This is a genomic window from Mesobacillus sp. QJM3NY_10 (assembly GCF_056173465.1).
On the sequence record NZ_CM149675.1, the window covers coordinates 2630026 to 2687696 of the forward strand.

Consider the following 57671-nt stretch of genomic DNA (forward strand, 5'->3'; position numbering starts at 1 on the left):
ACTGATTAAACCGCGAGCGAATGCGTTTGGCTGGTAGCCTAGCTCTTGTATCGCAAGAAGAACTTTTTCTTCTGTTGCTTTTGAATATCCGCCCTGACCATTGAGGACCCTTGATACAGTAGCAATCGAGACATTTGCATGTTTTGCTACGTCTTTTATTGTATAACTCATTAACTACCAAACCCTTTACGTAAACGTTTACGTTTCCAACTTAATAATATTACGCTTTTAACTTAATATCAACCTTGTTTCGAATATAAGTTGATTGAAGGGTTCTATTTAAAGAAAAACTTAAAGGCCGAAACCTTTAAGTTTACTTTAATTATTACTCTGATTTTCTTTCACTTTTGCTGGCATTGGTCTTTCATCTGTGGTAATCCCGGATAATACATCACGGTCAAATTTACTGCGATCTTCCTCCATACCGGCCAAAGTATTAGCAAGTTCCTCTTTTCGCTTGAACTAACACAGATAATTCATGAAGGTATTCGGGAGACATCTGGTGAATTATTAACAATACTATATTAATAAGGGTGATTAAAATGAAAATTGGTTTATTACGCCATTTTAAAGTGACATTAGGTTATCCAAGGAAGCTCGTCACCTCCCAGGAGCTTCTTATTTGGCAACAGGAGTATAATGAATCCAAAATTGAGGAAGTTGATATTGATCATCAGGGACAAAAGTGGAGCAAATGCTACTCAAGTGATTTAGAGAGAGCGAAAATTACTGCATCCAGGGCTTTTGAAGGAAATATTATTTTTTTGGAGGACCTGCGGGAGATGTCGCTTTACCCAGTCATCCATACTGAACTGCGCCTTCCTCTCTGGCTTCATGTCACTTTAATAAGGCTTGCCTGGTTTTTGGGACATAAATCACAAAAGGAAAGTAAAAAAGAAGTCGTCTCGCGTATTAACAGAGTTTTGGATGAAGCAATAAATCATGGTGAAGATTTATTGATTGTCGGACACGGAGGAATCATGATGTTCATGAGGAAGGAGTTACTAAAAAGAGGATTTTCAGGCCCGAAATTTAACAGACCTGAAAATGCAAAAGTATATATTTTTGAAAAAACATGACTAAAGGCGCTAAAATTGAAGCGTCTTATTTTATAATTGAATACATTTTTACGTCATAATGGGCACCTTTGATGAAGATGAATTTTCTTAAGATGCCCTCAAATTTCATTCCGGCTTTTTCCATAACACGCTCTGAACCTTTGTTTGCAACGAGGGCTTTTGCCTGAATCCGTACTAAATCCATTTCATTCATTCCGAATCTTATCAGCTCTTTGGCTGCTTCGGTAGCAATTCCTCTTCCCCAATAGTCCATTGAGAGCGCGTAACCGATTTCTGCAGTTTTATGCTGTGGCTGCCAGGAAACAAAATCAACGGTGCCAATAAGTTTGTTGTCCTTTTTATATTGGATGCCCCACGGAGCAATTTTCCCTTCTTCATACAGAGCAAGAATCATTTTCACATATTCCTCAGTCACCGCTCTTGTTTCATGCGCTCCCCAGAAGACATATTTTGATACCTCAGGGTTGGAAGCATAAATATGTATATCGTCAATATCCTCCGAACTGATTTCCCTTAAAATCAGGCGCTCCGTTTCAAGCTGCGGCAGATTCCCATAAATATCTTCAATTCGCATTTTAGTCACTCCAGACATCGTTATTTATAAGGCTGTTTTCGTAAAGGTTGTTGTTAAAATCCTAAAGCCGATTTTAACGTGATAAAAAGCCATTTTGTAGTTCGGTATTAAGTTTGCATGCTCTTTTCTCATAGTAAGCTTTAATTTTATGGTGAAAGATTGGTCATCAATCCTATTTTGTAGTCAATAGCAACAAAGGTTGAGAAAAGAGCCATTTATAATCATTATTTTACTCTAATGATGTATAAATTACATGAATGAATTGAATCGGTTATGGAAAAAGTAACGACGAGTCATTTATAACAGGAGGTACTATAATGGAGAATACCCACGAATTTGTTCAAAAGCTTCATGATAAACAGAGGAAAGACGAACAAAATAGAAAGCGGCAGGGAAAAGAAAATCCAAGCGACAAGCTCCCAAATAAACAACATTAACATAAAAGCGCAAGCGCCTTGGTCAGCCCCGACAAGCGCTGCCCGCCTAATAACGCCACGTCCTGTGGCTGGCGGGTCTAGCACATCAAGTGCCACAGAGGGCCGACCAGTGAAGTCGCTCTTTGACTTCATTGGGCGGACCGAAGCGACTCGAGGGGATAGGCGCTGGAGCTAGACACTAATCTTGGTTAAAAAAATCATACGACTATTAAAGTATAAAAGCGCAAGCGCCTTGGTAGCCCCGACAAGCGCTGCTTGGACACTAAAATAGACCGCATATCTGCGGTCTATTTTAGTGTATGCTACCTGCCCCTGCGGTTTCTTAAACCGCTACTTTTTGTTATTCGGCTTCCAGATGAGCTAGAGTTCCGTCTCTCTCTGCCCAGTCCCTCCTGGTTAGGCTTTTCTCCGGTATTTCTTCTTGTTCTGTCTTCACCAGGACGGGTTGAAGACTTTTCCATTTTTCTTCCACCCGCACGAGGGGAACTTAATTGCTGTCCTTCAGGATAGCTTCTTCGTCCACGCCTTGAAGATGGTTGTTCCCGATCTTTGCGTCCTTGACCTTCGTACCGAACTTCACCTCTATCATCAGCCCGCCTATGTGAAACCGGTTCTTTTCCTATTTTTTCACCCCGGTGGTCTCTTTCGGGTTTCCTATCGTCTCGTCTTCTTGATCTGGTATTCTTTCCTTTGTAATCACCTGATCTATGCTTGCTTTTATTACCGGCATTATATTCATCTGTTTGGGATTCACCTTTTTTGGCGTTCCCCATGTTTTTCTTTTCAATTCTGATATTGAGCTCTGTTTCAATCTGATCCAACAAAGGTCTATCTTTTGGCGAATAAAACGTTACCGCGAGCCCCTCACTTCCTGCCCTGCCCGTTCGGCCGATTCGATGAATGTAGCTTTCTGTATCCAGAGGGATGTCATAATTAAAAACATGTGTGACCCCTTCAACATCAAGCCCCCTGGCCGCCACATCCGTAGCAATCAGATATTGAATTTTTGCTTCACGAAACTTTTTCATGACCTGTTCCCTTTTTGCCTGGGAGAGGTCTCCATGCAGCTCATCACAATTAATATGATTCGCTTTCAAAGCGTCATTCAGCTTGCTAACCCTTCTTTTCGTCCTGCAAAAAATCACACCTAAAAACGGCTGATACAGTCTAAGTGATTCAATTAAATCATTTTGTTTTGCCCTGTCGGTTGTGCTAATGGCAATTTGTTTGATGTTTTCCAGCGGAGCCTGGGTTTTCTCAACCTGGATGTATTCAGGCTTGTACATATGTTGTTTAGCCATCCTTTTGATTTCGTCCGGCATTGTCGCAGAAAAGAGTAAGGTTTGCCTTGTTTTTGGTGTCTGCTTGACTATTTCTTCAACCTCGTTCAAGAAACCGATATGAAGCATTTGATCTGCTTCATCGAGTACAAGGAAAGCTGCTTTGGAAAAATCGACTGTTTCCCTGCGGATATGGTCAAGCAATCTTCCGGGAGTTCCGATGACAATATGGATGTTTTTCTTAAGCTTTTTAAGCTGTGATTCGACATCCTGTCCTCCATATACAGCAAGAACATTTATTCCATCTTTTCCGTCAATTAGTTTTTTAACTTCATGGGTAATCTGCAACGCAAGCTCTCTTGTAGGTGTAACGATCAATGCCTGTATATGTGATTTCTCGATATCGATTTGCTCCAGGATCGGCAGCACGAAAGCAAAGGTTTTTCCTGTACCCGTCTGTGACTGCGCAATAACATCCTTGCTATTGAGCAATAACGGTATTGCTTTCGTCTGAATTGGTGTAGGCTCGGTAATTCCCTGATGGTTTAGTGTTTCTGCAAGCTGTTCTGAAATACCTAAAGTTCTAAAATGATTCAAATTCAATCCCTGCTTTCTTTAATAGGCTGGATTATACCAACCATCCTTCTAATTATTGCTTTTTAAGCAAGAAAATATCAAGTTTTGCTTTTCATATTTTCAGGATTGCTTGTTATTCCTTGGCCAGGAATTTGCACAATATAAGACATTTGTAACAAACCGCCATAATTATCGGCGTATTCCAATATTAGGCAAGAAGAACTGTAACTTTTTTGGAAAACACGTCTTTCGTCATACGAAATATTTAAACCAAACACTCCTTTGTATTCAATTTTCAGAACCATTTAACTTTTCTATTAACTTTTATTGTTTTCTCTATTACACTATCTCTTACCCTCCCACATACATAAAAATGCTAATAGTACTAGTTTAGTTATGGCAGGGAATATCAGTGAAACAGGAGTGTGTAAGATGGAAAAGAAAAAATTAGTAATCCCTATGTTATTATCAACAGCGCTAATGGTAAGCCCATTGGTCGGATCACCGGTTAAGGCAGTCCAACCACATCATGTTTCAAGCACCATTTTACAGAAAGGTCTATCTGTAAAACAGCAAAATCCATCCATTTACATGAAAGCAGACAAAGGTGCAAAATTAGAGCCTATAGAGTTTGTGGAAGAAAATAAAGCTCAGCTGAAACTGATAAATCCAGGTCAAAGCCTCAAGGTTAAAAATGAAGAAGTGGACAATCTGGGTATGAAACACGTGAGGCTGCAGCAAACAATCAACGGGGTGCCTGTTGAAGGTGCAGAGATGGTTGTACACTATAATCAGGGTGGTTCTGTTAAATCGGTTAATGGTCAATATAACAATGCTGTTGCAGGTAAAGACATCAACATTCAGCCTGATATTTCGGCTGAGAAAGCTCTTGATCTGGCAAAAGATTCAGTGTCGGCACCTGGCCAGCTCGAAACTGAACCTGAAACCGAATTAGTCGTATACCCTTTTAATAATGAAGATTACTTAGCTTATAAAGTGAATGTGAATTTCTTAGGTGAGCAACCAGGAAACTGGTATGTTTATATAGATGCTAAAACCGGCAACATCGTGGATAAGTATAACGCTTTGATGCATGCAGGAGAATACTCGGCTTCGAAAGGTTCTGGCCTGGGAGTGAAAGGTGACCATCGCGTTCTGAATATTTCACATCAAAACGAAGCAGGTTCAAAACAAGGTTCCACCTTCTACCTTTATGACAGTTCCCTTGAGAATGCGGAAGGTATTTTCACCTATGATTTCAAAAACCAATGGCGTTCAAGCTCTACAAGGCTTCCGGGTGACCTTTTCGCTTCTAAGGATGCAGCCTGGACAAGTGACTACGAACGTGCTGGTGTAGATGCACATTATAATTCAGAAAAGGTATACAACTACTTCCTGAATGAGCATGGACGTAATTCAATCGATGGGAATGGAATGGCTATCATTTCGACAGTCCATTACGGGGACAAGTACAATAACGCATTCTGGAACGGCTCTCAGATGACGTATGGTGACGGGGATGGCGAGTTCATGATTTCCCTTTCCGCTGGCCTGGATGTCGCTGCCCACGAAATGACACACGGGGTGACGAATACTTCTTCCAACCTCAAATACCGTTTCCAGTCTGGCGCACTGAATGAAGCATTTTCGGATATTTTTGGTGCCCTGATTGATGCGGATGATTGGGAGCTTGGTGAAGATATCATGGGAGAAACAGCTGTTGAAAGCGGCCGTGATGCTTTAAGAAGTTTAAGTGACCCTAGCCGGTTCCCTGTGGGAAGCGCTTATGTAGCCTATGGAAATGGCGAAGGAATGTATCCAAAGCATATGGATGAGTATTATGACCTTCCAATGAATCTCGACAATGGCGGAGTTCACATTAACTCTTCCATCATTAATCACGCAGCCTATTTGACAGGCGAGCAAATTGGCAAGCACAAACTTGGACAAATTTATTACCGGGCTCTTACTGTGTATTTGACTCCGGATTCTAACTTCAGCGATGCTCGAAATGCCCTTCTTCAGTCAGCTGATGACCTGTATGGAGCTGACAGCGCCGAATATATTGCAACTCAGGCTGGACTTGATGGCGTAGGAATAACTGAATAAACAATAGGAAATTAATTGAGTCTGCCCCTCTTCGGTATTTCATGCCGATTTATGGGTCAGGCTCTTTCTGTTTGGGTAAAATAATATATGTGGATTTTCATATTTGGCTGTGGTACGATTTACTAATTGAAGAATAGGAAGTGATTATTAGTGATTAAGATTGAGCTACCAGCACCAGATGTAGTCATTACACGAAGTAAACAATTAGGTGAAAAAGTTGAAGCGGTCATCAGCAGTGAATATGGTTTTACGGATTACCACCGGATCCCAAGGGATAAAGGCGGAATCATCTTGTTTTTTGACGCCGATGATGAATTGATGTTTGTTGGGAAAGCGCGTAAACTCAGACCTCGCGTTAAAAAACATTTCGAGGATAATGTATCCCCCATTAAAAACCATCGACATGAAGTCAACAAGATTGCTGTCATTACTGTGGTAGATCCGATAGACAGAGAAATCTATGAAACCTATGCAATCAATGTACTCAAAGCCAAGTACAATATTGATAAGGTATTTTACAAATAAGAAGAGCCTGAAATCAGGCTCTTCTTATTACTTAAACCACCCTTTTTCCTTTGATTGAGTGATTGCTTCTATTCTATTGGTCACTTGTAGCTTATCCAAGATCGTTGAAATATAATTTCGGACGGTTCCCGTCGTAATACTTAGCTGTCCTGCGATTTCCTTCGTATTTTTCCCATCGGCGACAAGCTCAAGTACTTCCATTTCTCGATCAGTCAGCGGATTTTCTTCACTATATACATCGTCCATTAGTTCGGGTGCGTAAACGCGCCTTCCCCCCATCACGCTGCGAATCGAACTTGCAAGCTCCTCAGATGGACTATCCTTTAGCAAATATCCGCTCACACCAGCTTTCAGTGCTCGCTGAAAATATCCAGAACGTGCAAACGTCGTTAATATAATCACTTTGCACCCTAGCCCTTTCAACTCTTCCGCCGCTTCTAGTCCAGTTTTACCCGGCATTTCGATGTCCATAACGCAGATATCCGGCTTTAGCTCTTTCGCAAGCGCGACAGCTTCCTCTCCATTGCTCGCCTTGCCCACGACTTCCATATCATCCTCAAGACTCAACAGGGAGCCTAATGCCCCCAACAGCATGCGCTGGTCCTCCGCAATGACAATCCGAATCATATAAGGTCCTCCCTGCCAGATTGTTTTAATACCTTTGGTATCTTGATTAATAGTGTCGTGCCGTCTTCTGAAAATATATCAATGGTGCCATTCACGAACTCGAGACGTTCTCTCATACCATGAAGTCCACTGCCTTTATATAGGTCCTCATCTGTAATATTCCCTACCCCATTATCACTTACTTCTGCAACCAGCTCCTTCTCTGTTTGCTTTATGGAGATGCTGCAGGTTGATGCTTTACTATGCTTTACTACATTCGTGACTGCTTCCTTTAAACACATGCTTAGGATATTCTCTGACAGCAATGACACATTGTTGAGATTGAATTCCTCTTCATCCCCGATAAACTTGATCTCAGCAGCTTTTAACATTTGGCTGACATGTACCAATTCGTCGCGAACCCGGATCCCCCTCATTTCGGCAACCATTTTTCTCACTTCATTAAGTGCGGTTCTCGCCGTTTGCTGGACATCCTTCAATTCTTCTTTGGCCAGTTCTGGATCTTTATTGATTAATTTCCGTGCTAAGTCACTTTTGAGTCCTATCAGGGAAAGTTTTTGACCGAGGGTATCATGTAAATCACGGGCAATCCTCTGTCGCTCCTCTATTTTAACCAGATCTGAAATCCGTTTGTTCGCATCCTCAAGTTTCTCTTCCAGTTCTCCTCTTTCATTTCTGTTATGAATACTAAACGGAAGTAGTATGACACCGATCCAAACAATCACAATGATTGGCAGCTGTTTGATGAAAAACTCTTCCTTAAGTACAATTTCAAAGTTAATGACGATCGATGTCCCTATAAGATGGATGAAATATAGTACAAGGAATGGAAGCCGGTCTTTGATATTCCCAATAAAATATGCGATGAAAAAAGCGAAATATACATAACTGAACAAACTTGCTGAAGCTATGGAAATACCTATTAAAATGCAAGTCCATAAGTATACTGTCCAGCCTTTTGAGACAAAGGCCACCCAGTATACGAGAAAGAACAATAGGGTCAGGACGATGCCGACCACTTTGCCGATTGTTGTTGGCAGCTGCCATATGAAGTAAAAAGGCAAAATACCAAGGATCGTCCAAATATATGGTGAAATGCCGGTACTTCTAAGCGAATTAAGAAACTTTTTAATCATATCAGAACCTCTGCTTTTAACATTTATACGTTTATTTTAACATAAGAAAAATTTGTCAGCTTACAAAAAATTACTCCCCTTATATCAGGATTGATAGCATCCTGATGCAAGGGGAGTTGGGTTTATAGTTCAGGCTTCGTCTGAGTCGTCAATTTACTGTTTCGCTCATATGCTTTCATTTCCTTGAAGCTGATAAACTGCTTATTCCGTTCATCCCATAAACGGAATTTCAGGGATGTCAAGCTTGTAGAAAGTGTTATTGTCGGTACCTTCTGCAAAGGTGTCGTGTTTTTATGAACCTCTTCAAGCTTATAGTTTGGAACCCTTGGGCTTAAATGGTGAACATGGTGATAGCCGATGTTGCCAGTAATCCACTGGAGTACTTTAGGCAGCTGATAATATGAGCTTCCTTCTACCGCAGCCCTCACGTATTCCCAATCCTTATCCGCTTCGAAATATGAATCTTCGAATGTATGCTGTACATAGAATAGCCAGATGCCGAACATTCCTGCAATGAAGAAAATTGGTCCTTCAACCATTATGAATGCTTTCCAGCCAATCGCCCATATAAGCAGGGCAGAAATGCCTAAAATCAATACATTAGTAAGATAGGTATTCATTCGTTCATTAAGTCTTGCACCTTTTCGATTGAAACGGTTGGTAATCAATACGAGATAAATAGGTCCCAATACAAACATGACAAAAGGATTGCGGTACATCCTGTAAGCAAGCTTCTGCAGAAATGGTGCAGCCATATATTCATCTACTGTCATAACCCAAATGTCTCCCGTGCCACGTTTGTCCAAATTACTGCTCGTTGCATGGTGTACGGAGTGTTCATGCCCCCACTGGCTATATGGGAATAGCGTCAATACACCAGTCAATGTGCCAACTATTTTGTTGGCTTTACGATTTTTAAAGAAAGAATGGTGTGTGCAGTCATGAAAAATAATGAAAATCCTGATCATAAATCCAGCAGCAAGAACAGCAAATGCCAGTGTCAGCAAGTAGGAAATTGCAAGGCTCTGATAAGCCAAGAACCAAAATGCCAAAAATGGTACAATTGTATTCAGCATTTGAATGATACTATCTTTAATGTTAGAGCTTTCATAAGGGGCGACCTGTTTTCTAAGTTCTTTTACGTTGTGAGTTGCCATCTTGATATAAATTCCCCTTTCGGATATGTTAGTTAACCAAATTATAAATAAGGGAAATGATTCTGTGCAGTAGCAGGTGTCATGTATGACATATGATAAATGTCATGTTTCGATAAAATCATTCCTCAAAACCCTGATTTGGCAATGTTTTTTTCATTAAGACCAGGTAATAATATTTGTTGATATTTTTTTATACAACGTTAAATGGTGAAAACTTTTCTAAATCTCCGTTACCTCCTTTAACTAATGAATCTTAATTTTCATCTGAAAAATTACCCGACTTATCCAATATCAAACGCAAAAATTCGTTTTTCACTAAAATTTTTTTCTATTTGCCACAAAATCTTTTGTCTTTTCTGGTCTAATTGAATATTCCTCCAACCACTCGAAATATATGCCTTTATTACAAGATTTCCCTAAGATCTCCTGTACTGTGGGAGGAAAGGGATTACTCCTTATATGAACGGTCAGTTTATTTAACACCAGGGTGTAGTCCATTGACTCACATCTGGCCATCCACATAAGAATCGTTTCACTCTTTAATGTTACAAGCGGATAAACATTTTCAATTAGGTTGAGGACCTTTAAGGCTTCTATTTTCGTCATATACATGCTCCTTTTCAGGGAAAATCCACAGTATTAGATTTTTTCCATGAATGCTAGAAAGATACATTAGTTCATGTTCAAAATAATTTTTTAACTGTAATATAGTAAAAAAGACAGTTAAGAAGGTGGATTATTTGAAAACAGCCATTGTAACAGGCTCCTCTAGCGGGTTTGGTGAACTAATCGCCATCGACTTGGCTAAATCAGGTTTCCAGGTGATCGCAACAATGCGAAACCTCAATAAAAAAGAACACCTGCTAAAACTAGCAGCCGCTGAAAATGTGACAGATAAGATAACTGTTTTTCCACTGGATGTTACGATGCAAGAATCAATCGAAGAATTTAAAGAGTATGTGCAAACCCTTTTTTCTGTTGAATTGTTAGTAAACAATGCAGGTTATGCGCAAGGCGGTTTTTGTGAGGAACTTACAGTGGATGAATATCGAAGTCAATTTGAGACGAACTTCTTTGGGGTCATTGCCGTCACACAGGCAGTCCTTCCTGCCATGCGCAAGCAAGGAAAGGGTAAAATCATTAATATGAGCAGCATCAGCGGCAGATTTGGATTCCCTGGGTTGTCTGCCTACGTTGCATCAAAACATGCTCTTGAAGGATACAGTGAAAGCTTAAGGCTCGAGCTAAAGCCTTTTGGAATTGATGTTATCCTTGTGGAGCCAGGTTCCTACAGGACAAGCATATGGCAAAGTGTAGAAAATGTCTCTCTAAAAGAGCATTCACCTTATGAAAGATCAATGGAAGCTATATTGAAAGAAATGAAAAGGAGTGAGGCTGATTACGGAGATCCTCTTGACGTCGCTAAGCTTGTTACCCGAATCGCTTCCTCTGGCAGCGATTCGGAATTAAGGTATCCAATAGGAAAAGGTATAAAGAAAATGATACACATGAAAAACCTTATCCCTTGGAAATTGCTTGAAAAAATCGTCATGAGTAAGCTAAAACTATAAGCATAGCTAAGAGAATTTTACGCAAAACATAAAAGGTGCCCGATCAATGAACGGGCACCTTTTTATCCTAGTTAGACATCACTTTATTATTGAAGATGTTATTAATAGGATTAAGCAGCATTGCGCCAATTCCCTGTATGGCAGTTTTCACGATTACCTGGCCTAAAATCGCTGCAGGAACAGCTTCCCATGGAAGGAAGTTTGCTCCAATTGGACTTAATCCGATTACGACAAAGATGACTGAATCCAGCAGGCCGCCAACTAATCCGCTGTAAAAAATTCTCCAGCTCATTGGAAGCTTAAGCCTTGTGTAAATTTCAGTATCAGTTGTTTCAGCAACAGCAAAGCTCAATGCCGAAGCAAAGACGATCGTAAGTGTATCTCCAAGTATATATGAAACAATAGCTGAAAGAACGAGCGCCAAACCGATGAACATATAAGTTCTCGCCCGACCGTACTTATTCTGCACAAGGTCACGGAAAATGAATGTGGCCCCTATCAGCAATGTCCCCATCGGCACAATGAACATTCCAAATTGAAGTGGCGCAAGAGCCGCTGTAATCACATTGGCAGTAACAATTGAAATTAAGTATAAAAAGATTCTCATCATCTTACCTCCTGTTAGTCTAAACCCCTCTTTTATTTCCCCAAACATAGACATGAAGCTGCGGAAGAACTCTAACATTGTTCATTTCCACGTCACACATAACCTTATTAATCAGCCATTCATATTTATCTACCAACGATGACATCAGGTTCATCTGGTCTTCTGTTTCAATGTCGTCATTTCCAACCTGTAAAAAGAACGATAATTCGGGATAGCGCTGATGAACCAATTTGGCATATTCATAATCAATCTCATCAAAAACGACTATTTTAAGGCTGGCGTTTTTTAAAGAGCCGTTCTCTTTCAGACCATATACAATTTGGTCCAAAACTTCATAATTTGTTTTCATTCCAGAACTAGGTGGTTTCGGGGACAGGGTCAGTGCATCAATTTTCAAGAACCAGTCCTGCCATTTGCTCCCCTGTGTCTCCAGGCATACGCTGATCTCGTTTTGCTTTAGTAAATCAACCAGTCCAGATAGATTTTTCAGGAGAGCAGGATTTCCACCTGAGATGGTGACATATGAAAAGCCATCTCCACCCAATGCTCTCATTTCACTCCAGATTTCAGCAGCATCCATTTGCCGGACCAAGTCTTTTCCAGAACCATCCCATGTAAAGGTTGAATCACACCAGGCACAGGAGTAGTCACAGCCTGCCGTTCGTACAAACATTGTCTTTTGTCCGATGACCATTCCCTCTCCCTGAATGGTAGGTCCGAAAATTTCCATAACGGGAATCTTACTCAATCTCCATCCACTCCCGTCTTGCTTCAGCATAGCTTGTAGGAGTTTCGTAGAGTTTCACAAACTCAACCCTTGCACCGTCGTATAAATGCTGTCTAATTGCCAGTGCTTCAGCCATTTTTTCATAAATCCAGGCAACCATGTTTTCAGCGGATGTATTCATCGGCGGCAATGTTTCATTCAAATATCTGTGATCAAGATATATTTCTATATCTGATTTCCAAATATCCTTGATGTCTCCAAAATCAATCATTAATCCTCGGGCATCGACAAAACCACTTAAGCCGAAAATGACTTTATAAGTATGGCCGTGTAGGTTTTTGCATTTACCTTCATATTCGTGAAGATGATGCGCGGCGTCAAAGGTAAACTCCTTACTGACGAGCACACGCTTGGAATGATATTTTAGTTGCTCTCTCTTAATATCTTTATCTATTTTCTGCAGCTGGTCGACGATCCTGAAATCGTACATCAAGAAACATCTCCTTCCAGGTACTCATCCAGCCCTTTTTTCCGTAACTTGCAGGCTGGACAAATCCCGCAGCCATCTGCAATGATTCCGTTATAGCAAGTCAATGTCCTTGACCGGACAAATTCAAAAGCGTCCAGGTCATCAGCCATCTTCCATGTTTGTGCCTTATTCAGCCACATTAATGGTGTATGAATGACATAGTTTTGGTCCATTGATAGGTTAAGAGTTACATTCATTGATTTTATGAACACGTCCCGGCAATCTGGATAGCCGCTGAAGTCGGTTTCGCAAACACCTGTTACGATGTGTTTTGCTTTCACTTGACTTGCAAGCACTCCAGCAAAGGATAAAAACAATAGATTTCTCCCCGGTACAAAGGTTGAAGGCAGCTTTCCGCCTTCCCCATCCTTCACATCGATATCATTTCGAGTGAGTGCGTTAGGAGCAAGTTGGTTAAGCAGACTCATATCGAGAACATGGTGCTTGATTCCAAGCTCGCGGGCGATTTCTACTGCGCATTGTATTTCTGTCCGATGCCGCTGGTTGTAATCAAAAGTGACTGCTTCAACTTCTCCGAATTCCTTCATGGCCCAAAACAAGCACGTCGTACTATCCTGGCCGCCGCTGAACACGACTACAGCTTTTTCGTTTTTCATTAGAAAACTCCTTTACAACAGAAAAAACAGTACCACTAAGACAGCAGTACTGTTTTCCCTTAGTTTTTTTGAGAGGGTAGCTAGAACCTCTTCCGTCAGAACGGAATATGTAATTTTGACTTACTTATTTTATCATATATTCTATAAAAAGAAAGCTTATATTATTCCATCACTTTTTTGATTTTTACCATATCTTGCTGCCTGAATCTCAATGCCGGCCATTTTTCATCCAAGGACACATGCAATCAGATAGTTCCTGAACCAGACTAAATAATGTGTCGCATTTTCAGTATTTGGAAATAGCCAAACCAATATAATTACTCCTTTTTATAGAATACTTTACATGTTGAAGTTTACCAACAGGGCATCTTGCTCATTCGAAAATCTTTTCCGGGAATAAAATAAATACAGGCACCTATTTCACGAAACTAAAAAGGAGGATACAAATGGATATTGGGGCTTATTTTTCAAAAAGCCGAGATTATTTCGAACAGAAATCCCAAGAATTCCATGACTGCGACCATCCGCATTGCCAGGATGTTGAGTCAGCCTTTTCTTTTGGCTCACAAACAGATTGTCCAAACTTGGATGAGCTGGAATCAAGTACGCATCATGGATATTGCCATAGCTATAAAGATGATTGTGTCCCGGTTATTTTTGACCGTCGCTATAATTTCGCTGATCGAGAGTTATGCAGCAGGCATTTCAGCGTCCGCTTAGGTGGTTTGCGGCACAAAATGGCAGCAGTATTGCGAGGTTATATTGGATGTAAGGTTATTATTGGGTCAGAATGTGATGACAAGGTAAAAAAAATCAATGGTCGTATTTCCTTTGTCGGAACAGATTTTGTCGAGCTTTTCATTCACGAAAACAACAAGGGCAACCAAAATCACTCAAAAAAGAAATATAGGATGATTCCGTTTGATACAATCAACTGGTTTGAAATGGATGAAGGAAACAACGCCTGAGCAAATGCTCAGGCGCTTCTAAATGTGAGTCAAGCTTTTTTCAGGTAGCAGAACGACGTAAAAGGTATTTCTTTAACTTGCCCATTCTCGCTGACCAGATTAACGTTTCCGTTTTCTCCCCCTGACAATAAACCTATTACCTTTTCAGCGTTTGTATAAATTGTTACTTTTTCATCTGTAAATGTTTTAAGGTACATTGATAACTTAATCCTGAAAAAGATCTGGATCAACTCAGGGTCATGAGCTACTGTTTCTCCAAAATTAAAGGTAAGGTCCCTCCGGAAACATGGATCGATATCTAGTAAAGGAGCTTGGGATCTAGGTGGATGATACGGCTTTTTAGATAAAACCAGACAAATTTTATTGAAAGGTATAATGAATGTCTTTCTATTTTTCTGGAGCTGGACAAAATCACTGCCCACTAATTGGACAAATCCTTCCAGGAAATTTTTGGCCAGCTTCTTCTTTTTATACCTATGCTTGCGCTTCTTCTTGGCAAGCCGTTTCTTTTTGTAACGCTTTTTCCTCTCTGTCTTCTTGTTTATTACCTCCTCAATTGGATCTGCTGGACTAGCTTCTGTATTGCTCTCATCATGATCTGAACAGTTTATTTTAATCTTCACCATTTGCACTGCCAGGCCATCGAATAAAATCCTCCGGCCAAGTTCAGACTGCTCATTTGATAGACCGAGATTCAATAGCATGCGATTGGCTCCATCAATTTTCTCTTCAAGTTCGTGCAACTGACCTTCAGGCATACAAGATGTCGGCGAAGGGATTTTTGGAGTTTTGATTCTTTCAGGACAATCATCAGGGAAACAAAAATCATCTTCTGGGCTGTTTACTGAGGAGGAACTGCTTTCCATCCAATCATGGCTTGAAGACTCCTCAGCTGGGATTTCAATTTTATGCCTTTTTTTCATCGTCCCACTCCCCTTCAACTTCCTCAAGTCGTGGCAGATTTTGCTTCGTATCCTTATGAACACGGAAGATCCCCCACATACCCAACTCTATGTCCCAACGGATATTGCCGGACCGGTACAAGTAATCACCAGGGAAATTAAAAACTCCTCCTGCGCCGCCAATCAAGCGCAGGTCATCTGTATGGCCAGTAACCATATGGCCTATAAATGACTGAATACGAGAATCAAGATCTTTACTGTCGAATTTCCAATAATGTCCGTGAAGGTGGAAAGTGTGAGATCTTCGCCTTTCTGCTGGAGTAGTAATCCGTATAACCACTGCCTCGCCGGAATACGCTTCGAATAAAGGTGTCGCAGGATCCCCAAAAATTTCTGATGAAAACAGCTCGTGCATTACCGGGTGTTCCTTGTAACGATTGATCAATCTCTCACTCCGGTAGTTAAACCCCCTTGAACCATAATCATACGTATCGACTTCTTCTAGCACCTCTGTATCTGGTATAACCCCATCCATCGGGTCAATGATTAGCTTCCCAGCTTTGTCCTCCAGTCTTACACCATCGTGCAATATGAGGACGAATTCTCTTGTAGCAGGTAGCAATGGGTGACGAAGGACCACATTTTCGCCTGTATTTACTTTTTCCAGGCTGTGAGGGTCCAGATATGTTGTAAACCTGGATTCGGCAATAAAAGCACCAAATGTTCCAAACGAACGGTGATTTCGCAAATCGGCCATGTCCCACATAGAACACATTCCAAACTGGCCATCAACAAACCATCTATAAGTGATTGTCTCACCGGGGCCGACAGTCTGATCCAGATTGAAACCTACTGTATCTCCACTGGATGTCTTTACATCATAATTCAGCAGGCTAGTATGGAGTGATATCCTTAGTGAAGGAGGATAAAAAGATTGTTCTTTTACCGGCGGGTAAGGATGGATTCCATCTTGGAATGGAAAGAGCTCTTTCTTCAGCTCACTTGTCAGGGTTACCTCTACAAGTTCACCGACATTTGCCCTTAGGATTAGTGGCACCGGATTCTTTTTGCCAGAGAGAATGTCTTCTACATCCTCTTTTAAAGCGAAAATAATTCCATATGGGTCATGATCGCCATATGTGTTATATTGGATTGGTGTCTGGAAGGCGACTACCTCGAACTTCTTGACAGGTGAGCCGTGGTAAGCCCCTGGCGGTAGACTGGCAAGAGGATTTGCTTTTTCAGGCGGTTTGCCTGTTGGCTTTAAAGTTTCAGCGGATCCTTGCGGCAGAGCTTCTCGATCAGCCAATACGATTAAATCATCCATTTTGGAGCTATACGCCCGGATTAAACCCCATGTCCCAAGCCAAACATCTTCCTCATCCTCAAAGGCCCAAAGATAATCACCGGAGGCAGGTATCTCAGTCTCAAAAGTAAACGACTCAGAAATTCCGATATGCTGCTGCGCTTTCATGGATGAGCCAAGATCTGGACGTTCTTCTTTCCACCTTAAACCATGGATATTGAAACTGTGGGATTCCTCATGTGCTCCCTGCAATAGCCTGATCCTGATCGGGTCTCCTTCATAGGCTTTTAGTATTGGTGTTACAGGGTCACCATGTACATAGGAACTGAAGGAATAGGCGGGATCACAATCCTCACCAAGCCTGAACTTTAAAGGTTCACATTTATAATTGACACCAAACACACCTGGATCATCCTCCGAACCAGGATACCTTGGCGGCTGGATTGGCCGGCCGTTTTTATCGAATAAAAGGGCAAAATCATGGACAAAAAGTGTCTGGTCACGATAATCCGGGATCAATGGGTGTTCGACAGAAATCTGGGTTCCATGGTCCACCTCATCACCTGTTCTAGAATCAAGAAATCTAGAGAACCGCGGCTGAATAACGCCTGCTCCGAAAACGCCATGCTGCTGGTGCGAGTTAGCAAAAAGATGGTCATGGAAGAAAAACGCTTTTAATTCGGTTTCCGCATACCACTCATAGCGTATGGTCTGGCCAGGAAGAACAGCACTGTCATAATTCCATCCTACATTTCCTCCATCGCAGGCAAGGACATCAAATTTTACAAAGTGAATGTGAAAACCATTTTCATACGTCCTTGTCACCAGCTGGAATGCATCACCATCGAGAATATGTGGCATACGATTTGTATAGTTCATCCTTATACATGTACCAGCAGGAACATGGAACACAAGCGGCTCAGGCTCTTTTTCTCCCGAAAGAATATCATCCAGATCTTCGTCCATCACATAAAATCTTGCCTTGGGATCATGCCAGCCCTGTTTGTTATAGACTACCGGCATCTCAATTGCAGATACATTGAATTCGACTACCACTGGGTCCTGGTCTAGGCAAGGGTCAACAAAAACTGCTCCCGGACGGGGATTTGGAATCGCTGCATTCCTTTCCAATTCAGTCATTTCCCGGCCTCCGACAATTCCTAGTGGCGGCCTAGGTGCTTTGTAGCCGACTTTTCCTGGAATGAAATTAGGAAATCCAGGTTTTTCAAGAGTAGGCTTTGGTGGTGCAGGACGGTCTGGCAAAGGCTTTAAGGCCTTAATGCGTACTCCATTCGGATAACACTGACTTCCGTCCTGGAGAGTATTAAAAACTCTGTTGATTCCCCACATGCCAATGCCGAAGTGTGGATACAGATGGCAGTGGATGATGGAGTCACCGATGGCACCATGCAGGCTTCCGAGTCCATAGAGCGGCTGAATCGAATAGTGGGTTTGAGGGCTAATGGATTGTGCATCTATTACTTCTGCATTAATATTGCTGGAATCTCCAAGCCATTGATGGACATGGTAGTGGAAAACATGTGTTTCTTTTACGCCGCCATGGATCAGCCTGATGACTGCTGGATCCCCGACATACCCCCTTAATATCGGAGTGGCGGGATCACCAAAAACCCATGAATCATGATGGACTTCTTCAGAATCACAATCCGGGCAAACTACTCCCGCCTCCATCAATCTTTTACGGTTTGTCATAGGTTCGTAGCGAAGATTCACTCCATGGAAGGATTCAGCTTCCTGGTTGGTCATTGGGTTGAATGGCCGATTCCCGGTTAGATCCTTAATTTCCATTTCATCATTGAAGAACCAGGCGTACTCTCTGAATGATGGCAGAAAAGGATGATGTATGTCAGCATACACACCACTATTGATTGGACCGCCCGTAACAGGATCGGTCCAGCTAGAGCCCCTTTTTTGGACAAGCAGCGCACCGAATAAACCCTGGACACTTGCCCCTTGTTCGGTGCTTGAAACATTGCCCAGGTCGGTGAAGAAGTAGATACCTTCCTGACTAGCATTAAGCCTGTAAACAATCTCCCCTCCTGGTTCTACCGTTGTATCAGGGTTATAACCTGCATCCGCTCCGTCTGATGTCAGAACATTATAATCAGCTTCCTGGAAGTGCATTCCTGCTGAAAAAGGAAGCTGGTTTTCAAAAAGTATTTCAACTATATCCCCTTCGTTGGCGCGAATAGCTAACGGTTGAACTAAATCAATTGGCTTGTAAGGGTTCTTTCGCACGAGGTCTTTAAGCTTTGACTCATTTTCCTTCAAGACATATATTCTTCCATTAGGATTGTGATCACCGAACGTATTAACTACTATTCTCGTTGAAATTCCGACAACATGATATTTTCGTAACATGTATTTCCCCCCTTCATAGGTACCTAATAGTCCTCGAGCTTTGGTATTTTAGGCGCACCTGGCCTTTCAATATAGAAAACTTCAATATTATGAATGTGAATGTACCATTCGCGGTTTTCTAATTGAGCAAAGTGAGTGGTCTCAACATCGATCATTACCGTATCGCCGATCAATTCCTTGATTATGCCAACGAACATATACGGATAGGATGGAGAAATAACAAGCGTTTTGTGGCCAATTCCATTTCTGAAGTGTTCCAAAATGGCTGAGTCATGTATTGCATTTACATCTGTCATTTTTGAATAATCTACGGACATAAGAAATAACGCCTCCTTACCTTTATGTTTAAACTAACGGTATTCTCATCGAACAATCGACATCTGTTGTAAAATGGGCAATCTTTTCAAAAGGAATGGATATAGGAATTGGGAATTTATGAAACGGGGCATTTAAAATTTTGATTGTTACGGGTGTAAGTGTTAAATGGCCAGGTTCAACTTCAGCTATCTTCCCGCAAAAAATCGGCCTGAATGTTTGCCCCAATATATTTAGTTGTGATGATTCCGTAATAATCAGAATTTGCTTGCCCATATGCTTGTAAAAAAAATCAAATAAAGGATCATTGACTTTAGCGGCATTTGAAACAGGCGATAATGATTTTAATTGAAAGTCATGCATATTTTTCACCCTTTCTCGGTAATAAGGACCTTAATGGAATAAAGTCGTTAACATATTCTTCCCCATTAAAAGTACCCGGTTAAAAAGTCGGGCAGAAATGAGATGTGATATATCATCGAAGGCGATTTGTCTTTTTGAGTTAACAGATTGTAATAAAATACTGTCTTCAGTCACCGAGACGATTTTCCCCCAGACTGTTTCTTCAGGAGTAACAGCTTTGACCCATACTCCTTTCCATCTCTCGAGGTTGCCCCTAAGGGATTCTTCAAAAAATTGCTGAATTAAAACATCCCGTTTGGCAACTGTTTCACCAAAATTGGTAGTTAATTTTCGTTTAAGATCATTATCATAGATATAATTTTGATGAGCGTTTTCATAGGTCGGTACTCCGGATGGAGAATTTGCTGATAATATCGTTTTATATGGGATCCAGATTCGGTCTTTTAAATTCGTCAGTATGACAAAATCTCTTCCAATCGCATTGACCTTCCCTGAGGTTTCCTTAGTAGTACCTTGATGGTCAATATAGACTATTACTTCTTGATTCCGTTTCATCTTAAAGAACTTCTTTAAAATCAAAATCTTTTTAAATTCAGGAACAGCATTCGCCAGTGTGTGAAGGTTTTTTTGTTCCAGGTATTCGGCAATGATTTTATTCTCTTCTAGTGGTGTTGCACTTGGTGGAGAAGTGATTTGATCTCCGACTTCGTGAATAGGATCAACATTCCTGACTTCATTCCTTCTGTCCTCTAACAGATTTTTTAAATAATCCGAATGACGCATACCTGTTCTCAACGAATTGCCCCCTTTCTAAGAACAGCGCAAGTGCCTTGGTCAGCCCCGACAAGCGCTGGAGGGCCTGACAGTGAAGTCGTACTTTGACTTCATTGGCAGGACCGAAGCGTCTCGAGGGGCTAGGCGCTGGAGCTAGACACTAATCTAAGTGTAAAAAGTTAATACTTGCTTATAAATGAACGAATTTTCCCATTATCATATGAGGCAAATATCATAAACGTCAAAGCAATTGGCAAAAAATTCAAACACCTCATCTTTAGTTATGAATACATTGAACAGGAGAGGTGATGTGTCATGCCGGAATGGATTGTGATTTTTTATCCAATTAACTTCTTGTCCGCATACGTTCTATATATCTTTCTATACAATCGAAGAAAACAAATCGGTTTTCATTTAGGAATGAACATAACCATGGTGGCTGCTGGAGGTTTGGCTCTCGGGACAGGGATTATTTTTATCAACTTGTATCCTTTTTACTTTTTGGAAGCGACCTTGTTTTCGGTGATCATAGGTGGCATTTCAGGAATCTTGTTTGGCAACCTCTTTGACTATCAAACTTTATTGTCTGGTTATATAACTGGGCTAATGATGGGAATTATGGCGCCTATGGTTGGGGCTGCAGCATATGAAGGGGTAATGTTCTTAATCATGATTGAGATTTTCATCCTCAGCTCTTTTTGCATAGCGGCTTCCTCGGCCTACAAAACCTGATTCAGTAATCTGGAGGGGATGTCTTATGCAGATCATATTAATCTCCATAACTTTCATCAATTTTTTAATTGGAGCCTGGCTATATTATGTACTTCGTAAATCGAGATTGCTGTTTAGTGACAGGTTCGGATATACAGCTTCCTATTTTGCCAGCAGCACACTGGGACTAGTTGCTTCACTAAATCTCATATTACTCTTCCCTAACCATTTCGAAATTGTTGGTGTGCTTAACATTTTACTTGGTATCACAATCGGTTTTTTATATGGCTCAATGTTGAATGCGCAATCATTGATTGCAGGGATTTATAACGGGGGCATAAGCGCAATTATGGGAACGATGCTGGGATTGGTGGTAAAAAATCCAGCTATTTGCGGTCTTCCTGGTACCATTGCTTCAGAACAGGAAATGACGATCTTCTTTGCCCTTTTCAGTCTGTGTATTCAGGCAATATCTGCTATATTGCTCCTATTTTCTTTTAAGGCATGAATGATTAAGGACACATTAATTGAATGAATTGGATGGGAAACTCGGCTTACTGTCACATTTTTTTAGATTAATTTGACGTTAAGGGCAAATTTGTTTAGGGGTACATTGAACCGCTTCATGTGACCTTGACGGGAGCAAATCTCTGCTTATCGTCACATTAATGAGCTTAATGTGACCTTGACGAGAAAAAATCTCCGTTTATCGTCACATTAATGAGCTTAATGTGACCTTGACGGGAGCAAATCTCCGTTTATCGTCACATTAATGAGCTTAATGTGACCTTGACGAGAAAAAATCTCTGCTTATCGTCACATTAATGAGCTTAATGTGACCTTGACGAGAAAAAATCTCCGTTTATCGTCACATTAATGAGCTTAATGTGACCTTGACGGGAGCAAATCTCCGTTTATCGTCACATTAATGAGCTTAATGTGACCTTGACGAGAAAAAATCTCCGTTTATCGTCACATTAATGAGCTTAATGTGACCTTGACGGGAGCAAATCTCCGTTTATCGTCACATTAATGAGCTTAATGTGACTTTAACGGAAACGTTTCGCTATTTATGGGCACATTAATGAACTTAAAGTGGCCCTTTGCGGAAATAAAACCAGTAGTAAAGGACAAAAGCAGCCTCGATTCAGGCTGCTTTTGTCACTTTACAGAAAAGCCGTCAAATAACCTTCCACCGAAGGGTTCTAAGACCAGTTCGGCCATTTCTACGACCATCTTTTTGTTACCTGTTCTGTAATACTGTGAAAATGCTTCTACAAATTTCCCAGAAAAAACGGGGTCATAATGATTTAATTCCCTCACTACCCATTTTGATTTACCGACCCAACGCTTGTTTGTCCTTAACACAAATTCCTGAAGCTGTTCTGCCAACGTGCCTGCAATGAAGAGTTCTTCCGCCTCGTTGTTCGATCCAATGAAATCATTAAGCGTATCGGTAATGAAATATCGTTTAAACTCAATCTCTTTCTTGGTCCAAATCTCTGGTCCTGACTCGATTATCCTTTTAGCTTCACCAATTATTTCCGGAAGAAAATCGCCTTTTTTTATAACAATTCCTTCTGCAACCATTCTCGGCAAGCTTGGTCTTGCCCTTTTCACATCACTCTCAAAGAAAAGCTTATAGGATTGTAAATTATGTACGAAAACCTCGATCGGCCACCCGTACTCAATCAATGACTCTCTGTACGCTGAGGGGATATCCTTATCGAATATCACGATATCCAAATCAGATGTAACAGTTGCTTCTCCCCTGGTTACACTCCCGGCCAGCAGTGCTGCGTCACAGTCCGGGAAGCGCTCCTTCACAAACTTTTGCGCTGTTCCAAAAGCTGATAATTTAGCATACATATTCATGTGCAAAACCCTCCATTAACTATTGATAAGGTTATTATTGGTTATAATACAAAATTTGTCGACAATATTGCGAATGTTTTATAAGACGACTTAAGTGGTATCCTACAGAAGAAAAGTAGTTGAATCAGGAGGATATACTTATGTCATTTTCATTTAATAAATTGTTTATAACTGCAGGATTGGCAGTTTTGCTCATCACTGGCTGCAACAGCGATGAGGCAGAACAAGGTGTTAAAGAGCTAGAAGAGGAAACAAAGAACGCTGCCCAGGAAACCGAGGAAAAATCAAAAGAAGTAGTGGATAAGGTAAAAGAAGAAGCTCCGGGAATTATCCAGAACATGAAGGACACATATAAAGAAAGCGAACAAGAAGTTAAAGATAACACTCTCCAGGCCGGCGCTACTGTACAAAAAGATGCCTACCTCGCACTTACACCGGAAGCATATGATGAGCTCTATCAATTGATTGAAATTAACGATGTAGAAGGTGTAGACAAGATCGTACAGGAGAATAAAGTTAAAGAAATCAAGCAAGGCAGTGAAGCAGAAATTTTAGAAAGAGAGATTAGACGAACTAAAGTAAAGATGAAAGATTCCGGTGAGGAAGGATACCTGCCTACCACAATGCTTGAACCTGTTAAGTAGCAAGATCAAGACCCTGACTGATGTTCAGGGTCTTATTTTTTTGACTATTATTTTGCTGTAAATGTATCTGGCATTACAACAGCGATAACTTCCCCTTTAGCACACAGTGTTTCCCCGGCATACACTTCTGTTTCAACTCGATATTTTTTGGGATGGATTTCATGTACAATCCCTATTGCTTTTAATGCTGTTCCTTGAGGAGTCGGCTTCATAAAATCAACATGCAAGGATGCTGTTACAAACCTTGGCGGTTCTGCCCCGTCTCCTGGTTCATATCCATTTTTACGATGAAGGTAGAGTGCAGCCGACCCGGTGCCATGGCAATCCACAAAAGAGCCAATGACGCCGCCATATACGAAACCAGGCAGAGCCATATGTTCTTTTTTAGGGTTGTAGATTGATATTGTCTTGTCCCCATCCCAGCCTGTCCGGAAATGATGTCCATGCTCATTCATCCTCCCGCATCCATAGCACCACGAGAAATCCTCCGGGTATTCATCCTGGATGGCTTTCAACACTTTTTCTTCCATTGCGTTTCCCCCTTGTCAATCCGTTATCTATAATACTTTCTTCGATAGTTGTTTGAATTCCTTTAAAATATTTCGAATTCCTTTCTTGGTGTATACAATGGATGTATTTGTGCAACATAGTTTTGTTAAAAACGTTCAAATGATAAGATTGACGTAAATTATCTTAGAGGTGATGGAATGAAGTACAGACGCTTAGGCAAAACAAACCTTGATATATCTGTAATTGGAATCGGAACCTGGCAGTACGGCGGTGAATGGGGAAAGGATTTCGGACAGTATGAGGTTGATGCGATCCTGGATAAAGCCAATGAAAATGGAATCAATTTCCTCGATACAGCCGAATGTTATGGTGATCACTTATCTGAAAGTCTTATTGGAGATTACTTGAGCCGGAACAATCGCAAGGACTGGATCGTGGCAACTAAATTCGGTCATCATTTTCATGGTAATTTTGAAAGGACACGTCACTGGAGTGCAAATGAAGTACTAAAGCAGCTGGATGCTTCTTTGAAGGCACTGAGAACTGATTACATAGATTTATATCAGGCTCATTCGTGCACAGATGAGGAATTCAACAACGACGAACTATGGACAATGCTCGATAAACAAGTTGAAAAAGGAAAAATCCGCAACCTGGGAATCTCACTGCGTTCGAATGAAGAAAGTTACCAGACTGACCATGCTTCAGACGTGAACGCAGGTGCCATCCAGGTCGTCTACAACCGACTGGACCGTAAGCCTGAGGAGAACATCTTCCCTTCTAGCCAAAATCAAAACCTTGGGGTACTAGCACGGGTCCCGCTGGCAAGTGGATATTTAAGCGGTAAATATAAACCAGGTGCGACCTTTAGCGCTGACGATGTTCGCTCCAAACATGACAGTGAAGAAACAGCAATCCTACTCAAACAAGTGGAGGAGATACACAAAAACGAAGTTCCCGAAGGTGTTCCAATGGCAACATGGGCATTAGCATGGGTTTTGAGACACCCCGCAGTCTCTGCAGTAATTCCTGGCTGCAAGACACCAGAACAGGTGGAACTCAATGCAAAAGCAGCACAACTGGCCGAGGATAACCATCCTCAAAGTCTAAAATAATTATTTTATGCCCCGGCATGTCGCTGTGGCATTTCTGTTATGCAGACTTTATAGGAAGCAGGCAGGCCCAGATAAATCTCTGCCTCACCCTTCTTCTATTTTTTTAAGATCTACTTATACAAGTTCAATCTATATACTAAAAACCTCTCATTTGGATTATTTTCAGGCAGGTTCATTTCATATACCAGCTCAAATGGTGTCTGCTTTTCCAAATAAAATATATAGTCTTCAGATGGATAATATAGAATCAAATCGATTTCCCTTTGATATTTTTCATAAGAGATCATGATGTTTTTTACGACATTGGTCAGGATTTGAACTGTAAAAGGATTAAAGAAATAAAATTTGTTTTCATCAGGTGAAATTTCATATTCTTCTGCGAGAACGCAATAAAAGCTAATTCTATCTGCTCGGTTTCGATAGTTCTTTAAGTAACTTTGTTTATTTTCGAGAGCTTCCATGTAGAATGTTTCATTCATTTCAACACCGACGACATTTGTGTTGAAATGGTAGTTAAGAAAAAAATTCAATCGCCCTTTTCCACATCCAAAGTCGACTATATGATCGTGACTGTTCAAAATGTATTCATTGAAAAATAACTCAAGCGCAGAATATGGAGTGGGTTCATAGCGATGGTAATGCAATGAAGTCATGAACCCTCTTTGTTCACCAGTTGTTTTGATATTCAGCAATTGATCGATTTGTAGCTCTTTCATTTCCGCACCTCATTAGGTAAAATTACACTATTAAACTTTTGTCATACATAGGTTTATTGTAACTTAAAGGCAGATAATTCAACATATCTATTAATATGAGGAGAATAGGGGCTAAGGATGTTTTCGAAAAATATGAACAGAAATAGAGCTGTGGTAGTAGGTGGTGGTATTGCGGGCAAGCTGGCTGCACGTGTACTGTCTGAGTTTTTCAAGGAAGTAATATTAATAGAAAAAGATAAGAAAAATGATCATGTCACTTATAGGAAAGGGGTTCCGCAAGCTAATCAGGGGCATGTTTTGCTGAAAAGCGGAGAAGAGATTATAGAGGAGCTTTTCCCGGGAATCATTCAGGAATTATCTCGAAATGGAGCCAAGAAAACGGACTTCGCGGGAGATCTCTTATGGTCACATCACGGTACCCAAAAGATTCGATTTGATTCAAGCGTGTTCATTAGCCAGCAAAGCCGACCTCTACTTGAATGGCAGATCCAGCAAAGACTGGAAAGAATACAAAATATCAATTTTCGATTCGGTTGCAAGGTGCAGAATCTTAAATTCAAAAACGATGAAATGAACACCGTTGTCATCGAGGATAAAAACGGTGCCGTAACGGAGCTTTTAGCGGATATAGTAATTGATGCATCGGGTGCTGCCGCGCTTCATAACCAATGGCTGAGGGAATCAGGATACGAGATTCCGACCAAAACAGAAATTAAGGTTGATTTATTTTATGCTAGCATGGTCTTTAAGAAACTTTCTCATGAATCTATTAATTGGCACAGTCTTCTCGCTTATCCCAATCCACCAGAAGTCGAGCGTGGCGGCATGATTTCCCCTATCGAAGGGAATCGTATGCTGGTTACCCTGATTGGCTACGGTACGAAAGAATTGCCTAAAGATATAGATAGTTTCCTGGAATATGCACAGACACTTGAGCAGCCTGAATTTTATGATGTAATTAAAAATGAATTACCACTTTCTGAGGATATACAAATATACAGGTTCCCCTCCCTCCGTCGTTATCACTTTGAAAAACTAAGAAATTCCCCATCCGGCGTGTTAGTAATTGGCGACGCTTTTTGCCGGGTTGACCCTGTTTTTGCACAGGGAATGAGTCTCGCTGCTATGGAAGCCAAGGCTTTAAGAGAACTATTAATGCAGGGGTTAAACAAGAAACAACTAACAAAAAGCTATCATAAAAAAGTTAGGAGGATTCTCGATATTCCCTGGTTGATCGCTTTAACAGAAGACTTTCGATTCCGAACAACGAGCGGAAGAAAGCCAATAGGCCTTCCAATTTTGCAATGGTATGTAAAAAGAGTCGTGGCGGCATGTTCTCATAACGAACATGTTTACAGCCGTTTCATTCAGGTGCTACATCTAAAATCGCATCCAATCAGTCTTGCCCATCCCGGTATTCTTGCTAAGGTGTTAAAAACCTCTAAATAATCCCAAATGAACCCTCGATTATCCGAATCGGGGGTATTTCATTTCTCCTATATTTGTAAGTGAGTCATAACCATTTACATCCCAACATTCTGTAGACGTCCTCGAAATATTTGTTGCTGTACTTGCCTACGCTTTTTTAAAGGCTTCGGGGGCACTGTACAAAGTAATGTATCAAATAGGCTGAAGATAGCAATAAATTTAATAGTACTTTATAGAAGAATTTCCCAAGTGAAATTTGGCCCTTTATGCCAAAAAGTGTGTTAGGCTTGAGAGAATGATAAATATCTAGGGTTATTCGACTTTTCTTAGTCACCCCCCTTTTGGGAAGGAGAGCGAGAAATGAATGAAATCAGTGTTTTCCTAGATGACTACCGCCAGGCGCCAGAAGGTTATGTTTTGGCAGAAACTATAGATGAATGTCTCATTCTCTTGAAAAACTATGAAATCGACCACCTGTCGTTAGACCATGACCTTGCAAGCTATACCAGGAATGGCTTGATGCTTGTAAAAATAATGGTCGAGAAACAGCTATTTGCCAATCGAATCACGATACACTCTGCGAACTCAACAGGCGGTAAAGCCATGTATAATTGCTTTAAGCAAGCACAGAATGATTACCTTATGCCTCAGTCCATAAATATTTATTTACGTCCCATGCCCCTAAATCCCTTTATTTCTCCAATGCTGTCTATTTATAAAAAATAGTCAGATGGCCCCTTCTTTTCTTTTAAGCAGCCTTCAATTCTATTAGAGCAACGAAAAATGGGCAGAAACTCTGACCCATTTTTCTCTATTTATTGAGCGCCTTTTGTACTGCTCCATGAGCATGTATTTCCGTGGTGTCAAACAGGGGAACCGGTGCATCTGCCTGCTTTATCAACAGACCGATTTCTGTACAGCCCAAAATGATGCCTTCTGCACCTTCCGCAGCGAGATCTTCAATAATCCTCTTAAAATATTCCCTTGAGGACTGCCGGATATTTCCGAGACATAATTCATTGAAGATTGTTTTATTAATCAGGTCTCTATCATTTTCGTTTGGTATTAACACATCAATATTTTGTGATTCTATTTTTGATTTATAAAAATCCTGCTCCATTGTATACTTGGTGCCGAGCAAACCGATTTTTTTGATTCCTAGCCTCTTGATTTGCGCTGCTGTCTCTTCTGCTATATGAAAAATTTGCAGGCTTGTCTTCTGAGATATTTGGTCAATTACTTTATGCATCGTATTAGTGCAAATCACAATAAAGTCAGCCCCTGCCTTTTCCAGTGAATAAGCAGCTTCACCTAATATCTGCCCCGCTTCATCCCATCTTCCCTCTGATTGGCATTTTTCGATTTCATCAAAATCAACACTAAATAAAATCACTCTTGCAGAATGCAGCCCTCCAAGCTGCCGTTTTATTCCCTCATTGATCAGCCGGTAATATTCAGCCGAGGATTCCCAGCTCATACCGCCGATCATTCCAATCGTTTTCAATTTAACCTCTCCTTTGATTATATTTCTTCCTATTACTAAGATTTCTATGAACATACCGATAAGCCTTTTTAAATGATAAAAAACTCTATACAAGTAGATTGTATTAATAAAAAAACTGTAAACAAGCTCGATTTTCAAGAGATTGTCTACAGTCTGGAAGCAATGTTACCATAGTAAATTTTCCTACTGATGATTAAAATTAAAATCTGTTTGTATACCAATCTCGGGCGGCCTCAACCTCACTTAGTGTCAATTGATGTCCGCTGTTCTCCCAATGCATTTCTACACTGGCATTAGCACTAGACAACAATGATTTCAATTCCTCTGACTCTTTTGCGGGACAGATTGGATCATTTTTGCCAGCAGCTAAAAACACCTCTGTATCTGACAATTCCGGAAGCTCAATCCCTCTTCTAGGCACCATTGGGTGGTGGAGGATTGCTCCTTTAAGGGCATTCTTATAATGGAAAAGCAGACTAGCAGCAATATTGGCACCATTGGAGTAACCTATCGCTACTATGTGATCGCGGCTAAAACCATATTTTTCCGATGCTTCATCCAAGAAATCATGCAATTCCTTTGTGCGGAAGATCAAATCTTCTTCATCAAAGACACCCTCAGCAAGCCTTCTGAAAAAACGTGGCATTCCATTTTCAAGGATATTCCCGCGAACACTTAATACAGAAGCTTCCTGGTCAATCATATTTGCCAAAGGGAGCAGATCATTTTCATTACCACCTGTCCCATGCAGCAATAATAAGGTTGGTTTGGATGTATTTGTTCCTTTTTTATAAATATGTTTCATTTCAACTCTCCTAACATTTTTAAAAAAGCTAAATATTTAACTCTTTTACTTCAAATCGTTTGAATATATCTCGATTTCAAGATAATTGTATAAATTAAAGCAGTTTATGTCAAGAATCGGATATTATATGGGCTTGGCAAACGATACAGATTTTACTGTTTTATCTATACTATTGAAGCAGAATAAGTTTAAATACCCGTTTTTCTCTTATAAAAGGGTAATTTCTATCTGCTTCAAATAGTATCAAAAGATAATATATAGGCGCTTACCGTAACAGCAATAACAATAAGGACAGCAGCAAGCAAAAATCTGATTTCAAAAAATAATATCGTTCCCATTATCGAAATCCACATCAAGCTAAGACTTAACACCTTATTTTTTAAGGTAATTCCGTTTTTCTCACGAAAATCCTTTATATAACCGCCTAACCATTTATTTCTGATTAGCTTTTGGTAAAGTTCATCTGAAGCCTTCACGTAACAGGCTGCCCCTAGTAGAATCAGCGGTGTGGTCGGCAAAAGAGGAACCACGATTCCGATTACTCCCAGGGTTATTGAAAGTGTCCCTATGATGATTAATAAAGCCTTTACTGCGATGTTCACCGTGTATCCCCCCTAGAGTTTTTACATTAAACATTTTACAAGAAGTTGTCTACTCAAACTGGTTGACAGGAATTCCAGCCTCTATATAACTTCTGATAAGCTTCCAGCCAAAGTCATACGCAAATGTCTGAAATAAGAGATTACTAGTCTCCATGCTTTTCCCGTCAAGGACCAGCCTGGCAAGAATAATTGCCATTACCTCATGCTCCCTTATTTTTATCCTGTCTATAACTGTTAATTCCCAACTTGCTTTATTTCCTTTGACAAAATTAAAACCCTGCTCCCACCCTCTGATCGATTCATCATACCCAAAATCAAATATTTTACCATCTGTAATTTCCCTTGCCTGGTATTCACCTGAAATCATCATCTTTAATTCTGGCAAGGAAGAATTTCTCCAAACATCTAGATATTCATCAAGAAAACGATTAAATGACTCTTCCATTTCCACACCCCTTTAACAACAATGACAAAATTATCCTATAATATTATGATGAATTCAATACCTCTGAATGCATAGAACTAAAAAAGCTGCTCCCCAAGGAACAGCAGAATTATTTAAGAGTTATTGAATGTCGAGTATAGTAATGGCTATACCTATAGAAAAATTCCACAATCGTCTCTCTTCCTTCGACGGAAAGGGTGTAAATAGTTTTGGTGGACTCCGACTTTTTATCGAAATCAATTCCATGTTCTACGGCATATTCTTCTATATACGACTCGATTTCTTTCTTCTTAATAGTATTAGGAGTTTTCGAGAGTGATAGTTGCTTTTCTTGCACAAAAGTATCAATGTATGAAACTATATCATGTTTGCTTATACTCATATTAATGAATGATCATTCCTTCGCATCGAATTATCCAATATTTGACAATAAAAAAAAGTCAGAAAAGGATCAATACTCGTTAATCCTTTTCTGACTTATGATCTGGTTCTATGCCCATTCATTGCTATCAGATTAGTATATTTAGTTATTCACTATTAAGTCACTATAAGGTAAGTTCTTTTTCGAATAAGCAAGGTTAAGAGTTTTAACCTTTACCCTATTGATTATAGTAACATTGTGTCATAAATAAATCAATAGGAACTTCAGTCAGGCTTAAGAATAAACAAAGTGTAACTTTTGTCCTTATCAAAATTCCAGTCAACAAAGTAATCAGTTATCCTTGCGTTTAGATGCCTCTCATACGAACTTTGATGCTGAGTAATTACTTTCTTTTCCAGCTTTCTTTTTGCAATCTTCAGCGTTTCTTGAAACCCTAATTGAATAAATTCTTTTTCCAGGCTTATTAATATGCCGTGGCGTACGATAATCAGTGTCCGCTCATTAAGCAACTTAGCGTGGGTTTCTTCAGGAGCTTTCTGAATTTCCATGCTTAATTCTATCGTTTCCTGCTCAACAAGGTTTTTATTGTCATATGAATCGAAATTATAAGGCTGGTCTTTTTCAAAAATGAATAGTAACATTCCTGTTTTTTCATCGAGATTCCAGTCATAATAAAATTCTTTTATCTTATCTTTTGTATTCAATTCGATATAGGATTTGATTTCTTCTTCAAGGGTTTCCATCATCAAATCTCTGGTCTTTTGGACATAGACGCTTTGGTGATTAGTTAGGAGAGTATTCTCCATCGGGGACAAAAAATTGGTAATATAGATTGATACGAATGGCTTCGAGATGGTACAAAACACATTACCTGGTCCACGGCCAAAATTCTCTCTTAATAACTTCCCTATATACCCACTGATTTCTTTTTCAAGCATTGCTACTTCCATAATATACCTCACTATGCAATTTACTCCTCTTTATCTCTTCCCTAATTCAGGACATGCAAAACCATGAATACCTCGTACTTAATTTAGAACTAAACTGCAGATTTATGTATAAATCAATTAAGGTTTATCATTATATTTAAAGCTTGATTCGGGCATATTATCCATAAGTAAAGGGGGACATATCTTGGATAGCACTCATAAATCGATTAAGATGACAGCCGCAGAGATTTCATACCTTTGGACAACGTATTTATCAGATACGATGTCTATTTGTGTTTTGAAGTATTTCCTTCAGCATATAGACGATTCTGATATAAAAGCAGTTGTAGATCATGCGCTTGATTTATCGTATCAACATGTGGAGATTATTAATGAATTGTTCGTTCATGAGGGAATAGCGGTTCCTCAGGGATTTACTGAACAAGATGTCAATCTTAAAGCTGAGAGGTTGTTTTCTGATATTTTTTACTTAAAATACCTAAAAAATATGGCAGGCGGCGGGTTATTCGGTTACAGCAGGATGCTGCCAAATATATATCGTAAAGACATTAAGAGCTTCTACACGAAGGCATTGACCTCTTCAATCGAGCTGGAACATGAAGCAACCTTCCTTCTTTTAGAAAAAGGGCTTGCGACACGTCCTCCCTTCATTCCTTATCCGGAAAAGGTGGAATTCATCCACAAGCAATCATTTTTCCTTGAGGGGCTGGACCGCAGAAGAGCCTTATCTGGCACAGAAATAACTCACCTTCACTTTAACATTGAAACAAATCAATTAGGGGCCGCGATTTCCACAGGCTTCAGTCAGACTGCCCAAAACAAACAAGCACGGAATTATTTTATTAGAGGAAAGGAAATCGCGCTAAAACATATTAGGGTTTTTAGAGATTACTTAGAAAAACATTCCCTTCCAGCTTCTGCAGGAATTGAACAAGAAGTTACTGAAGCGACCGTAAAGGTTTTTTCTGATAAATTAATGATGTTTCATTTCAGCGTAATGATTTATGCTGGTATTGGCAATTATGGAGTTGCGATTTCCGAGAGTCAAAGAAGTGACCTTGTAATCGATTATTCGCGATTGAACGCTGAGGTTCTCAAATACTCCGAAGACGGAATCAATATTATGGTTGCAAATGAATGGCTTGAACAACCGCCTTTATCAGTTGACAGACAAAATCTTTCAAAAAAATAAATCGATAAAAGCACCCAATGGGTGTTTTTTCTATATGTACTCGTTAAAAAAACTCTAAGTCAATATGCCATAAATACCTTGTTAGCGGCAGGGATCTTTCTGTATTGAACTGGATTCCTTCAGCTTCCAGCAGCTGTTTCTGGGTCAAGAACATTTCTTCATCCCGGAAACCAATCTCACCTTTTGAATTGACCACCCTATGCCAGGGCAGCCCATATTTTGCTGACATGGAATGGAGTATTCGGACAACTTGCCTAGCTGCTTTCGGGCTCCCTGCCACTTTTGCTATCTGGCCATATGTCATAACTTTACCATTCGGGATTGCTTGTATGATTTTAATAACATTGTTTGTAAAATCCGTCACTGGGCCACTTCCTTTTCTACCAACCTAATATATCATAAAAATCCCTGGCTTTAAGACAGGGATTTTTAACTAAGCAGTATAAGATTTGAATTTCTTAATGATTACCCAGCATACAACCCCTATTAACCAGTAGATAGGAAAAGAATAAATATGTTTCCATGTTATTTCCTTATAGATCCCGAGATAGACCATGAAAGGTTCTGCAACAAAAGCCAGGAAAAGGGATAACACACCTGTAGCGATAAAAAACTTTTTAAATGACATATTGAATTTTTGATAGACCATCATAAAAGGGATGATCACGACTCCCACATCATATGGATATAGCTGCGGATTTAAATATGGTGTAAGTCTGACTGGATATGTCCATACCATAGTGTTGCTGCCGATTGAATCCAGGAAGATGGCTGTTACACCATAGAATAAGCCAAATGCTGTATTTTCGATTAGCTTTGTTTTATCAACCCGTACCCACCAGACAATGGCCGGGACGATGGAAAGAACCAAGAGAAACCACCATTTATAGGTAAGGAAGTTATTTTCATACCAATACGTCCTTAATACCTTATGATATTTCGCTTCGGCATCTAATAGTTCCTGGAGTGAGATGGAGGTTAAAATCATCATATAATCATTCAATTGGGATCCAATTGCACCAACCGTTGAAAAAAGCATAAAATCACACCCTTTGTATATAGAGTGTGATTTTTGCTGCTAAATATGTAAATTCAGCTAATTTTGATGTTTGATTTCTTTATACATCTCGATAAGCCGATCCGGCTTTGCATCCGTACAGAAGGAATACACTCCTCTTGTTGTATGCAGATAAAGAAAGCCTGTCCTTCCTGACATTTCCTTAAATGTTATATCTAATATGTCACGCAGATGAAAAATGTCAGAAGCTGTGGTTATCCTGTCATGATACATTTTTATGAATTGCTCGTTTTCTTCATAAATTTGTTCATTATCTTCAATCCTGCGATCCACTTTCCAGTAACTATGCGAACAAAGCATTCACAGCTCCCTCCCTTCTGATCAATTTCGTGCTTTTTTATTTTACTCATGTTGTTTAACAATAACTAATATATTTAACAATAATAACAGGACTTCATGTAGAGGAGGAATTTTTTGAAATGCATCGGTGAACTTTTGGATCAGGAGAAGTACCGGGTCAATGGAAAAATTGCCATCATCGAAAATAAGGAGGCCGTATTAAAGGTTTTTGGGCTTAGGAATGGAAAATGGCTTGATTTATGGGATATCGATTCCCGGATTCTAACCCTGTTTTATAAATCTTATGAAGCTGAATTCGATTGGTCCATCGTTGTATATGACTACCCATCTTTCTGCGCCGACAAAGATATAAAAGAAGCGATTATCTGGCATGAACTTGGTCATATTGAATACCCGGTGCTAGAACAACAATTGAGTATTGAAAGTGAAATTCAATGTGACGGGCTTGCTATCAAAAACGGGCACCAGGAAGGCATTCGTAAAATACTGAATCTTACTATGAAAATGGCTAAAACACTTAACCATGAAATTTTAACTCATGTTACTTTCGAAAGGCAAATGAAACTGCCTGTCTAAAAATGACCTTCCGATGCTGTTAGTACTTCGTCAAAAAAACTTTTTGCTACGGCTTTAATCGAGGCTCTTTTCTCAAACTTTGTTGCTATTTGACTACAAAATAGAATTTTATCACCATTTTTCTTCGTAAAGTTGACTCTTTTGTGAGAAAAGAGCATATAAACTTAATTCCGAACTGCCAAATGGCCTTATATTACGTTAAAATCGGCTTTAGGATTTTAACAACAATCTTTACGAAAACAGCCTTAATCGAGGCTCTTTTCTCAAACTTTGTTGATATTTGACTACAAAATAGAATTTTATGACCATTTGCTTCGTAAAGTTGACTCTTTTGTGAGAAAAGAGCATACAAACTTAATTCGAACTTCAAAATGGCCTTATATTACGTTAAAATCGGCTGTAGGATTTTAACAACAATCTTTACGAAAACAGCCTTAATCAAAGAGACCCGCCATGCGGCGGGTCTTTTTGATCAACCAGTATTCCTTAATCCTGCAGCAACGCCGCTGATAGTTAATAAAACCTGTGTCAATAACTCATCATCCGGATCTTCATCCTTCCGAAGCTCCTTAATCAATTCCACTTGAATAAAGTTGAGCGGATCGACATATGGATTTCGTCTATGGACAGAGTCTTTGATATTTGGTGTATGGTCAAGAAGTTCTTCATCCTCTGTAATTTGCAGAAGGATATTCTTGGTTCGTTCATACTCCTCTAAAATATTGCCAAAGATACGGTCAGCAATTGCTTTATCTTCCACAAGTGAAGTGTATTCCTGTGCCGTGGTAATGTCCGCCTTCATCAATGCCATTTGGAGATTGTCAACAGTACTTCGGAAGAATGGCCATTCTTCATACATTTCCTGTAAGACCTTTAAATTATCGGGACTTTCCTGTGCGAAGCTCTGCAAGCCAGTTCCCGCCGCATACCATGCAGGGAAGAGCTGTCTGCTTTGTGTCCAGGCAAATACCCATGGTATAGCACGAAGATTTTCGAATTGGGCACTGTTTTTACGGCTCATCGGACGTGAACCGATATTTAGTTCAGCTAGTTCTTTCAACGGTGTTGCTTGGTTGAAATATGTGATGAAATCTGGGTCTTCAAACACAAGCGACTGATATTTTCTTAAAGAAACAGCAGAAATATGCTCGATGGCATCCACCCATCTTTGGTCACGTAAATGACCCTGCTCAGATTCCTTCAATACATTCGCTGCCGCCTTCATCATCGTAGATGTAGCCTGTTCAAGGCTTCTATAGGCAATATCCTTCAACAGATAACGAGATGACAAAACTTCACCTTGCTCAGTGATTTTGACTCCTTGACCAAGAGTCTCGACAGGCTGGGAAAGGAGGCTTTTGTTCAATGGACCGCCTCCACGGCCTAGTGAACCTCCTCTGCCATGGAAAAACTTCAATCCGATTTTATATTTCTTCGCCATTTCATTGATCTCAAGCTGGGCTTTGTAAAGTTTCCAGTTGGCTGTCAATGTTCCGCCATCCTTGCTTCCATCTGAGTACCCAAGCATGATTTCCTGCTGGTCCCCCATTTTATTCAAATGATTTCGGTAAATTGGCAACTTGAATAAAGTTTCCATAATTTTTGGACCAGCTGTTAAATCGTCGATTGTTTCTAGCAACGGAGCGACGTTCAGATCGGTCTCGAAAGTACCATCCGCATGGAGTCTGTAAATGCCAGCCTCCTTAGCAAGGACAAGCACTTCAAGCAAATCGCTCGCGGATTGAGTCATACTCACTAGATAAACAGAAATTGAACGCTTCCCGAATTCATTGTGCGCTCGTTTGATCATCTCAAAAACCTGAAGCATTTCCTGCGTCTCTTTTGAATAATCCTCATGAAGAAGCAGTAATGGACGTGGGTCTTCAAGAATTTTAACAAGTAATTCCTGCTTTTCTTCTTCTGATAGTGATGGATAATCCTGATTGATTCCAACCTTCTTCAGTATTTCAGTGATTGCCACTTCATGTTCACCGCTATGGTTACGAATATCCAGAGTAGCAAGATGGAATCCGAACAGCTGGACTTGCCTGATCAACTTTTGGAAAGTTTTGAGTTCATGATGAACAGGATGATGCTGATAGATGCTTCGTTTTATGATAAGAAGGTCTTCAAGCATTTCCTCTGATGATTTATAGCCAATATCAGATTTCCCAGCTTCCTTAAGCCTTTGAATGATAATAGCAAATTTGCGGCGATAAACCTCGCCTTCAATATTCCATTTTTGATCAGCCGTTAAATATCTTTCTTCATCTTTAATGACTGATGCGATTAGTTCTTCACTAACAGCTGCTCTTGTTGTTGAATGACTGAAACGCTTCATCAAATCAACTAATACAGCTTTATACTTTTTAAGTACCAGACGTCTTTGTCTTTGCAATGTTTCCCATGTAATATCCGGAGTAACATTTGGATTCCCATCCCTGTCACCGCCAATCCATGAACCAAATCGCAGGAAGTGAGGTACTTTCCATTCATGTTCGGGATAATGGCCCTTCAGGCTAGTTTCTACTTCCTGGTGGATTTCAGGGAGGACATCGAATAGAGTCTGGTCAAAATAATAAAGTCCGTTCCTGACTTCATCAATGACAGTAGGTTTGCGGTCCCTCAATTCATCCGTCTGCCAAAGGACGGAAACCTCATTGAATAGGCTTTCCTCGATGCTATCACGCTCTTTCTTGGATAAGAGTGGATTGTCCAGGCTTTTAAGAATACTTGCTATCCTTTTCTGGATTTCCAGGATTGAACGTTTGGTGGCTTCCGTAGGATGGGCTGTAATAATCAACTCCAATGAAATGGTATTCAATACATTTTGGATGATATCTGAGGATATATAATTGTCTTTCAACGAAAGGATGGCTGCTTCAATAGAGCCTGGCTGTGAGCTGGTTTCAGATTTGAGCAGATAGTCGCGGCGCCTGCGGATCCGGTGATTTTGTTCCGCTGCGTTGATTAAATGAAAATATACCGAAAAAGCCCGGATGATATTTTTCCTCATAGGAACAGACAAGCCTGCGATTTCCTCTTTTAAAGCAGGGTATGTGTCGCTGTCATGGTCATTCCTTAGCGTTTTGCACATTGCTCGAATCTTTTCTACTTTTTCAAATAGTTCCACTCCGCCATGGTAGACTAGAATATCTCCGAGGATGTTCCCAAGCATTTTTACATCCCGGCGCAATGGCAAACTGCTGTCGTTCACTTCAATTCCTGATGTCATTTTGTCACCTTCCTAAAACTTGTAAGAATATTTTAAATATTAATATATCATAAAAGTACCGAGATTGTGAAGTGATAAGCATATTGAATAAGTATTTCCACAATAACTTCCCTGTTTTATAAGTGTAAGTATTCCTTAATTATTTTTCCACTCAAAGGCCCTTGAACTAACCCTATTAAAGAAAAGGCTTCCCTAAATGGGAAGCCAATATCAACTAGTATTCGTGTTCGTTAACTTGCTTTATTCTTTTTCTCAGGTTTCCCTGTAACAATTACTTTCATTGTATTTACTGCCTTTGTTTTACCCGCAAAGTTCTCTGCTTCTGCATGCAAAGTATGCGTTCCATTATCAAGATCTAACTCTACTGAGTACGTGCCATCCTGCCCTGTTTTAACCGAATCAATCAGGAGTACTTCATTGCCATGCTTTTCATAAATATTCACGGTCGTTCCCTGTGGTGCTGTGCCTTCTACTAATGCCGGCTCACCCTTCACCATCAATTCTTCCACTTCCCAAGTTGGTGCTTCAGGGATTTCCTGAACTGTATCCTTTGACCAGTCAAGGGCATTTACGAATAACTGTCTCCCATCTTGAGTCCAGCCATAGTCAGGGCCGATGATATTTGTAACAGCAAAAGAAGACATCAGCAAATGCATGTGCTCCTTACTCCTGAATTCAAATCCAATTGAATCCCCTTTACTCTCTCCGTCAACAGAAAGGCTCGAAATTGCTATACCTGTATAATTCTTGAACGTCGCATATGGACTTTTCGCCGTGTGGATTTTAACCCGGTCATTTTCATCCAAATTGATTCCGTTGAACATTGGATGTCCTTCTGCTGCTTCAACATATATCGCTCCTTCATTATATCCCTGCTGTTCCATTTCCAGACCTCCCGTGACCTCCTTTAGTCTTTGGATTGAGCCTTCAGCAACGCCCCATGTGCCTGTGAAAACAAGGCTTGTCTTTAGTTCGTCACTTTCTTTGATCAGCTGTTCAAATTGCTCTTTTGTTCCTTTATTTGTATTGATTAGGATGACATCATATTTTCCAACATTCCCGAGGATGTCCCAGCCTTTCTCTTCCGCATACAGTTCCTGTTCATTTAATAGACCTGTCAGGGCACCATTAACATCTCCCAATACTGCCGCCTCGAATGCGTTGAGTTCAAAGTTGAATTCCTTATCTTCGGATACAATTTCAACCTCAAAAGCTTCCTGCAGATACCCTTCAGCTATTACAAACAAAGTGTACTCGCCAGGCAGCAAATTCTTGAATTCATATGAACCATCTTCTATGCTGGAGCCTTCCATCTTAAAATCTGGCTCATCTTTTGGAACTAGTGTCAACTTAGCACCAGCCACGGTTACTTTGTCTTTCTTGCCTGTAATTACACCATTCAAATCAGATCCATCAATAGCTTCCAGTGTGAAGTTCAAATCGACACTGCTTCCAAGCTCTGCAACTTTAGCTGGCTTGGTTTGTTCAGTAAAGCCTCTTGCCTGGACCTTCACTTCGTAATCACCAATACCAATTCCAAACTTATACTGGCCAGCTGAGTTGGTGGTTGTTTTGTGGTTTGTTCCCTCAATGGAGACAAAGGCATTTGCAATTGGATTTCCCTGGCTGTCCTTTACTTCTCCTTTGATTTCACCCTGGCTTGCAGTCAACGCGTAATTAATCGCATTCACATATATCTTTTTCGCATTTTCTGTCCATTTTTCATTCGGATGGCCATACCCGCTGATTTGCAGTGCGGAAAGAAGAATATGAACACTATTTGATGAACTGAACTTATAGGCAATTGAGCTGCCAAGTTCTCCTTTAACCGGGTTAGTCAAGCTGGCAAGAGTCGTGCCGCTATAGTTTTCAAACACCGAATACTGCACTGCTCCTTTTGGATTGAGAAGCAATGGAAGTTCTTCACCTATATTGAATCCCTTCAGAATTGGATGGTTCTCATCGACCCGAAGATTTAGTTCCTTATCTACGAAAGTATAATCAAAATCTTCAGGGTCCCCATATGCATCACTTAAATCTCCAATCGGACCTCCGAACAAGGATGTGAAAATAATGCTGACTTCATTTTCATTTGCTTTCTCCACCATCGCCTTAAATCTATCTTCCTTCATTGAATAGGATGTATCATTGACGATGATTAATTTATAGTTTTGTATATTCTCGATCAACGTTTCAAACTCTGCATAAGGATGCAAGTCAACATCGTATCCATTGCTTTCTAGGAACGGGATAATTCTGTCCTGCTGATACGGGTTTGCTAGAAGTGCAATCTTTTCAGGAAACAAAAAGTGAGACATTTAGGTCTGTCTGCTGGTCTGTTGTAAGTTCTACAGACTGGTAGATCGGCTTATAGCCGGCCGCGATTACCCTGACTTCATATTGGCCTTCTGGAAGTGTCGCTTGATACCTTCCGTCCTCACTTGTCTTGACTGTCACTGGTGTTCCGATGACTTCTACTCTTGCACCTTCGACTGGATCTTTCGTAGAGGCATCGACAATTTTACCAGCCAGGATGCCAGAATCAACAGCTTCAATTACGAAATCTTCATTTGTCGCTTCGCCATTTTTAATTGAGACTGTGAATTCTTTTGGATTGTGGCCAAAAGCTTCAATAGTCAAGGTGTAGGTTCCTTCCTCAAATGCAGCAAAGAACTTGCCTTTCTCATCTGTTTGATAGGTTTTGCCGGTTTCTTTTACAAAAATTGTCCCTTTTACAGGTCCATTGACGTTCTGGACTATACCATTGAGTTCACCGACAAGTGCCTCTTTCTCTTCGAGTGCCCAGTCTAGCGCGTTATTCAATAGCCGTTCTCTTGCTGCGTCAAACGATTCATTTGGCTTGAACACATGGCTGACTGTCATATTAGCCAAGAGAATTTCAACGGTATCGGTCGTCCTGCCTTTGTAAGCGACCATGCTTCCCTTTTCCCCGGTTCCTGTATGTGAGAAATCAATGACCGTTGTACCCGAATAGCCGTCAAAACCATAATAATAGCCGGACTTTCCAGGTATTTCGATTATATCTCCTGCTTTAAAACCTGCAGAAAGAGGATGGTCACCCACTACAGTGCCCTGTGCTCCTGGTTTGTTGTTATGTTCGAAGATCGTTTTTGGATCATCATTGAATTCCTGCAAATATCGTATCGAACCTCGTCCTCCCGCCTGGCCTGTCCAGATAACTGATTTTCTACTTTCATCCAGCGCTTTCTGGAATGCTAAAAACTCTTCTTTCGAAGGTTCTAAATTCCTTGCATAATCGGAATTCGCGAATACAACATCGACCTCGCCCAATTTATCTGTATCCTGATAATCCAGGTAAACGACCTTGTATCCTCTTTCTTCTAAATACTGCTTATACGTGGTTCCTGATGCAGTCAAGTCCACGATGATCCCAACTGTTGGTGAGGGCTTTAATTTTGCGTTCACTGCGGCTTTTTGGCCGTCAGTAATTTTCACCTCAATATCCTGGCGTACATAGCCTTCCTTTTCAATTCTTGCTGTATAGTTCCCTGGTTCTACTTTAGAAATGTTATATTGACCCTGGACGTTTGTAATCGCTTCTTTTGGTGCTCCTAAGAGTGTGATTTTTGCGCCTTCAATCGCATTCCCATCTTTTGAATCTTCAACGGTACCTGAAATGGAGCCAACATTTTCTGCTACTGCCATTCCAATCTCCATCGACTCACTGTCCATTTCTGCCGTCACTTTCATCGTTTTGGCGGCATAACCATAGGAACTGATTTCAATCTCGTATTCTCCTGATAGCAGCGCGATTGTAAAACTGCCATCCTCACTGCTTGATTGAGTTTGGAACGGCTGTCCCTTCACCTTGATCTCTGCCTTTAATGGATTGCCTTCTTCATCGACAATCGTCCCGCTGATAACTGGATATTTGACATTTGCTGCCCATAACACCGAATTAATGAGAAGCTGCTTTCCCTCCTCAGTATAATCCTTGGCACCATGGTAATAAGCAAAACCATGGCCGCTCAACAGCAATTCAGCACTTCCAGCAGACCTTGGTTTATAAGCAACTCCAAGGCCATGCGTGGCATCTGAGCCTTCATGCTTGATCTCTGCAAGAGGATAGCCGCTGTAATCCTTGAAGTAACCAACATAGCTGGCTGCTGGAGTGAGGATTTCAATGATTTCCCCAGTCTTTGCTCCATTAAATATTGGATGCTCCTCGATTACCTTATACTGGGCAGCTTCGGTTGTCTTCCTTATCGTTTTAAGCTCTTTGGGATCCTTTCTGTTATTAACCAGCTGCTTAATGCCTCCACCCCAGACAGCATCTCCATAAATCAGGCTGGTTTGCGCATTGTCTGCCGCTTCCATCATTTCATTGGTTATGGCTGATGAGCTTGGATCATTGAAGAAAATGACATCAAACTCAGCCATTCTCTGAACTAATTCTGCGGGCTGTACATCTAACACATTCACTCCGTACTCATTCATAAGAGCTTTGAAGTTTTTCTCGGAAGAAAAGTAATCACCCACTACACCTACTGATGGCATAGTATGCATCTGAATGTCCAACTCACCCGAATGGCGTGCGATATCTACATTTTGTGTTTGTTCGATGTATCCATCCTTACTTGATTTTAGTGTATACACCTCTTCCTCTAAGCCATGAACTTCATATCGTCCGTTAGCAGCAGTCTGAACTTCTGTTATCGTTTCGCCAGCTGAGTTTTCTACTGTAATATTGACACCTTGAAGCTCCATACCTGAAATGGCATCTGTTACTGTACCTGTTAATAGCCCTTTCTCCGACTCACCTAAAGCGATTTGGACTGTGGCAGCCGATTCCTTAGCTACAGTAACGGTTTCTTCTTTAGAACCTAAGCCTTTTGCCCTGACTTCAATTTTAAATGTACCTTCATCATGAAAAAGTGTGAAGTTCCCATCTCTGTCAGTCTTAGCTTTAACTCCTGTTTCAAGCACTTCGATGTTAGCCTCTACAGGTTCTCCAGCTGCATTGGTCACAGAACCTGTTATTTTTCCGTATTCAGCTTTGTACAGGTATTCAATACTGTTAAACAGGATTTGCTGCTGTCCGCGCAGCCAGGCCTTGGAACTCTCCCAAGGTACAGTCGCATGGCTAGACAATAATAAATGGGCACTGTCCTCGGATACAGCTTTATAAGCAATCCCCGAACCGACAAAACCAAGGTCTGTGTTACCGATCTTACCGATTGTCCTGCCGGAATATTGATTGAACCAGGCAAAATCTGCGTTATTCTCTAAAACATTGATTCTGTCTCCTGGTTTGTACCCCTTGAAAATAGGATGTTCTGCTTCAACATGGATTCTTACTTCTCCGCCATCATAATCATGATCTAGCTCTTTAGGATCCTGATGGTAGTCCTTCAAGTGGTGGATGGATCCATAATTCGAACCCCACTGGTCTGTGAAGATAATGCTGACATTATGGACTTTTGCTTTTTCTGCTAATTCTTTGAACTGATCCTCAGTAGGCTTGATACCATCCGAACCGTATCCGCCATTCAGGTAAAGTACTTTATAGCGGCCTATGTCCTCGACAACATCCCAGCCACGTTCTTCAGCGATAAAACCATTAACATTCAACAAAGTCGTGATTTCACTCTTATAATCATTAAGGACTGCAATGTCAATGGGCTTTAATTCGAAGGTTAAGTCCGTACCTTCGCCGGCTTTGACAACGATTTTCATGCTGCCGGTCTTATAACCCTTTAATGTAATATCTGCCATGTAGGTTCCTTCATATATTTCTTCCTTTGCAAATATCCCTTTACCGTCTGTCTTTCCCTCAACTGGTGACTGATTTAAGAGGACAGTAGCTCCGTCAACTGGATTTCCGGTACGCTGGTCTTTTACAAAGATAGATAAAGAGCCCTTAGCTGCTTCCTCAAGTTGATAATCTTTCATAAATTGATATCCTGAAGAAAGCTTTACATTTTCAGTGATTTGCTTTTTACCATAGGAAGAAATCCTGATCGTAAATTCACCTGGTGCATGCTTAAGCAAGAAGCCTCCATCTTCATTTGTGTCTACAGTTTCTCCTGTTTCTAGTACAGAGACAGAACCTTGAACAACATTTCCATCGCTATCCTTTAATATGCCTTTGACACTACCAGGTGAACTGTAGCTCTTTACGCCTGTTTGGTAAGGTACAATAACCTGACCAGGGAGAATAGGGATTCCCGATGTACTATAAACTGGGAGACTGAAATCCTTCATTCTTTCACCTGTATACACATCAATGACAGAAAGATTTCCGCTTGTACCTGCAAAAAATAATAGTCCATTTGCAGAAACAGAACCACTGTTCAAAGTCGTACCCACAGAGCGGTTGTTCCAGAGTTCCTGACCAGTCTTTGCATCGAATGCGCGTAATACCGGCTGAACGGCCGAACCAATGACGACAATATTTTCATAGACAATTGGAGAACCAGCCTGTGTATCACCGATCCCTTCAGCCTTCCATTTCTCTTGACCTGTTTTGCTATCAAGAGCATAAAGCGTGCCGCCTTCGGTGTTAAAATTGGTACCTGCCAGATATAGTGTGCCATCATCGAATACCGGCTTTGAGGCAACTCCTTCATTTACGAGTGTTTTGCTCCACACTTCTGTTCCATCTTCAATCCTGAGGGCCCTGAGCTTTTGATTATCATAGCTTCCGATAAATAACATCCCATCTCCAGCACTAGGACCGAAATAGGTAGGCGCACCAAGATTGACACTCCATTTCTTTTCTCCAGTCTCTGCATTTAACGCGGTTAGCTTTGCATCCTCTGAAAGGTCCGATGAAACCAATAGCGTTCCATCAACAAGTAATGGAGATTCATAGACTGCCATTGACCCAACAGCAGTCGTCCATAAAATGCTGCCGGATTTGAGATCCAAAGCATAAATCTTTCCGTCTTCTCCTCCTGAAAGATAGACAGTATCACCATTTATTGTTGGCGATGATCTGTTCGTGCTTCCAATTCTTACAGACCATTGCTCCTTGCCTGTAAACGAATCTAGTGCTACAACATATCCGCTGTCCGTAACAAGGACCACTTTGTTATTAGCTGCTGCTGGGGTGGAAAAAAGAATCTTCCCTTTACCTGTAGTATTGAACTCCCAGCTTTCATCTAGTGCATCCAGGTCAATTGCATTTGCAGAAACAGCATTGCGTTGATTGTTGCCATTCGCCATAGCCCATTCCTTATTTAAATTGGCAGGGTTACTATTTACCTTCAAATCAATGGAAGTATCCGCGCTCACATCCAATTCTTTTGCCAATCCATTTATCCCTTCGCCCGAAACCTGAAGTACATACTGGCCGGCAGGCAAATTTACGATCTCAAAATCACCGTTAGCATCAGTTCGATAAGTTGGCAGCGGTGTGTTTTTGACTCTAACAAATGCATAAGGCACAGCCTTCCCAGAACTGTCGGTTACTTTTCCGGTTACAGTAAATGCCTGGGCGTTCTCCAAGACCCAATTCACTGATAAGGTTTCGCCCTTTTTCAGCTCGATTATTATTTCAAAATCCTGATAGCCAAAAGATGTAACCTTGATTTTATGGCTGCCTTCCCTGATCTTGAATTTGAAATCTCCGCCTTTTCCAATATTATAGGAAAGGCCTTCTTCCGTTATATCAAGTTTTCCAGTAAGCGGCTTGCCATCCTTGTCTGTCAGCTTGCCGGTAAGCTCACCAGCGAAAGCAGTTTCGGTGACAGCCTGGTAAATATTCATGATTCCCGTGCCATAAGAATCATTTGGCAATGTTCCCATGTGAGGCTCCACTCTGGAAGTCTGCTTTAGTGATTCTTTTACCTGGTCAACTGTCAGGTTTGGGTTAGCCTGCAATAAAAGCGCTACTGCACCCGTGACATGCGGAGTCGCCATTGATGTACCACTGATAGTGTTGTATTTCCCTTCATTTCGTTTAGCAGGCCATGCTGAATAAATCCTGTGACCTGGTGCAGATATATCAGGTTTAATGATTCGTTGCTCATCCCCGTTTTCATCCTTCCAAAAAACCGGACCACGGCTGGAGAAATAGGCAGTTTGATCAAACACATCTGTTGCTCCAACAGCAAAGGTTTCAGGGAAGCTTCCCGGAGAACCGATTGTTTGTGATCCAGGACCATCATTCCCGGCCGCAAAAGATGGAAAGATTCCTGCTGACACCCATGCTTTTACATCTTCATAGAATTCTAGGTTATAAGTATTTGAATTCCCCCATGAGTTATTGACTACATGAGGAGCCTTCGATGGGTCACCGCCTGGAGCCATGAACCATTGGAAAGCCTGGTGGATAGCGGATAGAGTTGTTGAGCCCCCATCATTGAAAATTTTTGCTGCAATCCATTCTGCTTCAGGAGCTACCCCGATTGGTTCGCCAGTGCCGCCGCCAACTGCTGTTCCGGCTACGTGGGTTCCATGACCATTTCCATCATTCGGTTTGTCATACCCCTGGCCTGATAAATCAATCCACGAATATTGATGATTGCCGTCTCGGCCGCGGTAGTTATGTTTAAGTGCTTCATGATTTCCGTCTACCCCGGAATCCATGATTCCTACAACCATACCCTCTCCTTTTAATCCGTATTGGCCCCAAACCTTAGGTGCATATATTTTTTCAAGTCCCCATTGAGGCAGTCGAGGTGGATTTTCTTCCACTGTCACCTCAGGTAGACTAAGTGTTTCATCGAGCGAGATTTCAGCTATATCATCTCGATTGTTAAGTTCTTCAAAAGCATCTTTTGTGATTGAAGCAGTAATCCCATTGATGATCCAAAGAGAATCCTTCTTTTTTGCTTTTCCTTTACTTTCCAAAGCAGAAAGTGCTTGCTGGATTCCTTTTTGAGAATTGTTCGCTTTTTCTTTGAGGTGATCCTGGATGGCTTTGATTTTTTCTGCGCGGTTTTTCTTTGCTTTCACCTGTGGATAAATCTTGCTGAGGTCTGGTTGATCTTTCATCCTGATGATGACATCAAGTTCTTGTTCCTTTTCAAAGGCTTTAAGAAGAGCAGCCTCTTTCTTGATTTCAGTAGCTGTTCCTTCATCCCCTTTCAAACGTGGAGGATCGATTCCCAATCCATCTAACAGCTTTGTCAGTTCACCGCTTTCTTCCGATTGACTTTCTTGTTCTTCTGCTTTTTCAGAAGCAGCGGCCTGTTCACGCTGTTTTTCCAGTACGAGTTCTTCTTCCGTAAAACTCTTGGGTTTCTGTTCAGCTGCGAAAGACAGCTGGCTAGTAAACGATGAAATAATCATCAGCATCACTAACATGATTGCCGAGAATCTCCTTACGGTAACCTTCTTTTTTCTTAGCATTTCCTTGCACCCCCTGATAATTTGATTACCGAAGAAATACTGCATAATTTTGTAAAAACCTTTTAATTTATTGAATATTTATACTATTCAGATAAAAATGAATACAAAGTATTACTATATTTGTAATTTATAGGGAATTAGTAGCGGTTTATAGATATGAAAAAAAGACCAAAAAAATGGTCTCTAATTTGGGTTTCATTTTTTTAACGGAATGACTTTAGCGTTACAAGTCTTCTCATAAAATTCGATTGGTCCGGCATCATCAATGATAATATCCTTATAACCTTTTCTTTGCATGCCTTCCAGGGTTACTTGCAGTAATGATTCCCCAATACCTTCAGCTCTTTTGATTTTTGCGACACCCATCGGTCCAAAACAGCCGGGTTGATGAATATCAAATGCAGCAAAGCCAACGATCTCCCCTGATTGGTCTTCAGCGATATAAATAGACGGATGCTTGCGCCTCAACGCGTGTTTGATAGACTGAGTCCAACGTGTACCAAACTCATTGTTTATGAAATGAATTAGCCTTTCGGCGTCGCCATCACTAACCATCTTAATATCCCTGTAAAGTTTTTTCGGTGGACTGTAACCTGCTAAATCTAAATGCATATCCCTAGAAACTGTAGCTTCACTTAGAAGGATGTTTTTCTGTTCCTGAGTCAAAAGCTTTTCTGTTTGTCCGCTCTTGATTAATGCTTTCAAGACATGCGCTTCGTTTAGATAAATTTGATTGTAGTTCCTCATATAGCTGATTGCTTGTTCAATCACTAGATTTGTAGAAGCACTAAATGGAATTTTAAAAGGTTCGCAGATTTCAAAAGAAAGGTTTTCATGCCTCGGGTTATATGGTTTCTTCATAACATCAATGTCGATACCGCTTTTTTGTTTTGCTTCTTTTATTGGGGAGGAGCCATCATCCAAGCAGCCAAGTAAAAGATGCTCAGGCATCAGGCATGGGCTACCCGCCTGTTTGCACTCCTGTTCTGCTATCGTAAAAGCTTTTGCCATTTGTTTCGTAAGTTTTACACCCTTTAACTCCATTCTATCCCCCCTAATCGTTCTATAGAGTTTATATTAATATCTGAGCTTGATGGCGCAAACCAATTCTACGCGCTGATTTTCATATGCCCTTCTTTTCTCCTTATTGTTGAATAGCTGTGGAGTGCCATTCCGAGCATGACGAAGCTGATTCCGATCCAGGAAAATGGAGTTGGCAGAGGCAGTGATAAAATGAAAAATTCCCCTGCCAAGGCAAAAAGCACTTCCGCTGCCTGGGTTGCTTCAACGGCAGCAAGCTTCTGCATATTGCCCCTCACTAAATCTGTAGCCTTAAAGAATAAAACCGTCGCTATCACGCCAGAGGTGATGGCTACTAAAAGGGACTGGAAACTTTGGTTCATTGTAGGAGCCCCCTCCGTCAAAAGACCAAATAAAGCTAAAAGCAGCCAGAATGGCAGACTGGCCAGCGTCATTCCAAGGACACGTTGATATGCATCAAGATTGCCGTTGGTTACTTCCATCATTTTTCTATTTCCCAATGGATAGGCGAAAGATGCAATAAATACTGGGATGACTCCGAGAAAAACCATTTCGATTGGTATATGCCTTGCATGCTCAAGTTGCATAAGCAGTATCCCTGCTAAAATGATTATAGACATCCCGAGTCCTCTAAAAGGAATTTTTGCCCTGACAGTTACTAAACCTTCATTGGTCATTTTGGTTTCATAAAATAAGGGACTGAGCAAAGCACCTGATATAATCGTGATCTGCCATGTACCTGCAATCAGCCAGCCGGGTGAAAAGGCGGCGGCATATGTAAGGGGCGCATAGAACAAGACAAAGCCAACGAAGCTCCAAAGGAACCATGGATAGGGATTCTGTTTGATATTCTGGATTACTGGCTTTAAATTCCTCCTTGCTGCCACGATCGCCAAAAGGAATGGAACCATGAATATGTATCTAAGGGAGGCACTCCATATCCAGCTGCCCCCCGATAATTCCATAGATTGATTCAGAACAAAGGTGAAGGCAAAAAAGAAGGCCGCTAAAATGCCTAATAAAATTGGTCCCACTAACTCAATCCCCCTTTATGATTGACTATATTCATAATCTATATAGCTAGCAATATTAAAGACAGCACCATGTTATTCAGACATTTTCATGTTCAATTGGTTAAACGAAACATCATTCTTTTCTTTTAAAGGACTTAATCTCTTCCTCGATTCTTTTTAACAATATAACATATAAACAGAAGAGCTATCACCAGTTTTTTCCACAAAAAGACACCTGGCATGCCAGGTGTCCAAACATGTTAATTCTTATTGTTCATACTGAATTTCATTTGGTTTTTCATAAGTTACATACGTTCCAGCTATGAAATCATGGATCGCTCTTTTATCCTCACGGATGCCTACCATGAATACGCTGACGATAAAACCGATTCCTAACGTAAGTACGTAAACGAGTCCGGCAACGATTGTACGCATTAGCATCGTACCGAAGCCAAGCTTTTCTCCATTCACTTTCGCGATTCTCACACCCACAATTTTCTTTCCTACTGTATATCCTGACCATAAAACAGGAACAAGCAGAGTGTATAGCAGGTTTAGTGATGAGGTAAAAGCATTTTCTTCCGCACTGCCCGTTACTAAGTAGCTAATAATCAAAAGTGGCACTCCGATAATTATTCCGTCTAAGATTCCTGCACCCAGTCTTACCCAAAAGCCAGCTGGTCTGTTCATTGATATTTCCTCCTAGTTGTTCATTTATTTATTTTAATAAATCTGCGATTTCCTGCTCACCTGATTGCAAAGCGTGCATCCTCGCAGTCATACCCGAATAATCCTTCAACTGGATGTCTGCTCCCAGCTCTATCAATAGTTCTACTGTTTCAATTTCTCCACTGAATACAGCGTAGGTCAATGCTGTATAGCCAGAACTCATTTCTTGATAGTTTGGGTCACCGCCAGCATCATGCAGCATTTTGATCATTGACGCAGTCCCTTTTTCAGAAGCAGTCATGAATGGTGTCATGCCATAATCAGATTCGAAATTCGGGTCGGCTTTTAGTTCCAAAAGCAATTGAACCATCTGGATATTGTCATCCATAACAGCCCAGTCCAGTGCTGTGTATCCATTATAGTCTATTTGGTGGATATCTTCCCCATTTTCTATTAAGCTACTAACCTTCTTCGTATTTCCACTGATAACTGCATCAATTAACGTAGATACTTCTATGTCTTCTTCATAATATTCCTCTTCTACAAGGAATGCTGTACTGACCTCTTTAAAGACCATAACTCCGCCAACCACGGCCAAACCAGTAAGCAAAACTGACGCAGCCAAAAAAGCAAACAGTCCTTTTGTTTTTTTGGAATGAATTATGACTGAATCAGTTTCACCAAAAAAGGCACTTATTTCATTTATTCTTTTTGGAAGCGGTGGATGCGTAGATAAGATTTCTGCCAGCCAGACCACAAATCCTTTTTCCTGATTGATTTGTTCGAGGTATTCTGTTTTATTCACACTTCTAAATAAGACTTTCCCAATTGCCAGCATAGTAAGGCCGTTTTTTGCGGCTGCAGGATTTCCAGTATAGAAGGCCGCATAGCGGTCACAAGTATACTCACAAGCGCGCAGATACATTTCTGCAATCCCTGGTATCCACATGGATGGAAGGATGAACATCATTTTACCAAGGTGATTCCGTTTTATATGAGCCAATTCGTGGGCCAGAACAAATTGAAGCTCATCTTCGGCATTTTGTTCAATAAGGTCGAAAATTTCGGAGTAAACAACAATCATATTCCTTCCGAAAAAGCGCGTCGCAAAAGCGTTCATTATGCCGCCAGATTGCATCACGTAAATATCGGGGGTGCGCTTTATTCCCATTTTGACACATAGATCTTCAACCGTAGAGTGGATAAGCGGAAATTGATTTCTGCCGATTTTCACTGCGTTAAGCCGGATTTGACCAATCATCAATGCATGAAGCAACAACGAAGTCATCAGGAATGCAGCAATAATAAATATTCCTACAATGGATAATGCAAAGAGAATGTAAGAAGCAATACTAATACTTAATACAATCCAGAAATATTTATTCTCATTTTTATGTACCAGGTTTTTCTCATTTAAGGCTTCTTCTGTCATTACCCAATGTCTCCTTAATCACAATTATATAGATTATAGGAGATTTTTATTAATTGGCATAGATGTTTTTTATAGGAATAAAGACCTTATTTTACCTTTTTTGGATACCTGATATTTTCATCAACTGATATGCTTAGTTTCGGTTCCTTTTAAAAAAATTTATTCCTTTAAAAAGTCCTCTGGTGTTTTCAGTATCTACTTTTCTATTTTGATACTGATCAATCAACTCATTCAGACGGTCAAGCTGAAAAGCGTAGTCATAAATCGCAGAACCAATGATCGTTAACCGCAATCTATCATTCCTTTCTATTGACCTGTCCTCCATGATCGATTCAAGGAATAATCCACTTTGTCTAAGAGTACTTTCCATGTCTAGCTCCCTGATTTTTCCTGAATATTTAAGGAGGATCATCTCATGGTATTGAATCATTTCTTCGAATTGTTCATCAAATTCCTTTGTATCCTCCCGTTCCGGCCGGCTTTGAAAAAAATGGTCCTCAACGATATCCAAGAGTCTCAAGCCTTGCTGAAGGCAGGCAAGCATTTGCTTGAACACTACCAATTCCCTCACGTCGAGAGGTTTTACCTTTGAAATTTTCTTTCTTTCCTCATCGAGTATTTTATAAAGGTCCTCAAGCTTGGCTACGTCCTTTCTCAATTGACTCCATTGATCATGAAATGTTTTTTCTGTCAGTTCATTGGATATAGCTGTCCTGATTAACAAGGACATGGTTCTAAAGCTATTATTCATTGTTTCGGTAAAATTCTTGTTGAAATTTGGTGGTGAGACAATTAAATTAACAAAGAAAGCAGACCCCATCCCAACAAGGACAATGATAAATTTATTTGCTGCTGTTAAAATTCCGTTGAATTCATGTGAACTCATCATGATTAAAACTGTGATTAGCGTTAAAGATATTGAACTTTCCATTTTAAGCTTCAAGCTAATGATAATTACTACAACAGTAACAAACCCAATGACAAATGGATTGTTTCCGAATAAATAAATGGATGCAATCGCGATGATCGCACCGAGTGTATTCGCCTGGAATTGCTCTAATACTTGTTTCCATGATCGATAAATCGATGGCTGGATTGTAAAGGTTGCTGCGATTGCAGCAAAGACCGGGGGCTCCAATCCAATCCATTCTGTTATGTATAAAGCAAGTGCAACGGCCACTCCTGTTTTTAACACTCTTGGACCTAAAGTAATCATCTAAACCCCTCACTCTCTAATGAGAACGCTTATATTTTAACATAACCTCCTTTAATGGAATAAAACATATCAATAATACTGAACGTTTAAGATTAGTATTTTAAAGGTGCGAAAAGATTATCCTCCCCCTCTGGCGGGAAATAATATTCAAGCAGCTTTTTAAAAAAGGTGGGAACAAGATGGGAATGATAGATAGGAATCATGATCCTAAAATAAATGCTGAGCTGATTTCACAGTTATCAGGAAAAAATTTAAATATAAATGAACTGGTTAAAGAGACAAACGAATTATTCAAAGAAGCAAGTGAGGATTTCAGACCTTTAAACAGGAAAAACAATAAAGGTATATCTTCTTTTTTCAGTAATTTTGGTGCAAGTCTAAGGAGAATAATTCAGACTAAATCCGCATTCGATAACATTAGGAACTATGCGACCGTTGTTGATCAAAACGGCAATGTCTATCCCGAGTGGATGGAAAGATTGAATGAGGAATATAAACGTTTACTGAAGGAAATCAATCGTGAAGTCTATATTGAAGACTTTGGTGCAATTGGTGATGGAAAAACTGATTGTACAGAGGTCTTTCGAATGGCTCTAGGCAAAGGCCGTGTGAAAGTATATATTCCTGAAGGTGTTTATGTAGTAAAAGAGATAAAGTTGCCTTCCTTTACCTATTTGGTTGGTGCAGGAAAAAGGAAAACGGTCATCAAACTTCACGACTCAGCACCCAAAGGCAGGAGACTTATAACAAATAAAAACCATCGTACCGGAAATCGGAATGTATCTGTGAAGGGAATGACGCTGGATTGGAATGTTGAACGTTTGGTAAATGTTGAAAAGACAAGTACCTGGGGAAGTCATTCCAGCTGCCTGCTATATGCCAATGTAAAATATGGCTGGGTGAAGGATGTCGAAGGTGTTAATCCAGGGCTTCACTGCTTTGATATTTCATCTCCTCTTTATAATTATTATGGCGATGGCTATCGGGCTCGTGGCGGAAGTGAGTTTATCTGGATTGATAACGTTAATGGCTATGGTTTCGGAGACGATGGCATTACCACTCACCATAGCGAAAATATTTTTATATCAAATTGCCATATGAGCGACCCAAGCGGGAAAACCCATAAAAAAGGTTTTTCAAATTCAAATGGAATCGAAATCGATGATGGATCGCGAAATGTATGGCTATTGAACAATTCTACTGCAAGATGCTTTGGCGGAGTAGAAATCAAAGCTCATCATACTTCTTCAGCAGCAAATAATGTAGTCATCATAGGCCATCTATCTGTAAATGACAATCGTTCATATAATTTCAGGCATATTGGCCACCACAAGGAAAATGATCCTGAGTCTAAAACAGCCATCAACATTCGAGCTGCAAATATTATCTCGTACAAGCCGGTTCATACCGAGTTATATGCAAATTCCTCGCCAAGGGCGATGGTCGTATCAGCATATAAAAATGTAGCTGTAAACCATTTTACGGCGATTGGGGATCCTTCCTATGACTATGGTGGTGAACCAGCGATCGCCATACAGTATCGTTCCAGGAATATAATTTTGAAGAATGTGGAATTGAGCGGGTTTACAAATGCAGGATCCGATATAAAGGTTTTTGGCGGCAGCAATCGCGCTGATAATGTTAAAATCCGAAATGTGCTTGCAAAACATTCAGCACCTAAAGCAATTCAAATAGGTACCGGAGTCGCAAAGGCATCAGTTGAAAATGTATTCGCAGAAGCTGTCAATGGACACACTGTTGTGGAACTGGCAGATAATAAAGCTCAGGTGAAGGATATTGAATCAAAAGGAGTTAAGCAAGTAGTTCCAGGACACCCGCAAGTATAACAAAAAGGAAGCAGTGCAAGCTGCTTCCTTCGTTATGAGAGGACCCATTTTTGGATTGCCTGAGCAACTCCACTCTCTTTATTAGTACCTGTAATATCGTCAGCAGCTTCCTTTACTGTTTCCTGAGCATTGCCCATCGCTACTCCAAGACCTGCCTCAGTAATCATGGCAATGTCGTTAAGGCTGTCTCCCACTGCCATGACATTTTCCATAGAAATCTCCAATAAATCACAAACCTTTTGCAATCCCCTGGCCTTATTGATGCCCAGTGCATTGACTTCAATATTTTTTAGGCTTGAGTTGCTAATTTCGAATAATCCCTTTTCTTTTAACTCTTTAAGAACACTTTCTCTTATATTGTCTTCTTCAATATGGAAGCCAAATTTAATCCATTCTTGGGAAAACAGGTCCTCTGGCATATCATTGCGCCAGACGTTTTCACTGCTTGTCGCCCAAAAACCTGTCTGGTGCTTTTGTGATAGTTCATACATCCATTGGACGTGTTCGGTATCTACCATGCTTCTTTGTACCAATTCACCATTTGGTCCCCAGATTTCTCCACCGTTGACCGTTACAAGATAGGAAGACAGCTCCAGCGAGATTACATAATCCCTAGCTGTTTTGAGACTGCGGCCAGTACTTAAAACAACATGTACCCCTCTTTTTTCGGCTCCTTTGATTGCTAGCCTATTTTCCTCAGATACCTCGTGCCGCTCATTCAGAAGCGTTCCATCCATATCCAATGCAATTAGTTTGATATCCGGCTTTTTATTAATCAATCAACTTTATCCTCCTAATAGTTGCTTTACATTTCTTAATTGATACTATCAATGGCCTGTTTTACGTTAGCGAAGGTTTTGATATTTGAAAAGTCTACTCCACCCTCAACTGCAGCCTGGGCGAGCTCTGGCCTCATTCCAGTGGCAATTGAATCCACCCCTAACAGCCGCAAAACATTGTGAATATCATAAATGTGTTTTGCAATCGTTGCATCTATTGTGACGATTCCTGAAAAATCAATGATTAAATACTGTACTTTCTGCTTTGCTACCAGCGGAATTGCCCTTTCCATGATCAACCTTGCCCGGTCATGGTCCATTTTCCCTACTAAAGGCAACACTGACACATTTTCCTGTACCGGGACGACTGGAGTCGATAATAAATCCACTTCATCCTGGACTTCTTTCATCAGTTTCGAAGTTTGCCGCTCAAAAGCAAATACGGTTTCATTAATACTTATATCAAGCATATTGTTCACTCTTTTATTGATCCAAATCAAATCTTCCATGTTAACGTCATGTTTTAAACTAATTTCTGCCATTTTATCAATGAAAACAATTCTTGTAGGAGGATACCTGAGTAGGATGTCAGAAATCCTGCCGCCTTTAGCTGCTTCGCGTTCTCCATTTTGCTGGCTCCATTCAAGAAGGCCCTGAGAAGTTGTTTCATCTTTATTCATGATAGAGTCACCGAGGAATTTAAGGTACTCAGTATAAACAACAATTGCCTGGTCAATTTCCTGCTTTGGTATCTCCATACCAATTAAATCCAGTATGGAATTTACCATTTCCTTTGCGATTGTTTCGGAATTTTGTTGTAGTTCATTTGCTACTGCTGAAGTTGGATTCACAAAGGTCACATCCTTTTTTCTTTGTACTTATGTTCTTTTCGAAAATTTTTTTGAAATCCCACTCAAAGAGTATTGTTTTAGTGTCTGTTCTAAAAAAACTAAAATTATTTAATAATAGGATACACCTTTATCAATAATTAATCTTCTTTAAACCTGCAATTACATGCAAATAATCAAGTTGTCCTAGGTAAATAATACTCCTGTGCGGTTTAATAATCCAAGCCAGGGAGAAAGACTATCCATAAAATCAATATTCCTTGGATATTCTCGTCAACTCGAAGAATTCTCTTTCTGGTTTCATCCATTTTGCCCCTTTATCAGAAACGAAATAAATCCCTTTTTCCAAGTCGTAGTATACATCAATTGTTATGCTTCCAAAATCAATAACACTTTTACCGTTATAATAAGCTTGTTGCGGATCTGCTTCTATAGCTCCATTAATCAAACTGACAATCTGTTCAATTGCTTGACTGTCTGTCATTCTGAAGCAATCATCGCTTCGATCCGGCTGTTCGTTGATACATATTTCCGAAACTTCTGTATCGATCCAAGGGGCAGCATTCAATATCTCGCTTTTATCAAAAACAACTTCTGTTTGATTCGAATTCTTGAAATAGGCCGTACTAATTGATAATACCCAGGGTGTGTTATCTTTTTCCCAATAAGAAATAAATCCAGCACCATCCTCCATAGTATCTGATGAAGCTTGCGACATTCTCAAAGTCCATCCGTTTTTTGGAAGCTCCTTTTTGTAAAAATGCAAGATTTCTTCCCAATGATCACCCTCTGTAATATAAACCGGACTGGCAGGTTTCAAACCACTATAAAGAGGAATATCGGTAGTCCGTTCTGGTA

General features: G+C 40.4%; 53 protein-coding genes and 1 riboswitch (2 of these 54 only partly in view). Of the genes, 15 read left to right on the forward strand and 38 right to left on the reverse strand.

The annotated features are described in order from the left end of the window. Positions 1 to 171, reverse strand: the beginning of a protein-coding gene (locus tag AC0VX7_RS13195) for a LacI family DNA-binding transcriptional regulator (RefSeq protein ID WP_475424593.1). 843 nt of this gene lie to the left of the window's left edge; only the first 171 of its 1014 coding nucleotides appear in the window; it begins with the start codon at positions 169 to 171; the stop codon falls past the left edge of the window. Between the two features lie 371 nt (positions 172 to 542). On the opposite strand from AC0VX7_RS13195, the gene AC0VX7_RS13200 reads away from it, so the two are divergent. Continuing rightward, the gene (locus AC0VX7_RS13200; protein WP_475424594.1) at positions 543 to 1079 is read left to right on the forward strand and encodes a histidine phosphatase family protein; all 537 of its coding nucleotides are present in this window, start codon (positions 543 to 545) and stop codon (positions 1077 to 1079) included. A 25-nt stretch (positions 1080 to 1104) separates the two neighbouring features. Here the strand turns inward: AC0VX7_RS13200 and AC0VX7_RS13205 are convergent, their stop codons facing one another. Beyond that, a complete protein-coding gene (locus tag AC0VX7_RS13205) occupies positions 1105 to 1653 on the reverse strand; it encodes a GNAT family N-acetyltransferase (RefSeq protein ID WP_475424595.1) in 549 nt (182 codons plus the stop codon). A gap of 317 nt (positions 1654 to 1970) precedes the next feature. Here AC0VX7_RS13205 and AC0VX7_RS13210 point away from each other — a divergent pair, with 317 nt between their 5' ends. After that, entirely contained in the window at positions 1971 to 2090 is a 120-nt protein-coding gene (locus tag AC0VX7_RS13210; protein WP_041965366.1) for a DUF4023 domain-containing protein, read from the forward strand. Positions 2091 to 2392: 302 nt separating this feature from the next. Here the strand turns inward: AC0VX7_RS13210 and AC0VX7_RS13215 are convergent, their stop codons facing one another. Next, positions 2393 to 3967, reverse strand: a complete 1575-nt coding sequence (locus tag AC0VX7_RS13215) for a DEAD/DEAH box helicase (protein ID WP_475424596.1) — start codon at positions 3965 to 3967, stop codon at positions 2393 to 2395. A 411-nt stretch (positions 3968 to 4378) separates the two neighbouring features. Between AC0VX7_RS13215 and AC0VX7_RS13220 the strand changes: the two genes are divergently transcribed. Continuing rightward, positions 4379 to 6055: a M4 family metallopeptidase gene (locus AC0VX7_RS13220; RefSeq protein WP_475424597.1), complete on the forward strand. Its 1677-nt coding sequence runs from the start codon at positions 4379 to 4381 to the stop codon at positions 6053 to 6055. Between the two features lie 150 nt (positions 6056 to 6205). Then, the gene (locus AC0VX7_RS13225; protein WP_215032765.1) at positions 6206 to 6580 is read left to right on the forward strand and encodes a nucleotide excision repair endonuclease; all 375 of its coding nucleotides are present in this window, start codon (positions 6206 to 6208) and stop codon (positions 6578 to 6580) included. Between the two features lie 27 nt (positions 6581 to 6607). Here the strand turns inward: AC0VX7_RS13225 and AC0VX7_RS13230 are convergent, their stop codons facing one another. The 4 genes from AC0VX7_RS13230 to AC0VX7_RS13245 all read right to left on the reverse strand — a co-directional run bounded on the left by AC0VX7_RS13230 (position 6608) and on the right by AC0VX7_RS13245 (position 10106). After that, complete coding sequence (locus tag AC0VX7_RS13230; protein WP_475424598.1) at positions 6608 to 7207, reverse strand: response regulator; 600 nt, start codon at positions 7205 to 7207, stop codon at positions 6608 to 6610. Beyond that, on the reverse strand, positions 7204 to 8343 hold the full coding sequence (locus tag AC0VX7_RS13235; protein WP_475424599.1) for a sensor histidine kinase: 1140 nt from the start codon (positions 8341 to 8343) through the stop codon (positions 7204 to 7206). The genes AC0VX7_RS13230 and AC0VX7_RS13235 overlap by 4 nt, the downstream gene beginning before the upstream one ends. A 122-nt stretch (positions 8344 to 8465) precedes the next feature. Next, positions 8466 to 9500, reverse strand: coding sequence for a Delta(5) desaturase DesA (gene desA, locus AC0VX7_RS13240; protein ID WP_475424600.1), 1035 nt, complete (start codon positions 9498 to 9500; stop codon positions 8466 to 8468). A 315-nt stretch (positions 9501 to 9815) separates the two neighbouring features. Next, positions 9816 to 10106: a hypothetical protein gene (locus tag AC0VX7_RS13245; protein ID WP_475424601.1), complete on the reverse strand. Its 291-nt coding sequence runs from the start codon at positions 10104 to 10106 to the stop codon at positions 9816 to 9818. Between the two features lie 134 nt (positions 10107 to 10240). Between AC0VX7_RS13245 and AC0VX7_RS13250 the strand changes: the two genes are divergently transcribed. After that, a complete protein-coding gene (locus AC0VX7_RS13250; protein WP_475424602.1) occupies positions 10241 to 11071 on the forward strand; it encodes an SDR family oxidoreductase in 831 nt (276 codons plus the stop codon). Between the two features lie 67 nt (positions 11072 to 11138). Here AC0VX7_RS13250 and AC0VX7_RS13255 read toward each other — a convergent pair whose 3' ends face one another. The 4 genes from AC0VX7_RS13255 to queC are packed head-to-tail and all read right to left on the reverse strand — an operon-like array spanning position 11139 to position 13551. Then, a complete protein-coding gene (locus AC0VX7_RS13255) occupies positions 11139 to 11678 on the reverse strand; it encodes a VUT family protein (RefSeq protein ID WP_475428150.1) in 540 nt (179 codons plus the stop codon). A gap of 19 nt (positions 11679 to 11697) precedes the next feature. Beyond that, on the reverse strand, positions 11698 to 12426 hold the full coding sequence (queE, locus tag AC0VX7_RS13260) for a 7-carboxy-7-deazaguanine synthase QueE (RefSeq protein ID WP_475424603.1): 729 nt from the start codon (positions 12424 to 12426) through the stop codon (positions 11698 to 11700). After that, positions 12419 to 12895: a 6-carboxytetrahydropterin synthase QueD gene (gene queD / locus AC0VX7_RS13265; protein WP_475424604.1), complete on the reverse strand. Its 477-nt coding sequence runs from the start codon at positions 12893 to 12895 to the stop codon at positions 12419 to 12421. The genes queE and queD overlap by 8 nt, the downstream gene beginning before the upstream one ends. After that, on the reverse strand, positions 12895 to 13551 hold the full coding sequence (gene queC / locus AC0VX7_RS13270) for a 7-cyano-7-deazaguanine synthase QueC (protein ID WP_475424605.1): 657 nt from the start codon (positions 13549 to 13551) through the stop codon (positions 12895 to 12897). Before queC ends, queD begins: the two co-directional genes overlap by 1 nt. 53 nt (positions 13552 to 13604) lie before the next feature. After that, positions 13605 to 13647, reverse strand: a riboswitch (PreQ1 riboswitch). 350 nt (positions 13648 to 13997) lie between these two features. Between queC and AC0VX7_RS13275 the strand changes: the two genes are divergently transcribed. Further along, on the forward strand, positions 13998 to 14519 hold the full coding sequence (locus AC0VX7_RS13275; RefSeq protein ID WP_475424606.1) for a hypothetical protein: 522 nt from the start codon (positions 13998 to 14000) through the stop codon (positions 14517 to 14519). A gap of 29 nt (positions 14520 to 14548) precedes the next feature. Here the strand turns inward: AC0VX7_RS13275 and AC0VX7_RS13280 are convergent, their stop codons facing one another. Genes AC0VX7_RS13280 through AC0VX7_RS13300 form a run of 5 tightly spaced genes read right to left on the reverse strand, consistent with a single transcriptional unit; the run spans position 14549 to position 20582 of the window. Further along, positions 14549 to 15442, reverse strand: coding sequence for a hypothetical protein (locus AC0VX7_RS13280; RefSeq protein WP_475424607.1), 894 nt, complete (start codon positions 15440 to 15442; stop codon positions 14549 to 14551). After that, entirely contained in the window at positions 15426 to 19109 is a 3684-nt protein-coding gene (locus AC0VX7_RS13285) for a multicopper oxidase domain-containing protein (RefSeq protein ID WP_475424608.1), read from the reverse strand. The genes AC0VX7_RS13280 and AC0VX7_RS13285 overlap by 17 nt, the downstream gene beginning before the upstream one ends. Before the next feature lie 23 nt (positions 19110 to 19132). Next, entirely contained in the window at positions 19133 to 19426 is a 294-nt protein-coding gene (locus AC0VX7_RS13290; protein WP_475424609.1) for a hypothetical protein, read from the reverse strand. A 28-nt stretch (positions 19427 to 19454) separates the two neighbouring features. Further along, entirely contained in the window at positions 19455 to 19787 is a 333-nt protein-coding gene (locus AC0VX7_RS13295) for a hypothetical protein (protein WP_475424610.1), read from the reverse strand. Positions 19788 to 19817: 30 nt separating this feature from the next. Continuing rightward, positions 19818 to 20582, reverse strand: a complete 765-nt coding sequence (locus AC0VX7_RS13300; RefSeq protein WP_475424611.1) for a hypothetical protein — start codon at positions 20580 to 20582, stop codon at positions 19818 to 19820. 294 nt (positions 20583 to 20876) lie between these two features. Here AC0VX7_RS13300 and AC0VX7_RS13305 point away from each other — a divergent pair, with 294 nt between their 5' ends. Together AC0VX7_RS13305 and AC0VX7_RS13310 are read left to right on the forward strand one after the other, a co-directional pair. After that, on the forward strand, positions 20877 to 21293 hold the full coding sequence (locus tag AC0VX7_RS13305; RefSeq protein WP_041965347.1) for a hypothetical protein: 417 nt from the start codon (positions 20877 to 20879) through the stop codon (positions 21291 to 21293). A 25-nt stretch (positions 21294 to 21318) separates the two neighbouring features. Beyond that, the gene (locus AC0VX7_RS13310) at positions 21319 to 21780 is read left to right on the forward strand and encodes a hypothetical protein (RefSeq protein ID WP_475424612.1); all 462 of its coding nucleotides are present in this window, start codon (positions 21319 to 21321) and stop codon (positions 21778 to 21780) included. A 653-nt stretch (positions 21781 to 22433) separates the two neighbouring features. Here the strand turns inward: AC0VX7_RS13310 and AC0VX7_RS13315 are convergent. Then, the gene (locus tag AC0VX7_RS13315; protein WP_475424613.1) at positions 22434 to 23147 is read right to left on the reverse strand and encodes a nucleotidyltransferase domain-containing protein; all 714 of its coding nucleotides are present in this window, start codon (positions 23145 to 23147) and stop codon (positions 22434 to 22436) included. A 140-nt stretch (positions 23148 to 23287) separates the two neighbouring features. Between AC0VX7_RS13315 and AC0VX7_RS13320 the strand changes: the two genes are divergently transcribed. After that, complete coding sequence (locus AC0VX7_RS13320; RefSeq protein ID WP_475424614.1) at positions 23288 to 23791, forward strand: hypothetical protein; 504 nt, start codon at positions 23288 to 23290, stop codon at positions 23789 to 23791. A gap of 47 nt (positions 23792 to 23838) precedes the next feature. Here AC0VX7_RS13320 and AC0VX7_RS13325 read toward each other — a convergent pair whose 3' ends face one another. Next, on the reverse strand, positions 23839 to 24321 hold the full coding sequence (locus AC0VX7_RS13325; RefSeq protein ID WP_475424615.1) for a PaaI family thioesterase: 483 nt from the start codon (positions 24319 to 24321) through the stop codon (positions 23839 to 23841). Between the two features lie 177 nt (positions 24322 to 24498). Here AC0VX7_RS13325 and AC0VX7_RS13330 point away from each other — a divergent pair, with 177 nt between their 5' ends. Then, positions 24499 to 25416: an aldo/keto reductase gene (locus tag AC0VX7_RS13330; protein WP_475424616.1), complete on the forward strand. Its 918-nt coding sequence runs from the start codon at positions 24499 to 24501 to the stop codon at positions 25414 to 25416. 110 nt (positions 25417 to 25526) lie between these two features. Here the strand turns inward: AC0VX7_RS13330 and AC0VX7_RS13335 are convergent, their stop codons facing one another. Continuing rightward, positions 25527 to 26132 (reverse strand): methyltransferase, encoded by a 606-nt coding sequence (locus tag AC0VX7_RS13335; RefSeq protein ID WP_475424617.1) that lies wholly within the window; start codon positions 26130 to 26132, stop codon positions 25527 to 25529. Between the two features lie 117 nt (positions 26133 to 26249). On the opposite strand from AC0VX7_RS13335, the gene AC0VX7_RS13340 reads away from it, so the two are divergent. Together AC0VX7_RS13340 and AC0VX7_RS13345 are read left to right on the forward strand one after the other, a co-directional pair. Next, entirely contained in the window at positions 26250 to 27581 is a 1332-nt protein-coding gene (locus AC0VX7_RS13340; RefSeq protein WP_475424618.1) for an FAD-dependent oxidoreductase, read from the forward strand. 339 nt (positions 27582 to 27920) lie between these two features. Then, the gene (locus AC0VX7_RS13345; RefSeq protein WP_475424619.1) at positions 27921 to 28286 is read left to right on the forward strand and encodes a cyclic-phosphate processing receiver domain-containing protein; all 366 of its coding nucleotides are present in this window, start codon (positions 27921 to 27923) and stop codon (positions 28284 to 28286) included. 85 nt (positions 28287 to 28371) lie between these two features. Here AC0VX7_RS13345 and AC0VX7_RS13350 read toward each other — a convergent pair whose 3' ends face one another. The 5 genes from AC0VX7_RS13350 to AC0VX7_RS13370 form a co-directional block, all read right to left on the reverse strand. Further along, entirely contained in the window at positions 28372 to 29064 is a 693-nt protein-coding gene (locus AC0VX7_RS13350) for an aspartate/glutamate racemase family protein (protein WP_475424620.1), read from the reverse strand. 199 nt (positions 29065 to 29263) lie between these two features. Beyond that, positions 29264 to 29869: an alpha/beta hydrolase gene (locus AC0VX7_RS13355; protein WP_475424621.1), complete on the reverse strand. Its 606-nt coding sequence runs from the start codon at positions 29867 to 29869 to the stop codon at positions 29264 to 29266. 233 nt (positions 29870 to 30102) lie between these two features. Beyond that, the gene (locus AC0VX7_RS13360) at positions 30103 to 30471 is read right to left on the reverse strand and encodes a YbaN family protein (RefSeq protein ID WP_475424622.1); all 369 of its coding nucleotides are present in this window, start codon (positions 30469 to 30471) and stop codon (positions 30103 to 30105) included. Positions 30472 to 30520: 49 nt separating this feature from the next. Further along, complete coding sequence (locus AC0VX7_RS13365) at positions 30521 to 30916, reverse strand: flavoprotein (RefSeq protein WP_475424623.1); 396 nt, start codon at positions 30914 to 30916, stop codon at positions 30521 to 30523. Positions 30917 to 31561: 645 nt separating this feature from the next. Continuing rightward, entirely contained in the window at positions 31562 to 32248 is a 687-nt protein-coding gene (locus AC0VX7_RS13370) for a Na-translocating system protein MpsC family protein (protein ID WP_475424624.1), read from the reverse strand. A 184-nt stretch (positions 32249 to 32432) separates the two neighbouring features. Between AC0VX7_RS13370 and AC0VX7_RS13375 the strand changes: the two genes are divergently transcribed. Beyond that, complete coding sequence (locus tag AC0VX7_RS13375; RefSeq protein WP_475424625.1) at positions 32433 to 33440, forward strand: DUF3231 family protein; 1008 nt, start codon at positions 32433 to 32435, stop codon at positions 33438 to 33440. Between the two features lie 43 nt (positions 33441 to 33483). On the opposite strand, the gene AC0VX7_RS13380 is transcribed toward AC0VX7_RS13375, so the two are convergent. The 3 genes from AC0VX7_RS13380 to AC0VX7_RS13390 form a co-directional block, all read right to left on the reverse strand. Continuing rightward, the gene (locus AC0VX7_RS13380; protein ID WP_475424626.1) at positions 33484 to 33804 is read right to left on the reverse strand and encodes an MGMT family protein; all 321 of its coding nucleotides are present in this window, start codon (positions 33802 to 33804) and stop codon (positions 33484 to 33486) included. A 69-nt stretch (positions 33805 to 33873) separates the two neighbouring features. Beyond that, on the reverse strand, positions 33874 to 34479 hold the full coding sequence (locus tag AC0VX7_RS13385) for a CBO0543 family protein (protein ID WP_475424627.1): 606 nt from the start codon (positions 34477 to 34479) through the stop codon (positions 33874 to 33876). Positions 34480 to 34536: 57 nt separating this feature from the next. After that, entirely contained in the window at positions 34537 to 34818 is a 282-nt protein-coding gene (locus tag AC0VX7_RS13390; protein ID WP_475424628.1) for a hypothetical protein, read from the reverse strand. 114 nt (positions 34819 to 34932) lie between these two features. Between AC0VX7_RS13390 and AC0VX7_RS13395 the strand changes: the two genes are divergently transcribed. Next, positions 34933 to 35394 (forward strand): hypothetical protein, encoded by a 462-nt coding sequence (locus tag AC0VX7_RS13395; RefSeq protein WP_475424629.1) that lies wholly within the window; start codon positions 34933 to 34935, stop codon positions 35392 to 35394. A 472-nt stretch (positions 35395 to 35866) separates the two neighbouring features. Here the strand turns inward: AC0VX7_RS13395 and ppc are convergent, their stop codons facing one another. From ppc to AC0VX7_RS13435, 8 genes are all read right to left on the reverse strand, one after another. Beyond that, positions 35867 to 38629, reverse strand: a complete 2763-nt coding sequence (gene ppc, locus AC0VX7_RS13400; protein ID WP_475424630.1) for a phosphoenolpyruvate carboxylase — start codon at positions 38627 to 38629, stop codon at positions 35867 to 35869. Positions 38630 to 38859: 230 nt separating this feature from the next. After that, complete coding sequence (locus tag AC0VX7_RS13405) at positions 38860 to 40947, reverse strand: carboxypeptidase regulatory-like domain-containing protein (protein WP_475424631.1); 2088 nt, start codon at positions 40945 to 40947, stop codon at positions 38860 to 38862. After that, complete coding sequence (locus tag AC0VX7_RS13410; RefSeq protein ID WP_475424632.1) at positions 40925 to 47968, reverse strand: carboxypeptidase regulatory-like domain-containing protein; 7044 nt, start codon at positions 47966 to 47968, stop codon at positions 40925 to 40927. Before AC0VX7_RS13410 ends, AC0VX7_RS13405 begins: the two co-directional genes overlap by 23 nt. 195 nt (positions 47969 to 48163) lie before the next feature. Continuing rightward, positions 48164 to 49012 (reverse strand): GNAT family N-acetyltransferase, encoded by an 849-nt coding sequence (locus AC0VX7_RS13415; RefSeq protein WP_475424633.1) that lies wholly within the window; start codon positions 49010 to 49012, stop codon positions 48164 to 48166. A gap of 65 nt (positions 49013 to 49077) precedes the next feature. Continuing rightward, on the reverse strand, positions 49078 to 50043 hold the full coding sequence (locus AC0VX7_RS13420) for a DMT family transporter (RefSeq protein WP_475424634.1): 966 nt from the start codon (positions 50041 to 50043) through the stop codon (positions 49078 to 49080). A 246-nt stretch (positions 50044 to 50289) separates the two neighbouring features. Beyond that, a complete protein-coding gene (locus AC0VX7_RS13425; RefSeq protein ID WP_475424635.1) occupies positions 50290 to 50712 on the reverse strand; it encodes an RDD family protein in 423 nt (140 codons plus the stop codon). A 28-nt stretch (positions 50713 to 50740) separates the two neighbouring features. After that, complete coding sequence (locus tag AC0VX7_RS13430) at positions 50741 to 52123, reverse strand: M48 family metallopeptidase (protein ID WP_475424636.1); 1383 nt, start codon at positions 52121 to 52123, stop codon at positions 50741 to 50743. 133 nt (positions 52124 to 52256) lie between these two features. Continuing rightward, on the reverse strand, positions 52257 to 53339 hold the full coding sequence (locus tag AC0VX7_RS13435) for an FUSC family protein (RefSeq protein WP_475424637.1): 1083 nt from the start codon (positions 53337 to 53339) through the stop codon (positions 52257 to 52259). A gap of 179 nt (positions 53340 to 53518) precedes the next feature. Between AC0VX7_RS13435 and AC0VX7_RS13440 the strand changes: the two genes are divergently transcribed. Next, the gene (locus tag AC0VX7_RS13440) at positions 53519 to 55186 is read left to right on the forward strand and encodes a glycosyl hydrolase family 28-related protein (RefSeq protein ID WP_475424638.1); all 1668 of its coding nucleotides are present in this window, start codon (positions 53519 to 53521) and stop codon (positions 55184 to 55186) included. 32 nt (positions 55187 to 55218) lie between these two features. Here AC0VX7_RS13440 and AC0VX7_RS13445 read toward each other — a convergent pair whose 3' ends face one another. From AC0VX7_RS13445 to AC0VX7_RS13455, 3 genes are all read right to left on the reverse strand, one after another. After that, positions 55219 to 55965, reverse strand: a complete 747-nt coding sequence (locus AC0VX7_RS13445) for a Cof-type HAD-IIB family hydrolase (RefSeq protein ID WP_475424639.1) — start codon at positions 55963 to 55965, stop codon at positions 55219 to 55221. A gap of 35 nt (positions 55966 to 56000) precedes the next feature. Then, entirely contained in the window at positions 56001 to 56816 is an 816-nt protein-coding gene (locus AC0VX7_RS13450; RefSeq protein ID WP_475424640.1) for an STAS domain-containing protein, read from the reverse strand. Between the two features lie 247 nt (positions 56817 to 57063). Continuing rightward, positions 57064 to 57671, reverse strand: the 3' portion of a protein-coding gene (locus AC0VX7_RS13455; protein WP_475424641.1) for a hypothetical protein. It continues 109 nt past the right edge of the window; only the last 608 of its 717 coding nucleotides appear in the window; its start codon lies beyond the right edge, outside the window; it ends in the stop codon at positions 57064 to 57066.

Excerpts from the sequence above, each read along its gene's own strand:
- AC0VX7_RS13200 (WP_475424594.1), top strand. The coding sequence starts at position 543 with ATGAAAATTGGTTTATTACGCCATTTTAAAGTGACATTAGGTTATCCA.
- AC0VX7_RS13205 (WP_475424595.1), bottom strand. The coding sequence starts at position 1,653 with ATGCGAATTGAAGATATTTATGGGAATCTGCCGCAGCTTGAAACGGAG.
- AC0VX7_RS13210 (WP_041965366.1), top strand. The coding sequence starts at position 1,971 with ATGGAGAATACCCACGAATTTGTTCAAAAGCTTCATGATAAACAGAGG.
- AC0VX7_RS13220 (WP_475424597.1), top strand. The coding sequence starts at position 4,379 with ATGGAAAAGAAAAAATTAGTAATCCCTATGTTATTATCAACAGCGCTA.
- AC0VX7_RS13230 (WP_475424598.1), bottom strand. The coding sequence starts at position 7,207 with ATGATTCGGATTGTCATTGCGGAGGACCAGCGCATGCTGTTGGGGGCA.
- AC0VX7_RS13235 (WP_475424599.1), bottom strand. The coding sequence starts at position 8,343 with ATGATTAAAAAGTTTCTTAATTCGCTTAGAAGTACCGGCATTTCACCA.
- desA (WP_475424600.1), bottom strand. The coding sequence starts at position 9,500 with ATGGCAACTCACAACGTAAAAGAACTTAGAAAACAGGTCGCCCCTTAT.
- AC0VX7_RS13245 (WP_475424601.1), bottom strand. The coding sequence starts at position 10,106 with ATGACGAAAATAGAAGCCTTAAAGGTCCTCAACCTAATTGAAAATGTT.
- AC0VX7_RS13255 (WP_475428150.1), bottom strand. The coding sequence starts at position 11,678 with ATGAGAATCTTTTTATACTTAATTTCAATTGTTACTGCCAATGTGATT.
- queD (WP_475424604.1), bottom strand. The coding sequence starts at position 12,895 with ATGTACGATTTCAGGATCGTCGACCAGCTGCAGAAAATAGATAAAGAT.
- queC (WP_475424605.1), bottom strand. The coding sequence starts at position 13,551 with ATGAAAAACGAAAAAGCTGTAGTCGTGTTCAGCGGCGGCCAGGATAGT.
- AC0VX7_RS13275 (WP_475424606.1), top strand. The coding sequence starts at position 13,998 with ATGGATATTGGGGCTTATTTTTCAAAAAGCCGAGATTATTTCGAACAG.
- AC0VX7_RS13280 (WP_475424607.1), bottom strand. The coding sequence starts at position 15,442 with ATGAAAAAAAGGCATAAAATTGAAATCCCAGCTGAGGAGTCTTCAAGC.
- AC0VX7_RS13285 (WP_475424608.1), bottom strand. The coding sequence starts at position 19,109 with ATGTTACGAAAATATCATGTTGTCGGAATTTCAACGAGAATAGTAGTT.
- AC0VX7_RS13290 (WP_475424609.1), bottom strand. The coding sequence starts at position 19,426 with ATGTCCGTAGATTATTCAAAAATGACAGATGTAAATGCAATACATGAC.
- AC0VX7_RS13295 (WP_475424610.1), bottom strand. The coding sequence starts at position 19,787 with ATGCATGACTTTCAATTAAAATCATTATCGCCTGTTTCAAATGCCGCT.
- AC0VX7_RS13305 (WP_041965347.1), top strand. The coding sequence starts at position 20,877 with ATGCCGGAATGGATTGTGATTTTTTATCCAATTAACTTCTTGTCCGCA.
- AC0VX7_RS13310 (WP_475424612.1), top strand. The coding sequence starts at position 21,319 with ATGCAGATCATATTAATCTCCATAACTTTCATCAATTTTTTAATTGGA.
- AC0VX7_RS13315 (WP_475424613.1), bottom strand. The coding sequence starts at position 23,147 with ATGAATATGTATGCTAAATTATCAGCTTTTGGAACAGCGCAAAAGTTT.
- AC0VX7_RS13320 (WP_475424614.1), top strand. The coding sequence starts at position 23,288 with ATGTCATTTTCATTTAATAAATTGTTTATAACTGCAGGATTGGCAGTT.
- AC0VX7_RS13325 (WP_475424615.1), bottom strand. The coding sequence starts at position 24,321 with ATGGAAGAAAAAGTGTTGAAAGCCATCCAGGATGAATACCCGGAGGAT.
- AC0VX7_RS13330 (WP_475424616.1), top strand. The coding sequence starts at position 24,499 with ATGAAGTACAGACGCTTAGGCAAAACAAACCTTGATATATCTGTAATT.
- AC0VX7_RS13335 (WP_475424617.1), bottom strand. The coding sequence starts at position 26,132 with ATGAAAGAGCTACAAATCGATCAATTGCTGAATATCAAAACAACTGGT.
- AC0VX7_RS13340 (WP_475424618.1), top strand. The coding sequence starts at position 26,250 with ATGTTTTCGAAAAATATGAACAGAAATAGAGCTGTGGTAGTAGGTGGT.
- AC0VX7_RS13345 (WP_475424619.1), top strand. The coding sequence starts at position 27,921 with ATGAATGAAATCAGTGTTTTCCTAGATGACTACCGCCAGGCGCCAGAA.
- AC0VX7_RS13355 (WP_475424621.1), bottom strand. The coding sequence starts at position 29,869 with ATGAAACATATTTATAAAAAAGGAACAAATACATCCAAACCAACCTTA.
- AC0VX7_RS13365 (WP_475424623.1), bottom strand. The coding sequence starts at position 30,916 with ATGGAAGAGTCATTTAATCGTTTTCTTGATGAATATCTAGATGTTTGG.
- AC0VX7_RS13370 (WP_475424624.1), bottom strand. The coding sequence starts at position 32,248 with ATGGAAGTAGCAATGCTTGAAAAAGAAATCAGTGGGTATATAGGGAAG.
- AC0VX7_RS13385 (WP_475424627.1), bottom strand. The coding sequence starts at position 34,479 with ATGCTTTTTTCAACGGTTGGTGCAATTGGATCCCAATTGAATGATTAT.
- AC0VX7_RS13390 (WP_475424628.1), bottom strand. The coding sequence starts at position 34,818 with ATGCTTTGTTCGCATAGTTACTGGAAAGTGGATCGCAGGATTGAAGAT.
- ppc (WP_475424630.1), bottom strand. The coding sequence starts at position 38,629 with ATGACATCAGGAATTGAAGTGAACGACAGCAGTTTGCCATTGCGCCGG.
- AC0VX7_RS13405 (WP_475424631.1), bottom strand. The coding sequence starts at position 40,947 with ATGTCTCACTTTTTGTTTCCTGAAAAGATTGCACTTCTAGCAAACCCG.
- AC0VX7_RS13410 (WP_475424632.1), bottom strand. The coding sequence starts at position 47,968 with ATGCTAAGAAAAAAGAAGGTTACCGTAAGGAGATTCTCGGCAATCATG.
- AC0VX7_RS13415 (WP_475424633.1), bottom strand. The coding sequence starts at position 49,012 with ATGGAGTTAAAGGGTGTAAAACTTACGAAACAAATGGCAAAAGCTTTT.
- AC0VX7_RS13425 (WP_475424635.1), bottom strand. The coding sequence starts at position 50,712 with ATGAACAGACCAGCTGGCTTTTGGGTAAGACTGGGTGCAGGAATCTTA.
- AC0VX7_RS13430 (WP_475424636.1), bottom strand. The coding sequence starts at position 52,123 with ATGACAGAAGAAGCCTTAAATGAGAAAAACCTGGTACATAAAAATGAG.
- AC0VX7_RS13435 (WP_475424637.1), bottom strand. The coding sequence starts at position 53,339 with ATGATTACTTTAGGTCCAAGAGTGTTAAAAACAGGAGTGGCCGTTGCA.
- AC0VX7_RS13440 (WP_475424638.1), top strand. The coding sequence starts at position 53,519 with ATGGGAATGATAGATAGGAATCATGATCCTAAAATAAATGCTGAGCTG.